Source organism: Sorangium sp. So ce117 (genome assembly GCF_051524395.1).
Lineage (GTDB): Bacteria > Myxococcota_A > Polyangia > Polyangiales > Polyangiaceae > Sorangium > Sorangium cellulosum_B.
Window position 1 is genome coordinate 9,319,236 of sequence record NZ_CP150309.1, and the last position, 57,450, is coordinate 9,376,685.

Annotated in this window: 48 protein-coding genes and 2 pseudogenes (1 of these 50 cut by a window edge); 21 read left to right on the forward strand and 29 right to left on the reverse strand. The window is 70.2% G+C overall.

The annotated features are described in order from the left end of the window. Window positions 1-133: 133 nt before the first annotated feature. Complete coding sequence (locus tag WMF46_RS34915; RefSeq protein WP_437981151.1) at window positions 134-520, forward strand: hypothetical protein; 387 nt, start codon at window positions 134-136, stop codon at window positions 518-520. 157 nt (window positions 521-677) lie between these two features. Then, entirely contained in the window at window positions 678-1,601 is a 924-nt protein-coding gene (locus WMF46_RS34920) for a hypothetical protein (RefSeq protein WP_437981152.1), read from the forward strand. 32 nt (window positions 1,602-1,633) lie between these two features. Here the strand turns inward: WMF46_RS34920 and WMF46_RS34925 are convergent, their stop codons facing one another. The 8 genes from WMF46_RS34925 to WMF46_RS34960 all read right to left on the reverse strand — a co-directional run bounded on the left by WMF46_RS34925 (window position 1,634) and on the right by WMF46_RS34960 (window position 8,668). Beyond that, entirely contained in the window at window positions 1,634-2,644 is a 1,011-nt protein-coding gene (locus WMF46_RS34925) for a cupin-like domain-containing protein (protein WP_437981153.1), read from the reverse strand. 49 nt (window positions 2,645-2,693) lie between these two features. Next, on the reverse strand, window positions 2,694-3,209 hold the full coding sequence (locus WMF46_RS34930; RefSeq protein ID WP_437981154.1) for a hypothetical protein: 516 nt from the start codon (window positions 3,207-3,209) through the stop codon (window positions 2,694-2,696). A 137-nt stretch (window positions 3,210-3,346) separates the two neighbouring features. Beyond that, window positions 3,347-4,612, reverse strand: a complete 1,266-nt coding sequence (locus WMF46_RS34935) for a hypothetical protein (protein ID WP_437981155.1) — start codon at window positions 4,610-4,612, stop codon at window positions 3,347-3,349. A gap of 232 nt (window positions 4,613-4,844) precedes the next feature. Continuing rightward, the gene (locus tag WMF46_RS34940) at window positions 4,845-5,735 is read right to left on the reverse strand and encodes an STAS domain-containing protein (protein WP_437981156.1); all 891 of its coding nucleotides are present in this window, start codon (window positions 5,733-5,735) and stop codon (window positions 4,845-4,847) included. Between the two features lie 34 nt (window positions 5,736-5,769). Beyond that, a complete protein-coding gene (locus WMF46_RS34945) occupies window positions 5,770-6,255 on the reverse strand; it encodes a hypothetical protein (protein WP_437981157.1) in 486 nt (161 codons plus the stop codon). 324 nt (window positions 6,256-6,579) lie between these two features. Then, the gene (locus WMF46_RS34950; protein ID WP_437981158.1) at window positions 6,580-7,587 is read right to left on the reverse strand and encodes an RNA polymerase sigma factor; all 1,008 of its coding nucleotides are present in this window, start codon (window positions 7,585-7,587) and stop codon (window positions 6,580-6,582) included. Next, window positions 7,587-8,171: a dihydrofolate reductase family protein gene (locus WMF46_RS34955; protein WP_437981159.1), complete on the reverse strand. Its 585-nt coding sequence runs from the start codon at window positions 8,169-8,171 to the stop codon at window positions 7,587-7,589. Before WMF46_RS34955 ends, WMF46_RS34950 begins: the two co-directional genes overlap by 1 nt. A 233-nt stretch (window positions 8,172-8,404) precedes the next feature. Further along, a complete protein-coding gene (locus tag WMF46_RS34960) occupies window positions 8,405-8,668 on the reverse strand; it encodes a DUF1287 domain-containing protein (RefSeq protein ID WP_437987968.1) in 264 nt (87 codons plus the stop codon). Window positions 8,669-8,774: 106 nt separating this feature from the next. Here WMF46_RS34960 and WMF46_RS34965 point away from each other — a divergent pair, with 106 nt between their 5' ends. The 3 genes from WMF46_RS34965 to WMF46_RS34975 all read left to right on the forward strand — a co-directional run bounded on the left by WMF46_RS34965 (window position 8,775) and on the right by WMF46_RS34975 (window position 11,624). After that, window positions 8,775-9,509, forward strand: coding sequence for an iron-containing redox enzyme family protein (locus tag WMF46_RS34965; protein WP_437981160.1), 735 nt, complete (start codon window positions 8,775-8,777; stop codon window positions 9,507-9,509). Between the two features lie 111 nt (window positions 9,510-9,620). Then, on the forward strand, window positions 9,621-10,601 hold the full coding sequence (locus WMF46_RS34970; RefSeq protein ID WP_437981161.1) for a hypothetical protein: 981 nt from the start codon (window positions 9,621-9,623) through the stop codon (window positions 10,599-10,601). A gap of 60 nt (window positions 10,602-10,661) precedes the next feature. Then, a complete protein-coding gene (locus tag WMF46_RS34975) occupies window positions 10,662-11,624 on the forward strand; it encodes an NAD(P)-dependent alcohol dehydrogenase (protein ID WP_437981162.1) in 963 nt (320 codons plus the stop codon). Window positions 11,625-11,654: 30 nt separating this feature from the next. Here the strand turns inward: WMF46_RS34975 and WMF46_RS34980 are convergent, their stop codons facing one another. After that, complete coding sequence (locus WMF46_RS34980) at window positions 11,655-12,929, reverse strand: serine hydrolase domain-containing protein (protein WP_437981163.1); 1,275 nt, start codon at window positions 12,927-12,929, stop codon at window positions 11,655-11,657. A 355-nt stretch (window positions 12,930-13,284) separates the two neighbouring features. On the opposite strand from WMF46_RS34980, the gene WMF46_RS34985 reads away from it, so the two are divergent. After that, the gene (locus WMF46_RS34985; RefSeq protein WP_437981164.1) at window positions 13,285-14,955 is read left to right on the forward strand and encodes a sigma 54-interacting transcriptional regulator; all 1,671 of its coding nucleotides are present in this window, start codon (window positions 13,285-13,287) and stop codon (window positions 14,953-14,955) included. 24 nt (window positions 14,956-14,979) lie between these two features. On the opposite strand, the pseudogene WMF46_RS34990 reads toward WMF46_RS34985, so the two are convergent. Continuing rightward, window positions 14,980-15,174: pseudogene (locus WMF46_RS34990) on the reverse strand (DUF2871 family protein); the annotation flags it as partial. A gap of 65 nt (window positions 15,175-15,239) precedes the next feature. Beyond that, entirely contained in the window at window positions 15,240-15,749 is a 510-nt protein-coding gene (locus tag WMF46_RS34995) for a DUF4267 domain-containing protein (RefSeq protein ID WP_437981165.1), read from the reverse strand. Between the two features lie 15 nt (window positions 15,750-15,764). On the opposite strand from WMF46_RS34995, the gene WMF46_RS35000 reads away from it, so the two are divergent. Then, on the forward strand, window positions 15,765-16,700 hold the full coding sequence (locus WMF46_RS35000; RefSeq protein WP_437981166.1) for a cupin domain-containing protein: 936 nt from the start codon (window positions 15,765-15,767) through the stop codon (window positions 16,698-16,700). 121 nt (window positions 16,701-16,821) lie between these two features. On the opposite strand, the gene WMF46_RS35005 is transcribed toward WMF46_RS35000, so the two are convergent. The 5 genes from WMF46_RS35005 to WMF46_RS35025 form a co-directional block, all read right to left on the reverse strand. Further along, a complete protein-coding gene (locus WMF46_RS35005) occupies window positions 16,822-17,586 on the reverse strand; it encodes a hypothetical protein (RefSeq protein ID WP_437981167.1) in 765 nt (254 codons plus the stop codon). A gap of 460 nt (window positions 17,587-18,046) precedes the next feature. Further along, window positions 18,047-19,057 carry a hypothetical protein gene (locus tag WMF46_RS35010; RefSeq protein WP_437981168.1) on the reverse strand — a complete coding sequence of 337 codons (1,011 nt, stop codon included), beginning with the start codon at window positions 19,055-19,057 and terminating at the stop codon, window positions 18,047-18,049. After that, entirely contained in the window at window positions 19,054-19,593 is a 540-nt protein-coding gene (locus tag WMF46_RS35015; RefSeq protein ID WP_437981169.1) for an RNA polymerase sigma factor, read from the reverse strand. The genes WMF46_RS35010 and WMF46_RS35015 overlap by 4 nt, the downstream gene beginning before the upstream one ends. Before the next feature lie 122 nt (window positions 19,594-19,715). Further along, the gene (locus WMF46_RS35020) at window positions 19,716-20,786 is read right to left on the reverse strand and encodes a hypothetical protein (RefSeq protein ID WP_437981170.1); all 1,071 of its coding nucleotides are present in this window, start codon (window positions 20,784-20,786) and stop codon (window positions 19,716-19,718) included. Beyond that, entirely contained in the window at window positions 20,783-20,923 is a 141-nt protein-coding gene (locus WMF46_RS35025) for a beta-propeller fold lactonase family protein (protein WP_437981171.1), read from the reverse strand. The genes WMF46_RS35020 and WMF46_RS35025 overlap by 4 nt, the downstream gene beginning before the upstream one ends. A gap of 756 nt (window positions 20,924-21,679) precedes the next feature. Here WMF46_RS35025 and WMF46_RS35030 point away from each other — a divergent pair. Together WMF46_RS35030 and WMF46_RS35035 are read left to right on the forward strand one after the other, a co-directional pair. Next, window positions 21,680-22,336 (forward strand): annotated as a pseudogene (locus tag WMF46_RS35030) (thrombospondin type 3 repeat-containing protein); the annotation flags it as partial. Between the two features lie 82 nt (window positions 22,337-22,418). After that, a complete protein-coding gene (locus tag WMF46_RS35035) occupies window positions 22,419-22,802 on the forward strand; it encodes a peptidase inhibitor family I36 protein (protein ID WP_437981172.1) in 384 nt (127 codons plus the stop codon). Here WMF46_RS35035 and WMF46_RS35040 read toward each other — a convergent pair. Continuing rightward, window positions 22,774-23,268 carry a transposase gene (locus WMF46_RS35040; RefSeq protein ID WP_437981173.1) on the reverse strand — a complete coding sequence of 165 codons (495 nt, stop codon included), beginning with the start codon at window positions 23,266-23,268 and terminating at the stop codon, window positions 22,774-22,776. The genes WMF46_RS35035 and WMF46_RS35040 overlap by 29 nt on opposite strands. A gap of 21 nt (window positions 23,269-23,289) precedes the next feature. Here WMF46_RS35040 and WMF46_RS35045 point away from each other — a divergent pair, with 21 nt between their 5' ends. Then, window positions 23,290-23,988: a crotonase/enoyl-CoA hydratase family protein gene (locus WMF46_RS35045; protein ID WP_437981174.1), complete on the forward strand. Its 699-nt coding sequence runs from the start codon at window positions 23,290-23,292 to the stop codon at window positions 23,986-23,988. A gap of 462 nt (window positions 23,989-24,450) precedes the next feature. On the opposite strand, the gene WMF46_RS35050 is transcribed toward WMF46_RS35045, so the two are convergent. The 5 genes from WMF46_RS35050 to WMF46_RS35070 form a co-directional block, all read right to left on the reverse strand. Then, window positions 24,451-25,953, reverse strand: coding sequence for a hypothetical protein (locus WMF46_RS35050; RefSeq protein WP_437981175.1), 1,503 nt, complete (start codon window positions 25,951-25,953; stop codon window positions 24,451-24,453). Between the two features lie 400 nt (window positions 25,954-26,353). After that, window positions 26,354-27,484: a substrate-binding domain-containing protein gene (locus WMF46_RS35055; RefSeq protein WP_437981176.1), complete on the reverse strand. Its 1,131-nt coding sequence runs from the start codon at window positions 27,482-27,484 to the stop codon at window positions 26,354-26,356. 74 nt (window positions 27,485-27,558) lie between these two features. Next, entirely contained in the window at window positions 27,559-28,866 is a 1,308-nt protein-coding gene (locus WMF46_RS35060; RefSeq protein WP_437981177.1) for an ABC transporter substrate-binding protein, read from the reverse strand. 418 nt (window positions 28,867-29,284) lie between these two features. Further along, complete coding sequence (locus tag WMF46_RS35065) at window positions 29,285-29,443, reverse strand: hypothetical protein (RefSeq protein WP_437981178.1); 159 nt, start codon at window positions 29,441-29,443, stop codon at window positions 29,285-29,287. 286 nt (window positions 29,444-29,729) lie between these two features. Further along, window positions 29,730-32,171 (reverse strand): family 43 glycosylhydrolase, encoded by a 2,442-nt coding sequence (locus WMF46_RS35070; protein ID WP_437981179.1) that lies wholly within the window; start codon window positions 32,169-32,171, stop codon window positions 29,730-29,732. Window positions 32,172-32,744: 573 nt separating this feature from the next. On the opposite strand from WMF46_RS35070, the gene WMF46_RS35075 reads away from it, so the two are divergent. From WMF46_RS35075 to WMF46_RS35085, 3 genes are all read left to right on the forward strand, one after another. Beyond that, window positions 32,745-34,589 (forward strand): hypothetical protein, encoded by a 1,845-nt coding sequence (locus tag WMF46_RS35075; RefSeq protein WP_437981180.1) that lies wholly within the window; start codon window positions 32,745-32,747, stop codon window positions 34,587-34,589. Between the two features lie 505 nt (window positions 34,590-35,094). Next, window positions 35,095-37,686, forward strand: coding sequence for an RTX toxin (locus tag WMF46_RS35080; protein ID WP_437981181.1), 2,592 nt, complete (start codon window positions 35,095-35,097; stop codon window positions 37,684-37,686). 200 nt (window positions 37,687-37,886) lie between these two features. Next, a complete protein-coding gene (locus tag WMF46_RS35085; protein WP_437981182.1) occupies window positions 37,887-39,275 on the forward strand; it encodes a sigma 54-interacting transcriptional regulator in 1,389 nt (462 codons plus the stop codon). A gap of 418 nt (window positions 39,276-39,693) precedes the next feature. Here the strand turns inward: WMF46_RS35085 and WMF46_RS35090 are convergent, their stop codons facing one another. The 4 genes from WMF46_RS35090 to WMF46_RS35105 form a co-directional block, all read right to left on the reverse strand. Next, on the reverse strand, window positions 39,694-40,536 hold the full coding sequence (locus tag WMF46_RS35090; protein WP_437981183.1) for an alpha/beta fold hydrolase: 843 nt from the start codon (window positions 40,534-40,536) through the stop codon (window positions 39,694-39,696). A 270-nt stretch (window positions 40,537-40,806) separates the two neighbouring features. Then, window positions 40,807-42,987 carry a PKD domain-containing protein gene (locus WMF46_RS35095; protein ID WP_437981184.1) on the reverse strand — a complete coding sequence of 727 codons (2,181 nt, stop codon included), beginning with the start codon at window positions 42,985-42,987 and terminating at the stop codon, window positions 40,807-40,809. A 684-nt stretch (window positions 42,988-43,671) separates the two neighbouring features. Continuing rightward, a complete protein-coding gene (locus WMF46_RS35100) occupies window positions 43,672-44,529 on the reverse strand; it encodes a transposase (protein ID WP_437981185.1) in 858 nt (285 codons plus the stop codon). 41 nt (window positions 44,530-44,570) lie between these two features. After that, window positions 44,571-46,130 carry a S8 family peptidase gene (locus WMF46_RS35105; RefSeq protein WP_437981186.1) on the reverse strand — a complete coding sequence of 520 codons (1,560 nt, stop codon included), beginning with the start codon at window positions 46,128-46,130 and terminating at the stop codon, window positions 44,571-44,573. Window positions 46,131-46,739: 609 nt separating this feature from the next. Between WMF46_RS35105 and WMF46_RS35110 the strand changes: the two genes are divergently transcribed. Both WMF46_RS35110 and WMF46_RS35115 read left to right on the forward strand, forming a co-directional pair. Further along, complete coding sequence (locus tag WMF46_RS35110; RefSeq protein ID WP_437981187.1) at window positions 46,740-47,228, forward strand: helix-turn-helix domain-containing protein; 489 nt, start codon at window positions 46,740-46,742, stop codon at window positions 47,226-47,228. Next, entirely contained in the window at window positions 47,225-47,878 is a 654-nt protein-coding gene (locus WMF46_RS35115) for a transposase (RefSeq protein WP_437981188.1), read from the forward strand. Before WMF46_RS35110 ends, WMF46_RS35115 begins: the two co-directional genes overlap by 4 nt. An 8-nt stretch (window positions 47,879-47,886) precedes the next feature. Here WMF46_RS35115 and WMF46_RS35120 read toward each other — a convergent pair whose 3' ends face one another. Next, window positions 47,887-48,759 (reverse strand): IS630 family transposase, encoded by an 873-nt coding sequence (locus WMF46_RS35120; RefSeq protein WP_437981189.1) that lies wholly within the window; start codon window positions 48,757-48,759, stop codon window positions 47,887-47,889. Window positions 48,760-49,282: 523 nt separating this feature from the next. Between WMF46_RS35120 and WMF46_RS35125 the strand changes: the two genes are divergently transcribed. From WMF46_RS35125 to WMF46_RS35150, 6 genes are all read left to right on the forward strand, one after another. Beyond that, window positions 49,283-49,714: a hypothetical protein gene (locus WMF46_RS35125; protein WP_437981190.1), complete on the forward strand. Its 432-nt coding sequence runs from the start codon at window positions 49,283-49,285 to the stop codon at window positions 49,712-49,714. 126 nt (window positions 49,715-49,840) lie between these two features. Continuing rightward, on the forward strand, window positions 49,841-51,190 hold the full coding sequence (locus WMF46_RS35130; RefSeq protein ID WP_437981191.1) for a helix-turn-helix domain-containing protein: 1,350 nt from the start codon (window positions 49,841-49,843) through the stop codon (window positions 51,188-51,190). Then, entirely contained in the window at window positions 51,187-52,002 is an 816-nt protein-coding gene (locus WMF46_RS35135; RefSeq protein WP_437981192.1) for an ExeA family protein, read from the forward strand. The genes WMF46_RS35130 and WMF46_RS35135 overlap by 4 nt, the downstream gene beginning before the upstream one ends. Beyond that, complete coding sequence (locus tag WMF46_RS35140; RefSeq protein WP_437981193.1) at window positions 51,999-52,256, forward strand: hypothetical protein; 258 nt, start codon at window positions 51,999-52,001, stop codon at window positions 52,254-52,256. Before WMF46_RS35135 ends, WMF46_RS35140 begins: the two co-directional genes overlap by 4 nt. 142 nt (window positions 52,257-52,398) lie before the next feature. Beyond that, the gene (locus WMF46_RS35145; protein ID WP_437981194.1) at window positions 52,399-52,617 is read left to right on the forward strand and encodes a hypothetical protein; all 219 of its coding nucleotides are present in this window, start codon (window positions 52,399-52,401) and stop codon (window positions 52,615-52,617) included. A 448-nt stretch (window positions 52,618-53,065) separates the two neighbouring features. After that, window positions 53,066-53,482 (forward strand): peptidase inhibitor family I36 protein, encoded by a 417-nt coding sequence (locus WMF46_RS35150; RefSeq protein ID WP_272095605.1) that lies wholly within the window; start codon window positions 53,066-53,068, stop codon window positions 53,480-53,482. Between the two features lie 679 nt (window positions 53,483-54,161). On the opposite strand, the gene WMF46_RS35155 is transcribed toward WMF46_RS35150, so the two are convergent. Both WMF46_RS35155 and WMF46_RS35160 read right to left on the reverse strand, forming a co-directional pair. Next, window positions 54,162-55,979 carry a protein kinase domain-containing protein gene (locus WMF46_RS35155; protein WP_437981195.1) on the reverse strand — a complete coding sequence of 606 codons (1,818 nt, stop codon included), beginning with the start codon at window positions 55,977-55,979 and terminating at the stop codon, window positions 54,162-54,164. A 215-nt stretch (window positions 55,980-56,194) separates the two neighbouring features. Next, on the reverse strand, window positions 56,195-57,450 hold the end of the coding sequence (locus tag WMF46_RS35160) for a serine/threonine-protein kinase (protein WP_437981196.1). It continues 1,579 nt past the right edge of the window; the window shows 1,256 of its 2,835 coding nt (coding positions 1,580-2,835); the start codon falls outside the window, past its right edge — the gene reads right to left on this strand; its stop codon occupies window positions 56,195-56,197.

A 57,450-nucleotide genomic window follows, 5' to 3' on the forward strand; every position in this document is an offset into this window, starting at 1 on the left:
CCCGCAGCCAAACAGATGCGACGAGCATGGCACATGGTTCGCTTGGCCCCTCTGCGTCATCTGGTCCTCGTGAGGGCGCCACATTCCTGACGAACACGACGCCCTGGCTAGGTTCAACCTGGAGGATTCTTTCATGGTAAGGATGCAGAAAGTGTGGCTGGCCATCCTGGTGGCGGCCGTGGCCGGGGGCGCCGGTGCCGCTGCGCTCCCGAGCGCAGCGATCGCCGCGGGGAAGTGCGATGGCAAGGCGAAGCCCTGTCCGCTCCAGCAGTGGATGCGCGACAATGCAGGTACGCCCATGGCATCTGGCGACGTCCTCGCGGTCGCGAAGGCGATGGAGAAGGTAGCCAAGTTCGGCGGTCCCAACATGTCGGACTGGGCCAAGATGGCCAAGAAGACAGCCGACGACGCCAAGGCCCTCAGGACGGACGACGTGAAGGCCGACTGCAAAGCGTGCCACGACGCCTACAAGGCTGCCTATATCAACAACGAGGCTCTCCGGAACAAGCCGCTCCCGTAGCAAGTGCAGGCGGAGCTCAGCTGCCGTGTGGTCGACCTCGCGGCAGGGGTTCGATGTCGCGATCCGGGGACGACGGTACCACCGCGCTCTTGCGGCGGGCGCTCCCGCTCGATATTCAAGCTGGACGATGTATCGTGCATCCGACGATGCGGCCCTCGTGCGAACGGCCGAGGCGCAGGTGCTCGAGAGCTACGCCGCGCTCGTGCAGGTCGTGGCGCGTGTCGCGGCCCTCAATGCGCGCCTCGTGCAAGGCGGGGTCGCTCCGATTCCGCTCGCCACGTACACGCCGCCGCCCGCCGCGGCGGGGGCGCCGGCCTCGGTGGAGCTCCTCCAGGGCCAGCGCGCGTACTACGCCGGAGAAGCAGCTCGCCTCGGCGAGGCCCTCCGCGCGATGGAATCGGCGCTTGCCCAGCGCGCTCGCCCTGTCGCGCCGCTCCGGCCGGGGCCGCGCGCCGTGCCTGCCGCGTACGTCTTCGCGGAGCTGTCCCGCGGGGCATGGTCCTTCTTCAGGATCGCCCTGTTTCCCCCCTTCACGATGCTGATCGCGCCGGCCCTGCTCGCCCCGTGGTTCGCTGGGCCGCTCGCGGGCGCCGCGGCGATGGCTGCGTTCCTCGTCGTGCTCTGGGGCGTGTCGCTGGCGGGCGCGAGGAAGCGCTTGCGGCTCCTCGCGCGCGGCGAGGTCGGCACGGTGCTCCAGAAGAGCCAGGCGTACTCGGGCGTGCGGCTCAGGAACTGGCCCATGCTCTGGACGAACGGCTGGGAGATCGCGCTGCGCCTGTACTCGGGCCTCGGCTCGGTGACGACGCTCACGGTGCAGACCCCGCGCGGACGCATCGCGCAAGTCACGGTGCGTACGGGGCCATCGTTCCACGGCGTCGTGCTCGCCGATCCCGAGACGGGCGACGGCCTGGCGAACTGCGACTTCGCCTCCGCCCCGCGGCCGGATGCGCGGGGCGAATGGGACCCAGCTCTCCCGGGGCGCGTCTGGGCGGCGGGCTGTTTCTCGGTCATCGCGTCGCTCGCGCTCGCCACCGCCACGACCGTCGCCGCGCTCGCCTCTCTGGACCTCCGGGCGTTTTAGCTCGACGCGGTGACCGATGGTCGAGCGTCTCGCTAACCGATGTTGCTGGGCCGGTACCAGTCGAAGTTGTTGTGGAACGGAAAGCTGTTGATCCCCAGGCTGATGCTGGCGTCGAGCGCGCGGACATGATGCCACCAGCCCACCGGGATGAAGAGCGCCTCGCCCGGCTCGAGCACGACGTCCTTCATGAGCGCCGGGGCCATCGGGTCCTTCTCCGGATCCCGATCGGCGTACATCGCGCGTGCGCCGTCGAACAGCGACGTCTCGAACGGCGCGATCATGCGGTAACGCTTCCTGCCGTACACCTGAGCGAACAGGATGTTGGACGTGTCGTAGTGCAGCGGCGTGACGGTCCCGGCAGGGCCGAGCCAGAGCGCCGAGGCGCCCAGCAGCCGCTGCGCGGCGCAGTACCCGTCCGGGAGCACCACGTCGTCCAGCAGCGCGCCGAGCCTCGTCCGCTCGAGGACGCGGTTGTTGGCGACCATGTAGAAGTCGTTCGTCCCCTCGCGCGCGGCGCCGGCGATGCGCGCGACGAAGTCGCGCAGCGGCGTGCTCTCCGTGTGCCGCGCCGCGTGCATGTCGTAGTCGGGATCGCTCTGGCGTCCTGTCGTGACGTCGACAACGACATCGCCGAAGCGCTCGGAGAGGTAGGCCGGGGTCCACCGGCCGAAGGCGGGCCAGCGGGTCACGACGTCGGTCAGGACGACCGGGATGTTGCCGGCGACATAGACGTCGCGGAGCTCCTCGCCGGACACGCCGGAGCGCCGCGGGATCCCCGTCGGATCGCAGGCGACTGACGCCATTCTCTGCTGGAGCCGCGCCAGCATCTCGTGCCGCCGCGCCGACCTGGCGAAGGGCCGAGCGGCGACGAAGATGGGCGAACGGACGATGGCCGAGAGCAGCTCTCCGGCCTGCGCGCTGCTGACGCCGGCCGCCTGGAGCTGCTCCGAGATCTGGCCCTCGGGCACGCCGCGCAGCAGGTTCTCCGTGGCCCAGCGCCACCACTCGGGCGCAACTTCCAGCTCGCGTTCCTGTTCGCCCATCTTCGACCTCACGATGTTGGGGAGCGCAACGGTGCGACGATCGAACGCCTCACTTACACGGGGGAGGCGGCGGCATCGGCGGGATGATCTCCCCCTCTTCCCCATCCGGCGGCGGCGGCATCGGCGGGATGATCTCCTCGTCCGGAGGCGGCGGCGGCATCGGCGGGATGATCTCCCCCTCTTCCCCGTCCGGCGGCGGCGGCATCGGCGGGATGATCTCCCCCTCTTCCCCGCCCGGCGGCGGCATCGGCGGCACAATCTCGCCGCCCTCGCAGTCCGGAGGAGGCGGCATCGGCGGGATGACCTCCTCGTCCGGAGGCGGCGGCGGCATCGGCGGGATGACCTCCTCGTCCGGAGGCGGCGGGGGCATCGGCGGGATGATCTCGCCTTGATCGACCGGATCCTGTCCCTCGTCGACGCCCGGAGGACCACAGGCGACCACGAACACGGCAGCCGCCGCTGCGGCCGCTCGAGACACCCGCTGCACCAGGGCCGCCGTCCGAGGCGGCGGCGTGGGCAGCGGCGCTAACAAGGCTGCATCGTCCGAAAGAAAGTTACGTGACATGAACACCTCCGCTGACGGCAGCTTGCAGGACATGTGCCATCTCGCCACTGCCGGATATCCCTGAAGATCTCGCCTTCTACAGCGCCGCCCGACGCACCCCGTCGCGCGTGGCCCAGAGTGGCTCAGCGGCGTGCGGCTCACCGCAAGGCCCGTGCGAGCGCCGCCTCGTCGACCTCCTCCTCGGCGGCGTGCTCGAGCGCCGCGCGCAGCGCATCGTCTGCGGTGGCCCCGGCGGCGACGCGGATGCGCTCCTGCGCCTCGGGGTAGCCGGCGACGCGCAGCAGCAGGGCGGCGCCCACCCGGCGATCCCGCGGGGCGGTCACGTCGTCGAGGGCGAGGAGCGCGTCCTCGGGGGTCAGGCCGGCGGCGCGGTAGTCGCCGGCGGCGAGCAGCTTGCGGAGGTCCTCGCGCCAGGCCGCGAGCTCGCGGCCGCCCCGCTCCAGCGCCTCGGCGCCGCGCGGCGCTGCGCCGGCGGCGGCCCCCTCGTGCGCATCGCGGATGCGCTGCGCGAGCGCCTCGGTCAGGGCTTCCCCCGTCCGGAGCACGAGAGGGATGCCGCCGCCTCGGCGAGAGAGAACGAGCCGATCACCGCGCCTCCCGACCGAGTTGAGCTCGGCGTAAGGGACCCAGACGGACGAGAAGGGCCGATCGATGCGCACACCGTCGGTGCCCACCACGACCTGGGTGCGGCGCGCGGCGCGGCGGAGGAGCCACGTCGACGCCAGGGCGAGGGCAAACCACGCCACGACCGGCCCGGCGCTGCGAGAGGCCGGCTGCGGCAGGGCGATCGCTGCGATCACGATGAGCCAGAGGATCATGAAGAGCGGCAGACCGACGCAGCCGGCCGCGAGCTCGCGGTGGACGCTGCCGAGCGAGACCGCGACGCGCCGCTCCGTCGGGCCCATCCCGAGGGCCGCGAGCAGGCGCGCGCCCTCCTCTTCCCGCGCGATCTGCACCTCGATCACCCGCCCGCGGCTCAGGCGGAGCTCGACGCGGACGCGCAGATCCGACAGGACCATGCCGGAGAGGATCTCGGCGCGCGGGATCGAGCGCTCCACGGCGCCGAAGGCGAAGCGCAGCCCGGCCGCGTCGGCGGTCACGCGGACCGGCCCCTTCCGGCGAATGCCGGTGGTGATGGCCAGGGCGCTCGCGAGGGAGAGACCCAGGGCGGCGACCACGCCGGGCACGGTCAGGGCGAGGGCGCTGAGCGCGAACCCGCGGAGGCTCGGCTCGCCCAGCGCGGTTGCGAGGATCATGGCGAGCACGCTGGCAAGGAAAGGCCCCGCGATCGCGAGCAGCGCGAGGCCCGCGAAGATGCGGCCGAGGCCCTCGTGGCGCGCGGCGAGCCGGTAGCTCGTGAGCTCGAAAGCAGGTCCGGAGGTCGCCCGCATCGCTTGGGCCATTCTGCGCCCTTTGTCGGGGAGATCTCCAGCGCGTACTTCTCGGCTCGTCCGTTGGCCTCATGGGCCGTGCTCCCCTTGCGTCCGGGGCCCGCTCCCAGCACCGAGATTCCGCTGTTCATGAGCGACGCGAACTGGCCGCTCGGTAGGGGCTGATCCCCAGCGCCGGCGCTCTCAGGCAGGAGGGCGGGGCAGCCCGATCGGACGCGGGCGAGGGGGCCTCACAGCATCCCGCTCAGACCCGCGCGATCGCGGCCTGCAAACCCGATTGGAGGGTCCCGCTGGTCCGCAGGGACGACCAGTCGACGTCGAGAGCGACGAGCGATCGCGCGACCTCCGCCGATATCCCGGTGAGCGAGCAGGTCGCGCCGAGGAGCCTCGCTGCCCCGATGGTCTGGAGCAGGTAACGGGAGACCTCGTCGCTCACCGAGGGCACGCCGGTGATATCGATGATCAACTCCCGCGCCGAGGTCCTGACGATGCTCGACAGCACGCTCTCCATGATCTGCTGCGAGCGCCTGCTGTCGACCGTGCCGACGAGCGGCAGGACGAGGATGCCCTTCCAGACCTGGATCACCGGGGTAGACAGCGCGAACAGCGCCTCCTGCTGCTCCTCGATCAGCCGGATCTTCTCCTGCAGCGCCGCCGTGCGGCTCAGGACCAGCTGCTCGAGCTGTCGCTTGCTCTCCCGCAAAGCCTCCTCGGCTCGCCGTCTCCGCGCCGCGTCGTGGATATCGACGAGGATCGCCTGGCCCGACGCGAGATCCACCTTGCGAGCGTAGCACTCCACGTGGAGCAGGCTGCCATCCTGGAGCGTACGGGGACGGCACTCGAAGCTCTTGTGGACGTCGCTCAGCAGCTCGGGCCAGAGCTTGCGCAGCGGATCGAGCGGATGAGCGACGCCGGCGCTGCCCTCGACGACCTCGAAGAGGCGCACGCCCTCGTGCCCGACCTCGAACATCTCCAGCAGGCGGGCGTTGTAATCAGCGACGGAGCCGTCGAGTCGATAGACGATGACGGCGTCGCGAAGCTGATCGAATATCTCGCCCAGCCTCGCCAGTGAGCGGTCCGGCTGCCCGTGCCCAGGAGCGGCCTCGCTGCGTGCTATGTCGTGGTGCTCCTGCATCCCGGCGCCCCTCGCTCGGCGTTCATCGCGCTGCTCAACCGCGCGTCCTCAGCCATTGCAGGGCAGCCTGCTCGGAGGAGAACGAGGCGTTCACGTTGTCGATCTCGTTCGCGAATCGCTCCAGCGCGAATCGATTGGCGTCGTCCTCCATGCTCTCGTCTCGCTTGACGAACACGGCCAGGTGCCGCAGGCCGGCTGCGAAGAGCCGCGGCATCACGTCGTCTCGCAGGTGATCGTTGACGCCGTCCCAGCTCGCGGCCCACTGGCTCAGGTCAGCGAGGATCTTTGTGCACTTGCTCTCGACGAAGGCTTCCACGAAGTGCCCTCCGAGAATCTCCTTGATCTCCTCATCGAAGACCTCACCGAACCACCGGTGGATGAGGATGCGCTGATCGCGATAGGTGCTCTCGATCGTATGGATGCGGCGGCCGAGGATGTTGAACGTATCGATGGCCCCCGCGGTCTTCACGACGGAGATGCCGGTTCGTGTCTCGGTCGATTGCTTGATAACGACACTCATGGATCCCCCCTGATACCCCCGGTCAGAAAGCCGGCCCTCGACGACGCCTGCCCCTGGGACAGGACACCTCATTCCATCTGGCCTGTCAAGATCAGCCCGGACTGACATCTCAGCGGACGTGTACCACGTCACAGGTGAGCCCCTCCAGGCGACATGTCGTGACTTGGCTCATAGGGCGACGCCCGGCGGCCCCGGCGACCCGACCTTCACCCGCCTATGTGAGGACGCCGCCGCGGCGAAATCGCCGTTCCCGGGTATCCCCACGTGCTCTCGGTGGACAGCCGCTCACCCCGCCGTGGTCCTTCGTCCTTGAGCGACCGGGCGCTACCCGTGGATCCAGTACCGGTAGCCGTTGGTGCGGAAGGGCACGTCGAGCTCGCGGCAGATCTCGGCGATCACATCGGGGGTGAAGAAGTAGTTGCGGATGCGGGCGATGTGCTCGCCGTCGGTCTCGACGGTCCAGACGGTGCGCACCGCGGGTCCTGTGTCGTGATCGAACCAGAAGAGCAGCAGGAGCTCGCCGCGGTGCTCGCGCACCTCGCAGCGGGGCGGGCCGCCGAGGTAGCCGACCAGGTGACGGGCGTCGACCCCGCCGGCGTCGGTGGTCGTGATCGGCGAGAGGCTGCCGACGAACGACCCGGTGCGCGGATCGGCCGGGGGCTCGCGCCCGTACTCGGTCACCACGCCCACGATCTCGGTGATCGAGCTGTCGAGGAGCAGCGAGGTCAGGGCCGGCAGGTCGCGGGCGTTGAAGGCGGCGCAGAAGGCGTCGAGCACGCCCGGCGCGGGCGCCCGGGGCTCGTCGGCCTCGGGCGCCACCAGCTTGCCGCGGCCGCGGTGCAGCGCCGCCTTGACGGCGCCGACCGAGGTCGAGAGCGACGCGGCCACCTCCTCGAGCGAGAGCTCGAACACGTCCTTGAGCACGACCGCCGCGCGCTCCTGGGGCGACAGGTGCGCGACCAGGGTGCCGGCGGCCTCGCGCGACGCCCGCTCGTCGGGCGCGTGCCCTGAGGCTGGGTGTGCTGCCGCGGGCTCGCCGATCGCGTCGCGCTCGAGCCGCTGCCGCCGGGCGCGGTCGATCCACAGGTTCGACGCCACCCGGAACAGCCAGGCGCGCGGGTTGGGCAGCTCGTGGAACAGGGTGCCGAGCGTGACGAAGCCGCGGGCCATGGTGTCCTGCACCAGGTCCTCGGCGTCCCACGGGCTCCGGGTCAGGTAGCGGCAGTAACGGTACAGCTCGGGCCGGAGCGGCTCGAACACGTCGAGGAACCGCTGCCATGACGCCTTCACGTCATTGCTCAGCTCGCCGAGGTCGGGCGGCTCGTGGCTCATCACCAGACCGGCTCGTAGCACAGGACCGAGAGCCCGCCGCCCAGGTTCTGGGTCCGGATCTGCCGCAGCGAGAGGCGCTGGTCGCGGCGCGCGAACAGCGGCGTGCCGCCCCCGAGCACCACCGGGTGAACGATCAGGCGGAATTCGTCGACGAGGCGGTGCTCGATCAGCGTCGACACGAGCGCGGCGCCGGCCCAGGCGACGATCGGCTTGCCGGGCTGCCGCTTGAGCGCGGCGATCTCCTCGGGGTCGCGGGCCACGCGGGTGTTGGCCCACGCGGCGTGCGCCAGGGTCCGGGACAGCACGACCTTGGGCAGGGCGTTCATCTTGCGCGCGAACGCGAGGTCCTGCGGCGAGCGCGGGTGGGCCTCGGCGTCGGGCCAGTACTGGAGCATGAGCTCGTAGGAGGTGCGCCCGTAGACGGCGAGGCCGACGGAGTCGACCATCTCGTCGCAGTACCGCTCGAACTGCGGGTTGCCGTCCTGGAACCAGTCGAGCTCGCGGCCCGGGCCCTCGATGTAGCCGTCGAGGGAGGTGATCATGGAGACGTAGAGGCGTCGTTCGGTCGGGGTCGTCGTCGTCATGGCCCACCGACGAACGGCGCGGCCGGAAGGATACGGGGGGCGAAAAAAAAATTGTTGGGAGGAGAGGAAGAAGGAGAGATTCACAGGGAGACGGGGAGGCGGGGAGGTGAGAGATGGGGATCAGTCGTTCGAACCCGCAGGCTCGGCGCCGGCGGCTTCGGACGGCATCGATACGGGGCGGCGAGCAGGCTCGAAGGAGGATCCCCACCTCTCGCCTCTCCACCTTGCTCTGTCTATCTCTCTCTCCTCCCCGTCTCCCCGTCTCCCTGTGAACTCTCTCTTGCTCTGTTGCCTGCCCCTGAGCGGCTCAGACGGAGCCTGAAGTGGCCCAGCACGGTCCAGGCGTCGAGCGCATCATCCTCGCTCGGCGTCGGGCCGATGTTGTGGAGGACGAGCGGGATGCCGCGCGGGCCCTTGCGATCGCTGACGATGCCCACGTGGTCCGGCGTGCACGAACGGCACGACTTGAGCCCCCACGCTCTCGATCTCCTCCCCACCCTGCCCTGGCGGCGCGCCGCCCTCCGCGCGACCTGCCCGACGGCGCTGGGCAGACGCCGTCGGTGCTGTACAACCAAGGCTCACCCCTTGCCGAGGAGCTGCCGCATGACGCGCCGTCTTCAGGAACGCCTGCTCGCGATCATGGACCGCAAGAACCACTGGGCCTGGGCGCACCTCACCGGCCCAGGCCTCACGCGAGACCAGCTCGCGGTTCACTTCAGGCACGAATACCGGGTCTACGTGCGCGACTTCCCGGTGCTGCTCGCGCGCGTGCTCGGCCAGTCGCCGCCGGCCGCGGTGCGCAGCGCCCTCGCCGAGAACCTCTTCGAAGAGCAGACGGGCAAGCTCTCGCTGGGCGTGTCGCACCCGGCGCTCTTCCTGGAGATGATCGACGGCCTGGGCATCCCGCGTGCGGCCATCGAGGACGAGTCGCTCCCGCTCGAGCCCGAGGCCAACGCCTACCGGGCGCTGCTCGACCACGCGAGCGCGGCGCCGCCGTGGGTCGTGGGCGCGGCGGTGCTGACGATCTTCGTGGAGGGCAGCGTGCACGAGCGCGCGGAGCTCCTCGGGCAGCGCGAGGCGCCGCCGATCGAGGAGGCGCTGCGCGCGCACCCGATGGTGCGGCACTACGGGTGTCCGCCCGAGCGCATGCGCCTGGCGAGGGCGCACCGGGCTGTCGAAGGGGGGCACCGGCGGGACGCGTGGGAGATGGTGCTGGGGCACGTGCCGGACGAGGGCCCGACGGCGGACGCTGTCGCGTCGGCGGTGGCCGCAGCGCACGCGGCCTGGCTGGCGTACCGGGATGGAGTCGCGCGCGCCATGGGGCTCCGGCAGGCCTGAGCTGGCCTCGGCGCACTCCTCCGGTTCTGCCTGACACGCGCAGGGTTCACTGATAGAATCGCGCGCATCGCTTGGGCCGTTCTGCGCCCGTTCTTGAGGAGATCTCCCAGTATGTCCTTCTCGGCTCGTTCCTTTGCCTTCTTTGCCATGTACACGCTCGCGTCCGTGGCCGCGTGCGGCGGTGAATCCAGCTCCGGGGCCGGCGGCGCCGGCGGGTCGGGCGACGACGCCGCGGGCCCGGGCCCCGGGAGCACCTCCGCCGGCCCCGGCGCGACGAGCGGCGGCGCCACGAGCGGCGGCGGCGCCACGAGCGGCAGCGCCACAACGAGCAGCGGCTCGGGCGGCGCCACGAGCGGCAGCGCCACGAGCAGCGGCTCAGGCGACGTCACCACGACCGCCACGAGCACCGGAGCCGGCGACACAACGACCAGCACGGCGGCGACCGGCGGCACGGATCCCGGCGGGTGCAGCATCTTCTGCTCCGACTTCGAGGGCGGCTCGCTGCCTTCCGAGGTCCAGTTCTTCCCCGAGTACCTGCGCGCGAGGATGGGCGAGTTCGTGACGCTGGACAGCACCGGTCACAGCGGCTCGCGCTCCGTCAAGGTCACGGGCACGGACTTCAGCCAGATGCTCGGCGTGGCCGTGCCGAGCAATTTCTGGGGCAGGATCTACCTCAAGAGCGCCACCGACATCCAGATGGGCCACAACACGTATGTCGCGGCCGCGGAAGGCAACGGGGATCCCAACAACGGGGAGCAGATCCGCATCGGCGAGCACCAGTGTCAGCTCGAGCTGAACCGCAGGAGCGACGACAAAGAGATGCTCTCGAACGGCGGAATGTACATGTGCAGCGGCGGCGTGAAGCTCGTCGCGAACACCTGGTACTGCCTCGAGTTCCACTACGACGGGCCGGGCCGCTCGGTGAGCGTGTTCGTGGACGGCACCGAGGTCAACGCGATGCACGTCACGGACTGGGGCCCGTACGACTACAAGCTCTTCAAGTTCGGGTTCGAGAAGTACCACGGCGGGGCCAAGACGATGTGGTACGACGACCTCGCGCTCCACTCCGAGCGCGTCGGCTGCGGCAAGTGAGGCCGCGCCGCGCGGCGCTCGGGTGAGCCGGAGGGGCCGCGGGGACGCCGCGGAGACGACATGAAGGCGATTGTCTACGACCGATACGGCTCACCCGACGTCCTGCGGCTCGAGGAGATCCCGAAACCCGAGCTCGGCGACGACGACGTCCTCGTGAGGGTCCACGCGGCCTCCGTGAACTCGTGGGACTGGGATCTCGTGACCGGGACGCCTGTGCTGTTTCGCTTCTGGGGGCTGCTCAGGCCCAAGCACAGGGTCCCGGGCGCGGACATCGCGGGTCGGGTGGAGGCGGTCGGCAAGAACGTGACCCGGTTCCGGCCCGGGGACGAAGTGTTCGGGGATCTCTGCCAGTGTGGCTGGGGCGGCTTCGCCGAGTACGCGCGCGCCCGCGAGAGCGCGCTGACGCCCAAGCCGGCCGGGATGACGTTCGAGCAAGCCGCGGCCCTCCCTCAGGCAGGCGCGATGGCCCTTCAGGGGCTCCGCGACGAGGGAGGGCTCCGGCCCGCGCAGAAGGTCTTGATCAACGGCGCTGGCGGCGGCGTCGGCACCTTCGCCATCCAGATCGCCGCTTCGCTCGGCGCCGAGGTCACCGGCGTGGACCGGACGGAGAAGCTGGAGACGATGCGCTCGGCCGGCGCGGCCGAGGTCATCGACTACACGCAAGAGGACTTCACGGCCGGCGGGAAGACCTACGATCTGATCCTCGACGTCGCGGCCCACCGCTCGATGTTCGACTACGCGCGCGCGCTGAACCGAGGGGGGACCTACGTGATGCTCGGGGGCTCCATCGGTCGAATCTTGCAGGTCTTGCTCGTCGGGCCCTGGATAGCGAGGAGCGAGCAAAAGAAGATGCGCCTCATGCCAGCGAAGGCGAACCACGACCTCGCTGCCCTGGGGGAGCTGTTCCATGCGGGCAAGCTGAGCCCCGTCATCGATCGCTGTTTTCCGCTCAGCGAGGTCCCCGACGCGTTCCGTTACTTCGGCGAGGGCAGAGCGCGCGGGAAGATCGTCATCACCGTGTGACGGCGCCCCCCGTACCCACCGGCGCCGGGCTCAGTCGTCGAGGACGGCGTTGACGATCCCGTCGAAGAACTCCCCGTTCCCGACCGCGTCGAGCATCCGGTTCCAGCCGATCTCATCGAACGGCGTCGGCACGCCGTGGTTCGTCAAGATGACCCCGATCAGCTCGCGGCGGCGATCGATCCACAGGAAGCACCCGGTGCCGCCCGCCTTGCCGTAAGAGCCGTTCGAGAGGCGCGAGCCGCCGCTGGAGAAGCGGCGGGTCGCGAGCTCCCAGCCATAACCCTTGGGCGTCATCAGGAGGTTCGTTATCGGCGACACGTCGGTCTCCGACGCCTTCACCTCGGGCGTCTGGTTGCTCACCATCGCGGCGGCGGCCTGGCGGCTCAGGACGCGGACGCCGCCGTACCTGCCGCCGTTCAGGATCATCTGGCAGAACACCGCGATGTCCCGCGCCGTCGAGAAGACGCCGTCACAGCCGGCGATCCCGCCAAGCGCGTGATCCTGCTCGTCCTGCAGCTCGCCGCGCAGCACCCTCCCCCGGAGCTCGGAGTAGCCCGTGGCCGCGGTCCGCGAGATGAGCGCCGCCGACGGGTTGAAGGTCGTGTCGCTCATGCCGAGCGGGCCCCAGATGCGCGCCTTCGCGAAGGCGTCGAGATCCATGCCCGAGGCGACCTCGATCACCCGCCCGAGGAGGCGGTAGGTGAGATCGCTGTAGAGCACCTGCGTGCCAGGGACGTACTCGAGCGGCGCCTCCGCCATGCGCTGCCAGACGCGCTCGGTGTCCGGATCGTCCAGGAACTGGCTGTCCAGCGGCAAGCCGGCCGTGTACCGGAGCATGTCGCGCACGGTGATGGCCTCCTTGCCGTTGGCCGCGAACTCGGGGATGAAATCGGCCACGCGATCGTTCAGCCGCAGCACGCCGTCCTCCACGAGGATCACCGCCGACGTCGACGTCGCGAGGACCTTGGTGATGGAGAGCAGGTCGAACAGGGTGTCGAGCGTCATCGGCTCGTCCGCGCCGCGGACCCGGGAGCCGAACGCCCGGTGCCCGACGATCTTGCCCCGCCGCGCCACCAGGGCGACAGCGCCCGGGAACAGGCCGTCGGTCACCCGTCGCTGAATGCGCGCGAAGACGTCCTCGATGCGCTCCGAGCACAGGCCGACGCGCTCGGGCAGCGCCGGGACGAGCTGCTCGTACGTCGTCTGGATGTGCGCCTCAGCCACCTTGGCCGACAGGACCGCCGGCGCGAACGCGGCCATCGCCGCCGTACGGCCCAGCCCCTGGAGAAGGCGCCTGCGATTCAAAAATCCATGCTCGGTGCACATGCTCGCTCCTGATCCGTGATCCGTGGGGGGCCGGGTCGCGCCGCTGCAGAGCCCGCTCGGGCGCGCTTTCCGCGCCGTCGCCGAGGTCGCCATCGACGCTCGCGAGCGCCCGAATTCCTGGACAGCAGGAGGCGTGCCGGACAGCGGACCCAGCGATTCGCGGCGCCGCCGCGCGACAGCGCCGGCGGACCGGTGCGCCGATCGTGCACCCGCCTGCACGATCGGCCGCGCCATCGCCCGCGCGGTCCCTGCGCTCTGCACGGGTTTGCATGATTCGTGCAAATCAACGCCAAACCAGCGCACGGCGGCGCGCGGCGCCGCGTAGGATGTGCTCGTGGACGAAGGCTTTCCCGGCAGCGATGTGCGGGGTTCCTGCGCGACGGTGCTCCGGCTCGCGATCGTGGCCGGCAACACGATCACCTTCGCCCCGCTGCCGCCCCACGGCCGCGTCGTCCTCGGGCGCGACGAGGGGTGCGACGTGCGGATCGACGATCGCTCGGTGTCGCGCCGGCACGCGGCCCTCCACGTCGGCCCGCCGCTCCGGATCGAGGACCTCGGGAGCGCCAACGGCACCTTCGTCGGCGAGCCGCAGGCCCGCGCGCTGACGGCGCGCACGCACCGCCTGCGGCGCCTCTCGCGGGAGAGCGCCGAGGTCGGCGTCGGCGAGCGCTTCAACCTCGGCGCGACCACCGTCGTCGTCGGCCGCGCGCCCGGCGGGGCGGCCGAGGAGCCCGACCGCGGAAAGCCGCCCGCGGACATCGTGCTGCTGGCCCCGTCGATGCTGGCGCTCTACGAGCAGGCCGCCCGCGCCGCGCGGAGCCCCATCAGCGTGCTCATCCTCGGCGAGACGGGGGTGGGCAAGGAGGTGCTCGCCCGGACCCTCCACGCGCGCTCGCCGCGGTCGAGCGGGCCTTACGTCGAGCTGAACTGCGCCGCGCTGCCGCCGTCGCTCCTCGAGGGCGAGCTCTTCGGCCACGAGAAGAGCGCCTTCACGGGCGCCAGCCACGCGCGCCCCGGCCTGCTCGAGGCGGCCCACGGCGGCACGCTGTTCCTCGACGAGATCGGCGAGCTGCCCCTCGCCTTCCAGGCGAAGCTGCTCCGCGTCCTCGAGGACCGGAAGGTGCTCCGCATCGGGGGCCGCACCCCCCGCCGGCTCGACCTCCGCTTCGTGGCGGCGACCAACCGCGATCTCGAGGAGGAGATCGCGCGCGGCGCCTTCCGCCAGGACCTCTACTTCCGGCTGAACGGCATCTCCCTCGTCGTCCCGCCGCTCCGCGAGCGGATCGCCGAGATCGGCCCGCTCGCCGGCAGGTTCCTCGAGGAGGCGTGCCGGCAGCTCGACCAGCGGGGCGCGCCGCGCATCTCGGCGGAGGCGCTCGCCGCCCTCGAGGCGTACGCCTGGCCGGGGAACGTGCGCGAGCTGCGCAACGTGATCGAGCGCGCGGCGGTCCTGTGCGCGGGGGAATGGGTCCTGCCCGCCGATCTGCCGCCGCATCTGATCAACGGCGCCACGCCCCCGTCGAGCCGCGCCGCGTCGCGGCCGAGCGGCACCATCCCCCCGCCGCCGCCATTGCCGCAGAGCGGCGCCGCGCTGCCGCAGAGCGGCGCCGCGCTGCCGCCGAGCGGCGCCGCGCTGCCGCCGAGCGGCGCCGCGCTGCCGCCGAGCGGCGCCGCGCTGCCGCCGAGCGGCGCCGCGCTGCCGCCGGGCGGCGCCGCGCCCCTGTGGAGCGGCGACGCACCCCCGTCGGGCCGCGCCGCGCTGCCGCCGCCTCCGCCCAGCGGCGCCGGGCTGCCGCCGGCCGACGCGCCGCCGCTGAGCGGCGACGCCCTGGCGAGGCTCCGGCTGGAGATGAAGGCCGCCGACCGGCAGCGCGTCGTCGAGGCCCTCGAGCGGTCCGCGGGCAACCAGACGCGCGCCGCCAAGCTCCTCGGGATCTCGCTGCGCACGCTGATCAACCGCATCGACGAGTACGGCATCCCGCGGCCGCGGAAGCGGTCGCCCTGAGCGCTCACGAGCGCGCGTCGTCCCGGACAGCTGAAACTGCTTGTCGAGGGCGAGGACGATCAGGAAGCCCAGCGTGCCCAGGGCGAGCAGGTGGGTGTGCATGAGGGCCAATCGGGTCTCGCCGGTGAAGTGATTGACCTCGGTGAACTCCCGGTAGAACAGCCCGGAGACCACTCCGAGGATCCTGTGGACGTGTGCTGCGCCGTACGACTTCCACATTTCGGCGCTCACTCCCTGTGATCGACCATCGCCCCGATGGGACTCCCTCAAGCACCTGGTAGGGGTCACGCACGCCGGCGGAGCTGCAGCACGCCGAGCGCGATGCAGAGCACGGCGGTGCCCCAGTGCATCGCGAGGTAGCCCGGGTGAGCGCCGCGCCACGCGAGCACGATGGCTCCGTCGACGACGGGGATCACGGAGCCGAGGAGCAGCGCGAGCGCCGCGGCGCGCCGCTCGCCAAGGAGCGTGAAGGCGATGAGCAAGGCGCCGACGGAGAGGTCGCGCGCTCCCTTGGCGACAGCGTACGCGGCGAGGCCAGCGAGCGGCACGCCGAAGGCCGCGGCCGCGGTGCCGGGGACAACCAGGAAACGCGCGCCGATGAAGCACAGCGTGAGACCGGTGAGCAGCGTGGCGATGCCCGCGCCGCCGAGGCGGCGCGACGGGAGGGACGAGGCGGAGGGAGCGATGGTGGCGTCGTTCATGGGCTGGATGTAGCCCTCGGCGGACGCGCCCGCGATGGCCTGCGCGCGCAACGAATGGCCCCAGACGCTCACGTTGCGAGCGCACTGGATCATCGCTAGGCTCGCGCCATGTACCAGGATGACCCGCTGTCGAGCCGATTTTTCCTGGCAAAACTCTCGTCCGAGCTTGTCTGCCGGACCGCTGCGCGAGGGGCCTGGGCGCTCGATCTTCCGGCGCGTCCGATCCTGGTGCTCCACCACGTGACCGAGGGGAGCTGCGTGCTGCGCGCCGGGCGAGAGGCTGTCTCGCTCTACCAGGGCGACGTGGCGCTGGTGCGACCGAACGTGGGGCACCGCGTCGACCACGGCGACGCGAGGGCGAAGCCCGTGCTCCTCGACCGGTGGCTCGAGGTCTCGCGAGAGGAGGACGGCGAGCGCGTGCTCGGCCGCGGCGCCACCACGGCGCGCGCGCTGTGCGGCGTGTTCCGGTTCGAGCACGACGCGCTTGCCCCCTTGCTGCAGGTCCTGCCGACGGTGATCCACGCCGGCGCGCGGGCCATCGAGGCGCGGCCCTCGTTTGCCGACGCGCTGGCGCGCCTGCGGAGCGAGCTGCGCGAGACGCGCCCGGGGGCGGGGCTGGCTCGCCGTCGCTGGCTCGAGCTCATCCTCATCGAGCTCGTGCGGCTGCTCGGCGACCGCGAGCCCGCGAAGCTCGCCGCGCTCGGCGCCACGCAGGACGTCGTCGTCGCCCGCGCGATCGCCGAGCTCGTGCACGACCCGGCGCGCGCGTGGGACGTCGACACCCTGGCGCGAACGGTGGGCGTCTCGCGCGCCACGCTCGCCCGGCGGTTCCTCGAGGCCACGGGCGCGCCGCCCATGGCGTACCGGGCGACGCTGCGCACCGAGCACGCGCGCCGCCTGCTCCGCGAGACGACGCTGTCGAACCAGCAGATCGCCCACGCGGTCGGGTTCGCCACGGTGCAGGCGTTTCAGCGCGCGTTTCGGCGCGAGACCGGGGCGACGCCGTCGGCTGTCCGCGCGCAGCTGCGCGCAGCGCACGGCTGAATCACCGCACAGGAACGTCGATCAGCGCGTGGCGTAGATCGAAATGAGCGGACGTCTCGTTCGCTTGGGGATCGCCAGACCCTCGACGAGAGGATTCTTCTCCGTCACGGAGCCAGGGACGTCAGGGGCATCGAGCTGCGGTGTATTCGCCGTTGGCGTCGATGTCGTGGGTATCGGTGCCGCTCAGCCGGACCACGACCTCCGCGGCGTCGATGCTCACGATCTCTATCGTTCCGGACCTCAAGTCGTCGCCGCCCCACCAGCAGCCGTCGTCGCCCCTGTCACTGCGGCTCACAACGTAGTTCGAGTACAACACCTCCGGCCCGCTCAGATCAAGGATGCCGGGCACCTGCAGCGCAGGGGGAATGGTGATGACCAGCGCCCAGTTGTCGCAGCCGTTGAACCAGGTTGGATCCGCGCAGGAGCTCACCGGGACGCCGAAGATGATGAAGAGATCGTTCGGAGAAGTGCCCGGCCCCGGCCCGCCGCCGGAGGAGCTGCTCCCGGACTCGTTCGACGGTTCGGGGAACTCACTCCTGAGCAGCGCGATCGCGCCGGCCGTCGCCGGCGCGGAGCCGCTCCCGGTCGAGGCGGAACCGCTGGCGCCGACCGACGAACCGCCCCCGGTGCTGGAGTTGCCGCCATTCCCGATCGACGAGCTACTCCCGGTGCTGGAGTTGCCGCCATTCCCGACCGACGAGCCGCCCCCGGCGCTGGAGTTGCCGCCGGCGCCGACGCTGCCGGTCCCATGGGCGTCATCACCGGGCCCGGCCTCTTGACCGCCGCCGTCGCCGCTGTCATCGCCGACCTCCACCAGGGCGGTGCATCCGGCGCCGACGGTCTGGAGCATCATCAGCCCAAAGAACAATGAAATGGATGTGTTCACGAGGCGTCGCATTCGTATCTCCCCGGGCCTGTCAGCGCAGCCCGTTGTCGCTCCATGAATGGCGTCGTTCGTCTTTTTTTATGATCTCCTGATCGATCTTCGTTCGGGTACGAGGGTGAGCCCGAACAAGGCGGTGGCGCAGGATCCCCTCGAGGCCGCGCCGGCGAGAACGGCGAGCCGCGGCGCAGGAGCGGCGAGCGGCGCTCAGGGGCAGCGAAGCGCGTCGTGGACGCCGCTGACGTCGATCTCGAAGGTGCCTGTCTCCTCGAGCTTCACCACGAGCTCCGCGGCATCGATGCCCGCGAGCTCGACCGTGCCGTGGAGGAAGCCGCCTTTGCCGCGAGCAGAGCAGTCGTTCTAACCGGCCTCCGATGTGGCGACGCCGTGAGCCGGGGACCTCGAGAGATCCACCGACCAGCGCCCTGGCCTCGCCGGGGCGACGGCAGCCCGCGGCCTGCTGTCACCGCTGCGCGCCTCTCAGCTCCGGAACGAGGATCTCGAGCCTGCGGCGGTAGGCGGAGCTCGGGTGCGCCGCGACGAAGCGGTTCGCGCGCGCGAGCGCCTCGCCGCCGCGGCCGAGCGCCTTCAGGGCGCCGACCGCGATCACCTCGCGCTCCTGGGCGAGCGCGCCGCCCGGGAAGCGAGCGAGGTGGGCGTCGGCGAGCGCGAGCGCCTCCGCAGGGCGCGCCGCGAGCGCGTCCTGGGCGCGCTGCAGCAGGCCGAGCTCCGTCTCCGCGTCGGGCAGCGCCGCCTGCGCCGAGCCGCCCGCCGCCGGCGCGCCGGTCGTCGCGGCGGACGCGCGCGCGGGCAGCGGCGCGCCGGTCGTCACGGCGGACCCGCGCGGGCGCGGCGGCTCCGGAGCACCCGCGCGCGGCGGTTCCGCAGCGGGGGGCGCCTCCGCGGGCACCTCCGGCGCCCCCGCGGCGGACGCCGCCGCGGCCCCCGCCGTGGCTGCGGCCGCGACCACCGGCGCGCCGGGCGGCGCCAGCGGCGCGCCGGGCGGCGGCTGCGAGCGCGACGGCATGAGCCACACCGCCCCGACGAGGACGACGCCGAGCGCCGCGCCGACCGCCAGGCCGGAGAGCACCGACGGCGGTGCGACAGCCCCCGTCGCGGCGATCCCCGCCGGAGCGTGTGTTGCCGGGGCGCCCGCGCCGCCGCCGGTCGCCGGGGCGCTCGCGCCGCCGCCGGTCGCCGGGGCGCTCGCGCCGCCGCCGGTCGCCGGGGCGCTCGCGCCGCCGCCGGTCGCCGGGGCGCTCGCGCCGCCGCCGGTCGCCGGTCCACCGCCGTCCGCGGGGCCGCCGGGGTCCTTGCCGCCGCCTGGTCCGCCCGGAGGGTGGAGCGGCAGCCGCGCCGCGAGGCGCGCGAGCTGCGCCTTGTCCGGCGCGTCGCGCCGGGCCGCTTCGAGGGCCAGGCGGAGCACGTCCGAGCCGCCCTCCGAGCCGATCTGCTTGCGAGGATCGCCGCTCATACGTTGCTCCCCTCGGTGATCCGCGCGGCCCCGACCCGCGACGCGCCGAGCTCGTACCGGCGCATCGCCGCCTCGATCTGCGCCCGCGCCGCGCGCAGCCGCGAGTACGCCGTCTGCAGCGGGCACCCCACCGCCTTCGCGATCTCCGCCATGGGCACCTGCTCGATCTCGTGCAGGACGAACACCGCGCGCTTGCCGTCGTCGAGCTGATCGAGCGCCGCGTCGAGCCGGTCGAGCGCGCGGCGGCGATCGAGCGCCTCGTCCTGCGGCGCCGCCATGACCGGCTCGGGAACGGCCTCGGCCACCTCCTCGCGCCGCCGGTGCGGCCGCCGCCGGTACTCCGACGCGAGCCGCAGGCAGATGCCGTAGAGCCACGTGCGCAGCGCCGAGCTGCCGTCGAAGGTGTCGAGCTTCCGATGCACCGTGAGGAAGACTTCCTGACAGACGTCCTCGACGTCGGCCTCGCCGACGCCGAGCCTCCGCAGCACGCGCCACACGTACGCCGCGTTCTCTTCGAAAATCTCCTCGAGGGTCATCGCGAGAGGCCGGGGCGCAAGGAAGCCGGGCCCTGACCTGGATGGTCGCGAGCGCGCGGTTTTCTGAAAGAAAAGCGACGCCGGGCTTCGAATCAGCAAAATCAGCGGAAGTCACGGGAACATCACGGGAAATCGACGCCAAGAACGACGTCCGCCACCCCGGCGAGCGGCGCCATCCGGAAGACCTCGCGGTCCCGGCCCTGGGCGTCGATGTAGTAGAAGGTGTCACGCACGATCGGCACGATCAGCCCGAGCCCGCCCCCCACGGTGAGCGGGCCGGCGAGCTGCCGGGTGAGGCGGACGTCGAGCGCGCCGCCCGCGGTCAGGCGCTCGTCGGCGCGGTCGACGCCGAACCCGAGGCCGCCGACCTGGAGCGCGCCGAGGCGGACGCCCGCGCACGCGGAGAGCCGCGTCTCGCCTCCGAGCGAGACGGGGCACGCGGACACGAACCCCTCGCCCCAGGAGAAGCGCGTCGAGGAGGCGCCGGTGGTCGCCTCGTTCGGGAGCCAGATCGCCCCCCCGACCTCGAACGACCAGGACCGCGGGGGCGTGAGGCGCGCGCGGAGCGCGGCGGCGATGCCGGGCGAGGGCAGGAGGCCGAGCCCGAAGAGCGGGCCGGCGCCGACCTCGACGCGCCACGGCGCCGGCGGCGGAGGTGCCGGCGGCGGGACCGGGACCAGGACGCGCTGCACGATGACCTGCGGCGCCGGCGGCGAGGGCGCGGGCGACGGCGCTGGAGGCGGCGCCGGCGCTGCCAGCGGAGGCGGCGCGCCGGGGGACAGCTTCGCGCTGGGGTCGATCATGAGCGCGATGGCCAGGGCGAGCTCGTCGTCGATCGCGCTGCAGCGCGGCGACGCCGTCGCGATCTCGCGCGTCCCGAGCACCGCGCCGCCCGCGTCGGCGACCGCGATCACCGCGCGCCACCCGCCCGTGCCCCCCGGCTCGATGCGCCCTTCGATGGTGAGCTCGGCGCGGGCGGCCGAGACGAGCGCCGCGCGCCCGAGGCGCGCCTCCACCGCCTGCGCGAGCGCGCGCGCCCCGACGCACGCCTCGGCGCCGGCGAGCCGCACCCAGCTCAGCGACGCGCTCTGCTCGCCGGACGACGCGCGCGCGGGGCGCGCCGCAGCGACGAGCGCCGACGCGGCGAGCGCCGCAGCGACGAGCCCGAGGCGCGCTGCGCGGCGCGCGGTCACGGACCCGGCGAGGCCGCGATCCCGACGCAGGTGGGCTCGGGGACGTCGGTGACGCGGCCGGTGGGCCGGAGGGCGCCGGTCGCCTCGTCCACGTGGAACGCGACGATGTTGCTCGAGCCCTGGTTCGCGACGAGCATCAAGAATTTCCCGCCAACGACCGGCAGTCGACATAACGTCCAAACGTACGATCCGCTGATCCGCCTGCAAAAATCAACAGATCCAACGAGTTCACTCGGCTGTGGTGTACTGTCTACACCACGCTGGAGCCGAGGCTGCTCGGCGCGCACGATCTCGTCCTCGTTCTGGACGGCGATCCCTGCGCGCTGTCCGATTCACAGGACTCCGCGACCGTGGACTGCCGCGATCTCGAGGATCGCCGGGACGGCTATCTGATCCTCGTTCACGCGCGCCTTCCGGCGCGGGACCGGCGGGACCCCAGGGGCGTACCAGGGCTGACCCGAAAGCGGAGCGAGGCCGGAAGACGCGCACGGGAAGGAGTCGAGACCGCCATCGTCATGACGATGGTGTTCGAGCCTCCAGCGACCCCGCCCGCCGCGGCGATCCTCACCGAACGGTGAATTTTGGCAAGCGCTGTCGCATCTAGGGTGGGAAGCGACGAGCTCTGGACCGTGCAGCTCGACGGGCGCAGCGCGGCCCGGCGGGTCTCCGGGCAGATCGGATGTGCTCCCTGCCCGTGCGCTCCGGTGCGAGCGCCCCGAAACCGAGGAGGAACGATGCGCCTTCCAGGCAACATTGGCTTTTTGCTATTCCGTACGCTTGGCTCGTTGTTCGGCTTCGTGCTGCTGCCCGATGCGGCGCACGCGGCCACCACCGCGATCACGTACACCATCGGCCACGCCGATTGCGGCGCGGACACCAGCTTCGCGCTGTACATGAACGGCACGCTGCTCGACACCGTGCCAAGCTCGAACGACTGCGTGTGCAACGCCTCGCCGCTCCGGGTGAGCATCACCGCTCCGGCGTTGCTCGCGCTCTACAACCCCACGAGCTGTAACGACTTCCGGGTCGCGTTGGTCGGTGATAAGTACGTTTCGTGGGGCTACGTGCGCGTCGACATCGCGTCGGACGAGGGGGCGGCGTCAGCGTGTCTGTTCGACGCCAACCCGACCCGCTTCGGCGTGAGCTGCGCCGACCGGAATACCTGCGACGGCTCCGTGTCCACCGGCACCTCCAGGGGGAGCGCGGACGGGGATGGCGACGGCGTCACGGCGGGTGCGGGCTCGGGGTGCGACAACTGCTCCGACGCCTACAACCCGGACCAGAGCGACGCCGACGGCGACGGGATTGGTGATGCCTGCGATCGCTGCGTGGGCCCGGGGTCGGACGACAGCGACAGTGATGGCCTCTGCGATGGGGCGGACAACTGCATCGCGACCGTCAACCCGGACCAAAGCGACGCCGACAGCGACGGTGATGGCCTCTGCGATGGGGCGGACAACTGCATCGCGACCGCCAACCCAAACCAAAGCGACGTCGACGGCGACGGGTTCGGCAACGCCTGCGACAACTGCGCGGCCACGCCGAACTCCGGCCAGGAAGACAGCGACGGTGACGGGCTCGGCGACGCCTGCGAGTACTGCGCAGGCTCAGGATCGGACGACTTCGACTGGGATGGGCTCTGCCCGCTCCCTGGGATTGCGTGCCCTGGCGGGCGCCGGCCTCCTCGCGGGGGCAGGCCTGCTGCTTCCCGAGGTAGCCTCGGCGCAGGAGGAGGACCCCGTTCCCTGCCCGTTCGACAGCGTCCTCTGCCTCTTCGAGGAGGAGGACTACGGCGGGGAAATCTTCAACGTCCGGGCGCTGGACCCGCAGGTGGGCACGTGCGTCAACCTTCCGGAGCACGGCTGGGAGGGAAGGGCGCACTCTGCCTACAACACCAACGGCGTCGGCGCCGCGATGTTCCAGAACGAGGATTGCATCGGCTACCCGTACCCCATCTACGCGGAGAGCGGCCTGAGCCCGCTGCCGTTCATCCCCAAGAGCGTCTACGTCTTCTGACGCCATGATCGGGCGAAAGGCGATGGGCATCGCGGCCATCGCCTGACGCGCCCGGGGGGCGGAGGATAGCCCGCGCAAAGCCGTCCGACCTGTCAAGAATTTCCCGCCAACGACGGGCAGTCGACAATGTACAAAAGTACGATCCGCTGATCCGCCTACAAAAATCGACAGATCCAACGAGTTCACTCGGCTGTGGTGTATCGTCTACACCACGCTGGCGCACGGTCTCCCGGAACTCATGGGCGTTGCCGTAGAAGGCGTCGGCGAGCACGATGTCGCTGGGGATCCCGTCGCGCACGGCGCGCTCGATCATGCCGAGCGCCAAGTCGACCTTGCTCTCGTGTACTCTACGGCACACCAGGCAGCATCGCGCCCGCGGGGCGGCAAGCTCCGGTCCGCAGAAAGGCTCCAGACTTCCGGGACATTCCTGGGGGCAACATCGGCTCATCCCGCTCGGTCGCGGCACAGTGGTGTTAGAGTGGTCGCCATGGCAACCGACCTCCTGACCTACACGCTCGAAGGCACTACCGCGGTCGTCCGCATGGACGACGGCAAGGCGAACGCCCTGTCCGAGCCGATGATCGAGGCTCTGCTCGGGGCCCTCTCGAGGGCCGAAGAGGAGGCGAGCGCGATGGTCGTCGCCGGCCGGCCGGATCGGTTCTGCGCCGGCTTCGATCTGCGCGTGATGACGAGCCGTCCGGAGGCCGCGGCGGCGCTGCTCGGGCGCGGCGCCGATCTCCTCATGAAGCTGTACGGGGCGACCCTCCCGCTCGTCATCGCGTGCACCGGCCATGCTCTCGCAGGCGGCGCGCTCCTCCTCCTCACTGGCGACGTTCGGATCGGGGCCGAAGGTGCGTTTCGCATCGGCCTGAACGAGGTCGCGATCGGGATCCCGGTGCCCGTCCTGGCGATGGCTCTCGCGCGTGATCGCCTCGCGCGCACGGAGCTCGCGCGAGCGACGCTGATGGCGCAGATCTACGCTCCAGACGAGGCCGTACGCGTGGGGTATCTCGATGCGTTGGTGCCCCCCGAGGCGGTGCTCGCGCGGGCCAAGGAGGAAGCGGCGAAGCTCTCGAGCCTCGCGCGTCCGGCGTTCGAGGCGACGAAGGCGCGCCTCCGCGGCAAGACGATCGCGCACGTCCACGCGACGCTCCAGGACGATTTGAAACACCTCATTCAAAGGTGAGATGCCCTGCCTGGCGACGCCGACGGTCCATCACGTCAGGCGATCAGGCCCGCCGCCGCCTGACGGTGCCCGTGGAGAAAGTGCGTCGCGCCCTTGAGCTCCACGTAGCCCCTGCCCTCTGCCGCGCTCGCCTCGAAGCTCTCCCGCGCCTGCCGCAGCCCGTGTCCGCCGTCGCGTGCAATCCCGACACACTTGTTACTCCCGCGGCTCGATGCCCGGTCCTACATCTCTCACGACCACCAACCAGCACGTCGTATCGAGAACGGTACGAGCGACGGTTGACGCGCCCACGCCTCCGCGCGCCGCGGAGGTGATCGACCCCGGCTCGGCCGGCGCGCGCATCCTGCTCGTCCTCACGACGGGCATTGCCCTCCTTGCGCTTACGCGCTCACTTCGCGGCGGCCGCGCCCGGCGGATCGGATGCCGGCCCGCAGGGCGCCGCGCGGGCGCCCTACCGGCGCTTCAGGGGCAAGGGCCTTCGTACGGGTAGCCATGCGCCCACCCGCACCAGGCCGCCTTCGACGACGACGTCGCATAAGGATAGTAGGCGGTGCAGTAGGTCGGGTCGCTGTGGTAGACGTACTGCGCGGACGTGCCGCTCGTGGTGATGTTGTAGCCGGGGTAGGCGTTATGCCCGCACAGCTCGGCCTCGCCCAGCGAGTTGGCGAGGTACACCGGGGTCGCAACCAGGCAGCCGACGACTTGTGCGCCGCCCACCGTGTAGACTTCTTCGACGCCCACAGCAAAGTCCTGCGCCCCCGACCCGGCCGTCTGCCCCGAGCACGTCTTCCGAGCGCACGCGCCGCAGTCTTTCGAGCAGCTGTCGCACGTCTCGTTGTTGTCACAGACGCCGTTGCCGCAGCACGAGCCGCAGTCGGTCGAGCACGAGCTGCAACTCTCGCCGAGGCTAGGCTCGCAGGCGTGGTTGCCGCAGCACGAGCCGCAGTCGGTCGCGCAGTTGCCACACCACTCGTTGCCGTTGCAGATCCCGTCGCCGCACTTGCAGTCGGACGGACAGCTCGACGGCGTCTCGCCGTTGTTGCACGCGCCGTCGCCGCAGCCGGCCACCATGCACTCGCCGAACCACTTGCGGCACTTGCCGTACGTGTACCCGGTGCCGTTGTCGAAGCAGACCGCCGGGAGGCCGCTCATGAACATGTCGTCGTCCGTGACCTTGGTCTTCTGCGCGCCGCCGTCCTCGAACAGGCGGCACTCGATCGGGCGCCCGTCGGGCAGCGTTGCGGCGCCGAACCACTTGCGGCAGGTGCCGGTCGGGGTGCCGTCGGGTATGCACGCCTTGAGGTTCGACGTCAGGTACACCGCACCCGACGGGCTCGTCATGTCGGCCCTGCCGTCGTTGAAGACCGAGAAGAGCACCGGCGTGTGGCTCGGGTCGGTGGTGCGGCAGTTGCCGAACCACTTGCGGCAGGTGCCGCCCGGGGTGCCGTCGGGCATGCACACCTTGCCGTCACGCTGGAAGTAGAGCGCCTGCGTCGGCCCGGCCAACTCGGTGGCGCCGTCGTTGAACACGAAGCACTCGACCCCCTGCCCAACCGGCAGCGTCGCGCACTGGCCCGGCACGCCCGACGCGCCGCACGCCTGACCCGCCGGGCACGAGCCGCCGGTGCAGATGCCGCCGCAGCCGTCGGGCGCCCCGCACGTCTTGCCCGAGCACTGGGGCGTGCACCCACACTGGTAGGCCACGCCGCCGCCGCCGCAGGTCGTGCCCGCCGGGCAGGAGCCGGTGCTGCACTTCCAGCCGCAGCCGTCGGACGCCCCGCACACCTTGCCCGCACAGCTGGGCGTGCACTCGGGGGGGGGCGGCGGTTCGCAATCCTCGCATTTGGCTGCAGCGCTATACGGGTCGAGGAATTCGAGCGGTTCGGAGTCGGGCGAAGCGCTGCACGCGACGACGATCGCGGCGCCGCCGATGGCGAAGGCGGGATATTTGCCGAAGGTCTGCATAGGCAAACGCGTCCTTTCGTGCCGGCCCGGTCGGTGCCGGCGAGGCGGCTGCGCGCGCATCCCCAAGGGCCCGCCGCGCGGCCGCGCGCTGGCCGCATATCAACCGGCGTGCCAGCGGGATGAGCCAGGCTTTTCCGCCAAACGCGGGATCAGGTTGAGGTGGTCTTGCGCAAGTTGCGCCGGGTTCGCTCGAACCGGACCCGTCGTGCGCACGACGGCAGCGGGCGGCGAGCCATCGCAGCCTGACCGCAGCGAGGACAGATGGACAGGTCGATCCCCGTGAGCGCGGCGAGCAGCGTGCGCCAGGCAGGCACAGGAGCTTCCGCGAAGCGGCTTGGTCCAACTGTCAAGCCCCGGTCCTGGGGAGCTCGCGCGAGGTCTTCCTCGTGCTACGGCACCGCTACTGAGTCACGCCGATCGAATCGAGGAAGGCGTTGTACTCGTCGATCTTGTCCCACGGAACCACGTCGAGGCCGACGTTGAGCCGGCTCTCGTCGACCATCCGAGGGGCGAGCATCGCCTTGGTCGCGTCGAGACCGACGATCTTGATGCCGTAGAGGATGTAGGGAACGAGGTACCCCGCATAATACTGCCGCTGGGCGTGAGTCGCCTTGATGAGCCCCTGGCGCATGTACTCGACGGTCTTCGGCTCGAAGTCGAAGGCGACGACGGGGAGCTCCGTCGCGCCCGCGGCCTCCGTGGCCATCGCGCACCGGTACGAGACGTTGTGCAGGCCGAGCAACCCCACGACGGGCGGGTCCGCGGTCTCGATCTGGGCTTTCATCGCTTCGACGTCAGCGACATCCCCCTCCGGGGACCAGGTGATCGGACGCACCACGACCGTGTAATCGGCGCCCTCGAGGACGCGCCGAGCCCCCAGCATTCGATTCATCCCGTCGACCCAGGACGGGTCGTCGGCGCCGTGGATCACCACCGTGCCCGGCGCCGGGGGCAGCAACGCGAGCAGCGTCTTTCCTGCCGTGACGCCGGCGGACTCGCTGATGGTTCCGACATAGATGGAACGCTTCGAGTCCTTGGCGTCGGTGTCGAGCGTCACCACAGGAACCCCGCCGGCGACGGCCTCATCGATGCCGGCCGCGATGGCGTCGCTGAAGGGCGAGACACCGATCCCTTCGGCGCCGTCCACCACCGCCTGTCGAATCTGCTCCCCCTGGGCCTCCGCCCTCTGCTGGTGATCGCTCCCCTGTCCGCCGGGCCCGACCACGTTCCCCGTGGCCCCGAGCTCGCCCATGGCTCGGTTCGCCCCCGTGGTGATCGGCGTGAAGAACCCGCCGAGCGCCTTCAGCAGGATCGCCATCTGCATGGGCTCAATAGCGCCCTTGTTGATCTCGGCGACGAGCGCGTCGAGCGTCGCCTCGATCTCCTTCGCCGTGAACTCGCTCCTGGGCGTCGGCGCGCGCTTGATGGGCGAGGCTTGCTCGCCCTCGCCGGTGGTGTCGCCCGATCCGCATCCCGCCGTCATCAGCGCGAGCCCGAAGGCCGCCGCCCAGCGTCGTCCAATCCTGTTCATGATACCCCCTTATGCTCCGTGGTCCGTCCTATCGTACGCAGCAACCTCGCGTGAAGCTCTATCGCGCGGCGGCCTCATCGCCCGCCGAAGCAGCTGACGGCGACTGGGGCGAGATCGACAAAGTCGTCGCCGTCGACTGTCCACGGCTGCATGAAGTAATGCCTGTTCGCCCCGTAATCATCGAATTCGTACTCGGCGGCCGCGCCGACGTAGCGGAGCGGGATACCCGCGCGAAGCTTGGTCATCGCCGCCGGGAGGTCGCGCCACGAGGCCGCCTCGTGGGCCGGGTCGTTGAGCTCGCGGATGATCTCGTGCAGATCGTGTCCGGAGGTCGGGATCGCCCCGCTCTTCGCCTGGGCGTACGCGAGGCCCATCGCGATGAGGACGACCCCGTCGTAATAGAAGTGCGCCGCGGGCAGCGGCGCCTCGCCGTCCCAGAAGCTGGAGAAGTGCCCGATGAAGGCAGCGGCGTTCCCGGTCGTGCAGCCGACCACCTGCTGGCCCTCGGCCATCGTGCGGCACTCGCTCCGCACGCTGAGCGACGGCGAGACCCCGACGTATCCGTCGAGTGAGCCTGTCGGGATGTTGGCGAGGAGCACCTCGGTGCGCAGCGCAGGGCCGAGGAACCAGGTGCCCGGCCGCCCGGAGACGGCCCATTCGGTCACGATGATCGAGCCGGCGGCGGGATACGAGGCCAGGAGCGTCCGGCCGGCGTTCGCGCCGAAGGCGGACTCGATCTTGCTCGCATACGTTTGCTGGCCTGACGTGAACGTCACCGAGGGGAGGATCCTCCCCCCGAGCGCCGCGAAGTGGGTCGTGAACTCGCTGCTGACGGCGGTGTTGTAGTCGTCCCCCGCGGCCAGGCTGTTCACGGTCTCGATGCCCTCGTCGAAGGCGATGCGCGCCAGCGTGCAACCGACGTCGAACGAGGAGGGGGCGAGCCGCATCCAGCCTCCCATCGCGTCGCTGCGCGCGACGGTGGGCGCGGCATAGCCCGGCAGCATGTGGAACACGTCGAGCGCCTTCACCTCCCGCGCGATCTCGCGGGCGAGCCCGTTCTCTTCCGGCCCGATCAGGTAGCGGACCTGATCCGTGTAGAGCAGCTTGAGCAGCTCCTCGAGCCCGCGCTCCGAGCTGGAGTGGCTGTCTCGGCTCCGGAGGTGGAACGGTCTCCCGTCGAGCCCCCCCGCGGCGTTCAGATCCTGGACCGCGAGCAACATCGCTTGCTCGAGGTTGCGGCCGATGGCCGACTCGCTGCCGGAGAAGGGGAGGAGCGCCCCGAGGACGATCGCATTCTCGGGGTGATGGGGTTCTTCCGGCGCGCATGAGGCGGAGAAGAGGGACGCGAGCCCCAGGACCAGCCCGGTCTCCAGCCAGCGCATGCGCCGCCGGCGAGGCGCGGAGCACACGCCCGCTCGACGGCTGCAATGCGGCGCGGCAAGCATCCGAAAGTACATTCTTCCCCCGCGGGATACGCCATCATATCGAGCTTCGTTCTGTCAAGGGCACATGAGCGCAAGCGACGAATCTTGGAGCGGAGACTCACACGTCGACGCAATACAGAACACACCGGCCAATGCCGGTTCTCATGCATCGCGATGTTTGTCCGTGGATCGCGGCTGTCAGGCCGAGAGGTGAGCGCATGCGCGAGGACGGAGGGACACTGAGCGCGGCGAGGGAGAGGAGCGCTGTATCGGGCAGGCGAGGTGAGCACCAAAACCGGATGCGATCCGCCGGACGGCCCTGCCCGCCCGGCTCACCGACCCGGCGCGCCGCAGATGCGGTGGACCAGCCACGGAGCTAGATCCACGCCTCGCCCAGCCGCGGCAGCACGCCCATCCTCACGTCGCGCGCCGCCCGGCCGAGCCGCTCTGCCAGGCGCTCTCCCTGCATCGCGGGGAGCGCGACGGCGGGGCGATCGAGGGGCAGAAAGAAGTTGTCCCAGCGCGAGAAGAGCACCGCGCGCGGCGACAGGGCGCGCGCGACACGCTCGGGGAAGCCGCGCGAGGAGGTCCAGCCGGCGACGCAGAGCAGGAGCAGGTCGGGCTACCTGCAATCGAGGCCCGCCTCGACGAGCTCCGCGGAGGATAGCCCGCGCAAAGCCATTCCAACCTGTCAAGAATCTCCCGTCAGCGACCTGCAGTCGACATCATGCACAAAAGTACGAGCCGCTGATCCGCCTACAAAAACCAACAGATCCAACGAGTTCACTCGGCTGTGGTATGTTGTCTACATCACGCTGAGCTCATCCGTTCTTCCCAGGCACGAAGCGGAGCGACGCGAGGCGCAGCAGCTCACCAGAGCCGCCCTTTGCCCTCAGGTAGACCTCGTGGGAGCCGGCGGCGCTCACCTTGCATGTCACGGTCGTCCAGGTCTCCCAGCCGCTGGTGGCGGGGACATCGCAGGTCGCGACGCGGCGGCCGCCCGCCAGCGGGTCGAGCCATACCTCGACGGCGCCGCCCTCCGCGCTGGAGGCCTGCAGCTCGATCTCGACCGACGCCACGCCGCCGCTGCCCAGATCGACGCTGCCGTACATGGCCCAGTCGCCGTCCTCCAGGCCGCCCAGCACCGGCCCTGCCGACTGGCTCGACACAACCTCGGTGCCGGACTCCTGGTCCGGCTCCGCGGCCGCGATCGCGGTGAAGCCGTCGCGGTACGTGAACAGGTCGAAGTCAGCGCTCGCGTTGCTGGCGAAGACGCCGGCCTGGCTGCCGACCCAGCCCATGTTGACTGTATCGTAGTCCTCGAGCGCGCTGATTTCGATCGGCTCGCCCACCTGGGTCCAGGTCAGGCGGTCCGTGCTGAACCAGCCGGTGGCCTCGTGGTCCTTGCCGTGCACCAGCTTCAGCCAGAGGGTGCGCTCGGCCGGCGCCGGGGCATCGAAGCTGATCTCGGTCGCGTCCACCGCTTCATAGGCGCTCTCGTCGGCGTTGAGGACGGGGACGACCGACCGGAACGAGAAGCGGACCCGGTCTTCTGCGTCCGCCCGGACGCGCGCCACCGACACCTCCTGGCTGATGGGGTGCACCCACGTCGGGAACGCCGTGAGATCCTGCTCCGGGACGGCGTTGCCCAGGCGAACGCCAGCCGCGTCGCCCTCCGCCTCGGGGGCGAAGTCCATCCTCACGATCATCGCCTTGGCGTGCAGCGCGTCCTTCTGGATCACCCACCGCGTCTCGTCCTCCGCCGGCTTGAGCCGGAGCCACCCGGCGCGGTCGGTGACCGAGTAGCGATCGGACGGCATGTTGCCGTAGAAAGTCCAGGCCGGTGCGAGCTTGTCCCCGGTGAACTCGTCGTTGACGGGCAGCAGGAACGGGATGTCGCTGGGCGGCAGCGCCGGCGCCGGCGCCGGCTCGCCCAGGCGAGCGTTCACGACCGGGACCCCGGCGCCGCTCTCGTCGTCGATCCAGGTCACCCGGCTGAGCAACCCCTGCCGACCCAGGCCACGCCAGTTGCTGTCGCACTCGTACGAGTGGGAGAAGACCCACCACGTGCCGTCGCCGATCTGGAACGGCGCTGTGCTGTGCTGCGCGCCGCTGAACGGGGCCTCTCCCGTGAGGACGCTGCCCAGCGGCGTCCAGTCCTCGGGGTTGCTGCTCAGCGTGGCCGAGCGCCACCCGTACTGCTCGCCGCCGCACCCCGTGTGGGTCGAGTCGAAGTAATAGTAGAAGCCGTTTCGCTTCGTCATGGTGGGCCCCTCGGCCCAATTGGCCTCGACCGCGCTGTCGGGGTTGGCCGCGGGATCACCGCACCCCCCGTTCTCCACGTCCCAGTTGACGAAGCTGAGATCGATCGACTCGCCGCTGAGCTGCCCGGTTTCGGGATCGATCTTCTGGAGCAGGTTGACGCCGAAGTTGTTCTCCTCGCCGCCCGTCCCTCCATTCCATTTGCACTGCCCCGCCTTCACGACGAGGTACGTGGTCCCGTCGTCGTCGACGAACACCGAGTCGTCATAGCCGGTCCCGCGGTCGAACGATACGAGCTCCGGGTCCTCTCCGGGCGGCGTGTAGGGGCCCACAGGCTCCACGTGGACGGGCTCTCCCCAGGGCCCTGCCAGGCTCTCGGCCTCCGCGAAGTACTGGTTGAAGTTGACGGCGAAGTAGACCCTGTAGCCGGCGGCGACCTTGACGATGAAGCCGCCCCACGTCCCGCCCCCCGCCGAGGTCGAGGCCTCCAGGCCGGACCATGCCGGATCGACGACGCGCGACACGCGCTCCCAGCGGATGAGGTCCCGCGAGTGCAGGATCTCGACGTTGGGTGAGATGTTGAAGCTGGAGCCGGTGATGTAGAAATCGTCCCCCTCGATGTAGATGTTCATGTCCGGGTGATCGCCGGGCAGGATCGGGTTGAGGTAGGTGGAATGGGGCTCGCCCGGCCAGCTCGCTGTCTCGAAGGCGGCGGTCAGCGTCTTGTTCCCGTCCACCGTGACCTCCACGACGGCGTCCGCCTCGCTCGCGGCCCCGCTCCATCCCGTGAAGTCGGCGCTCGGCGCGGGTCTGGCGGTCACGGTCACGACTGTGCCGGCCCTGCGCAGGTAGGTTCCAGGCGGAGGATCAGTCGTCCCGTCCCCCTTCGCCTCGATGGTCAGGGGATATTCCACGGGCGCTATCTGCTCGTCCCCTCCGCAGGACATGGGCAGGGACCCGATCAGGATCATCGCCGTGATGCAAGCACTGTGGTTTCTCATGGTCATGTCCTGAGTCGTTCTGGCCGCCAATCCCGGCTACAAGGATCTCTGGCGGGTGCGCATGACGACCCGTGCAGTCTTCCGATCGAAAGGACGAGCGCGGGCCCACTGTGAACGCTCACACGACGGGTGTCAATTTCCCTCGTGACGGGCGCGAGGTCGTCCGGCTGGCCGGTGCGGCGGAGCGGCCTCTGCTCGATAAGTGGTTATCGAAGCCGCTGCCACCTGGCCAGTGCTCCACCCCCTCCACGCCCGACGGTCTCCACGAGCCGGATTGGCCCCGACCAGCGCTGATGTGGGCGAACGCGGTGACGCACGGAATCTGGGATGAAGGGCAGCGCAGCTCGCGGTGCGACCACGAGTGGGCTGAAGCGGCAGCGCGAGGCGCGTCGAGCGGCGGCCGCCCGTGGGCAGCGCAGGCGCCGCGCCGTCTCCTGACCCCGGCCGCTTCCGCCGCGTCGCGGGCCCGCCGGGTGAATGGGGCGAGCCGCGGCGGCATCAGAGCCGCGTGCTAGCCCCGGAGGCCCCATGCGTTTCCCTCGGACGGTCGTCGGTTGCGCGGTCGCATCGTGGATGTCCCTCTCGACCACCTCCGCGCTGGCACAGGTGGTCCTGGACCAGATTCAGTTCTTCGGGCGAACCACCTGGAGAAAAGATTACAAGAGCGCGATATCCGACTTCAACAACATCCAGGTCAGCATCGCCGCAATACCCTACGAAGATGTCTACTCCGTCGAAGCGGAATACGCAGGGGTGACGACCCCGCTCACCTTCAACGACTACAACGATCGCTACTACGCGACGATCGACACGAGCACGGTGCCCTACGGCCCTCACACCTTGACGTTCACCGCGTACGACAAGCTCGGAAGAGCGTCGACGAGGCAGTATACCGTGCACAAGTACGCGCCGCCCAGCGTCTGGGTGGCGAGCCCGCGGCCAAACCGCACGCTCACCGGGGACACCCGCATCGCTGCGACCTGCGTGGGGACGCCTCCCTATTCCTGCACGCAGTTCAAGGCGCGCGTCCGGAGCCAGGTGCGCGATGAGGTGCTGGTGGGCGTCCCGTCGTCCGTGCCAGGGAGGATGGACGTGCTGCACTACCTGTCATCGCCGCTCCAGTCGGGCGAGGTGCTCACGATCAGGCTCGCGGCGATGGACGGCGTGGGCCCCGTCTGGTACGGGCCGACCCTCGGCGGGGGACTCGGCTTCTACGACTGGGCGCTCCCGCGCGTCTACGTCGAGCGGAGCCCGAAGCTCACCGCCGTCCAGCGCGCCCCCGGCGCCATCCTCGATTTCGACGCGACGCGCGTCCTGTTCATCGATCACGCGCTCCAGATCGGCGTCGTCGATCGCATGACGCAGCAGGTGACGTGGCTCGGGGAGCTCCGGATGCACCATGATTGGATGCACAAACCTGGTTACGGGGCGCTCACGCCGTCCGGCGTCGCCATGCAAGCGTGGTACGGATACGTCTTCCTGTGGAAGGACGGCGCCCTGGACCGGTCGCCCAGGCAGGGCCGCCTCGACGCGGTGAACGGCGATACGCTCCTGTGGACGAGGGCCGACGACGACGAGGCCATCGTGCACACGTTCTCGACAGGCATCGAGACGAGCTTGTGGCTCGACCCTGGCAGCGCGTCGCCGTTCCAGGCGGACATCACGGCGTCAGGCGACGCCTACTACAGCACGCACGAAGAGCCGTGGATCCGCGGGCCGGGTGAGATCCGCCTCGGGAACCACCCCGGCTACTTGCAACGGCCGATCACCGACGGGACGAACGTCGCCGGCCGGTGGTGGAACGGATCCGTGAGCTCGAGCTACCTCTACACGGCCGACGGCGCGGAGGTGTTCCTCGGCGACTCCAGGACCGGCGATGCGGCAGGGCTGCTGCTGCACGCAGGGTATGCGGCCTACCTGAAGAGCGACGGGGCCGTCAACCAGGTATGGCTGCGGACCCCCTCGGGCGACGAGCACCAGCTGAGCAACTTCGCAACGCCGAGCCAGTTCGATCAGCAGGAGCTGCGCATCGGGCACGACGGCATCAGCGACACCGGCGAGGTCATGTTCCTCAACAACAAGAAGCGTTACATCGGGCGGCCTGGTGCCGCCCCGGAGGAGATCAGCAGCGACCTCGGACACGGGCGCTGGTTCGACGGGGACTGGTACGTCACCCTCGGTGACACCTTGTTCAAGGTGGCGAGCACAGAAGCGCCGGCCTTCCTCGTCGCGTCGCCGGGCGAGGCGGCGCCCGTCAACGCCGAGGACGAGGAGCAGCACGACCTCACGCTCACCGCGCCCGCCCCGGGCGAGCCCCTGGATCCATGGACGCGAGCGGGGGACCTGCCCAGGCCTCCCAGCGCCGCGCTCGCGGTCGTCCAGCTCAGCATATCTCGACGTCTCATGCGCACGAGGTGACTCGCGACCCCGCGCTCTCCCATGCGACCCATCGACTCTGCGGCATCTCGTCGCATCAGGGCTGCATGGTCTCACGCGGCGCCGGACGCTGCCTGGATGACCGGCGCAGCGACGCCACGAGCTCGCCGTCCCCGCGGCGTCGATCGCCAAGAGCCATGTGTCCTGTCGTGAGCCGCCGGCACCCCTAGCTCGTGGCACGCGCGCCCACGTGGCACGTGGCACGTGCCACGTGCCATTCGTCCGGTGCCGCCGGCTCGCTCTCGGGCAGGGACCGCCGCGCCGTGAGCCCCGCCCTTCGAGCAGTGCACGCCGCGGACGCCGCCTGCCGCACCACTCGGGGTGGCCCGGGGGCGCGCCCGGCGATCGTTCCGGGCACACCGATTGCCATGAGCCCTTTCGCACGAGCCTGCGCCGAGGGCGACCTCCTGCCTCCGCCACGACAAGGGTCGGCGAGGGCTCCTGCCGCTCTTCTCTCCTAACCTTAACACATCATCCTCGAGGAACCATGTTGCACCAGACGTCCAGAAAACCGGCGGCCGTGAGCTCGCGCGCGAGCCGGGGCCGGAGGCTCGGCTTCTCGCTCGCGCTGGGCGCCTCGGCGCTCGCCATGCTCGGGTGCGCCGGCGAGATGCCGGGCGCGCCCGGCGCCGACGTCGGCGACGAGCTCGCCGCGGTCCCGCAAGCCCTCCGCGACGACGACACGCCGCTCCACGCCGCATTCGACGAGTCGATCGTGAGCGCCGGCCGCGGCCACGCCTGCGCGCTGAGGCCGAACAGCACGATCGATTGCTGGGGTCTCAACGACGAGCACCAGGCCGACGATCCCGCGGGCATCTACCTCCAGGTCAGCGCGGGCGACGCCCATAGCTGCGCGGTCGGCACGGACGGCAGGGTCCACTGCTGGGGCCGCAACACCGATGGTCAGGCCATAGCCCCCGTGGAGCCCCCGGCGGACCCCTGGGATCCCCCGGATCCCGACTACACCTTCGTCCAGGTCAGCGCTGGCCGGGATCACACCTGCGCGCTGCGGACGAGCGGCACGATCGACTGCTGGGGGCGCAACAACCACGGCCAGAGCTTGGATCAGCTGTCGCAGTATACACAGCTCAGCGCAGGCGATTCCCACAACTGCGCGGTGCGGCGGAACGGCACGATCAGGTGCTGGGGCAACAACACCTATGGTCAGGGCACGGACCAGACGGGCGCGTACACCCAGGTCAGCGCGGGCTCGTTTCATAGCTGCGCGCTGAGGACCGACGGGACGGTCTACTGCTGGGGGCGCAGCAATGAAGGTCAGCTCGACGCCCCCCCGAACACCTTCGTCCAGGTCAGCGTGGGCGTCTATCACAGCTGCGGGCTGAAGCCGGACGGCACCGTCGACTGCTGGGGAGACAACGCTCATGGCGGGGCGATCGATCCTCCGGGCTTCTTCTCCCAGATCAGCACGCAACGCGGGCTCACCTGCGGACTGAGGCTGGACGGCACGGTCGACTGCTGGGGCACCGACGAGGTGGATCCGGCGATCGGGAGCGTCTTCGGGCACGTCACGGTCGCGGCGGGCGCCTTGCACACATGCGCGCTCCGGGCGAACGGCACGATGATCTGCTGGGGGGACAACGCGTACGGCCAGTCCACGGCGCAGGCCGGCGCCTACCGGCAGCTGAGCGCGGGCACCCGTCATTCCTGCGGGGTGACGGCGACCGGCGCGGTCAACTGCTGGGGAGACAACAGCCATGGACAGGACGCGGATCCGCCGGGCAGCTACACCCACGTCGCCTCGGGCCACGACCACAACTGCGGGATCAGGACGGACGGCACCGTCCACTGCTGGGGGAACGACGAATACGACAAGGCGACGGATCCGTCGGGGACCTTCACCCAGGTCGCCGCGGGCGATTTCCACACGTGCGGGGTGATGACGAGCGGCAGCGTCCACTGCTGGGGTCTCGACGCCCAGGGACAGAGCACGGACCCCCCGTACGTTTACACCCAGGTCAGCGTGGGCGATCACCACAGCTGCGGGGTGCGGACGAACGGCGCTGTCCACTGCTGGGGGAGCAACACCTACGGCGAGGCCACGGATCCGGCCGGCACCTTCACCCAGGTCACCCTGGGCCACGACTTCAGCTGCGGCCTGCGGACGGCCGGCGTGGTCCACTGCTGGGGGAGGAACACCGAGGATCAGGCCTCGCCGCCCTACGCCGACTTCACCCAGATCAACGCGATGAGAGACCACACCTGCGGCGTGACGGCGACCGGCCGTGTGGGCTGCTGGGGATATCCCGAGTCAGGGCGGACCGCGCCGCCGACGATGGCGTTCTCTCACGTCGCCGCGGGCGACGATCACAGCTGCGGCATCAGGGCGGACGGCACGGAGGAGTGCTGGGGAAACACGACTTCTTCCTGGGGCGTGGCGCCCGCTGGCACCTTCACCCAGGTGAGCGCGGGCTTCCAACACACCTGCTGGCTGAAGGCGGACGGCACGACGGACTGCAGGGGGGACAACACGTACGATCAGAGCACCGATCCCGCTGGCCCCTTCGTTCAGATCGATGCGGGCTCCTACCACAACTGCGGGGTGACGACGCTCGGCGATGTGGACTGCTGGGGCCGGAATCTCAATGGCAGGGCCGAGGATCAGGACGGCGACTTCCTCAGCGTCAGCGCGGGCGAAAGTCACAGCTGTGCGGTGAGAACGAACGGCACCGTGCACTGCTGGGGATACAACGAATACGGCAAGACCGACACTCCTCCTGGTCTTTACCAGCAGGTCAGCGCGGGCGCGAATCACAACTGCGGGGTGAAGACCGATGACACCGTCTACTGCTGGGGATACAACAACCTCGGCCAGGCCACCGCTCCGGCGGGGACGTACACCGAGGTCGGCGCTGGCTCTTCCCACAGCTGCGGGTTGAAGACGGACGGCACGATCCACTGCTGGGGGTTTGATTTCCGCGACAAGGCGACCGACCCCGCGGGGACCTTCGTGGAGCTCCGCGTGGGCAGGAACCATAACTGCGGGGTGAAGGCCGACGGCACCGTCTATTGCTGGGGGAACAGCGACGACGGCCAGCTCTGGCTCCCCTTGCCGAACTGACGGCGCTCGGCTCAATCGCGCCCGGCGGCGTGAGCCTGTGGATCTTCGCTTTCGCAGCGCGGCGGGCCTGCGGGTCGACGGCGAGCGCGCCGGCAACGGCGTCGCTCCCGCTGCGGGTCCACGTTACACTCGTCGGCAACGTGGCGCCCACTACATTCACGACGACCCTGGACGACGCTCTCGGAGCGGCTTCGGACCCCTTGTGTTCCACGAAGCCGACACCGGGGCTGGTGCTCGTCTTCTCCGTGGACAGCCCTCGCTGCGATGTCCTCCCGCTCAAGGACGGCGAGCTCGCTCTCGGGCGCGGCGAGGTCGGGGGCGTCCCCCTGGACGACCTGCGGATGTCGCGCAAACACGCGCGCGTGCGCTGGGCCCAGGGCCAGTGGGAGGTCGAAGACCTCAATAGCCGAAACGGAACGTCGCTCGACGGCGTTCCGTTGACCGGCGCGCGCGCGGGCGGTGAGCTGCGCATCGTGCGCACGGGCTCATCGGTGTTCGTGATCCGGGCCGACGTGGCGCCGTTCCGGGCGGGGATCTCCACGGCCGGGGCCACGATCCTCGGGGCGACCCTTGCCCGTGCGTGGCACGCGATCGATCGCGCGGCGCACCTGGGAGCGACGCTCCACATCACCGGCGAGAGCGGGACCGGCAAGGAGCACGCGGCGCGGGCCTTCCACGCCCTCGGCCCGCGGCGCGGGGGACCGTTCGTCGCCGTGAACTGCGCCGCCATCCCCAACGGACTCGCCGAGCGGCTGCTCTTCGGCGCGCGCAAGGGGGCCTATTCGGGCGCCGTGGCCGACTCCGAGGGGTACGTGCAAGCCGCCCACGCCGGGGTCCTCTTCCTCGACGAGGTGGCCGAGCTCGACCTCGGGGTGCAGGCGAAGCTCCTCCGCGCGCTCGAGGCGAAGGAGGTGATCCCGCTCGGGGCCGCGCGGCCCGTGCAGGTGGACTTCGCGCTCGTGTCGGCGAGCCACAAGGACCTGCGCGCGCAGGTGGCCGCAGGGAAGGTCCGCGAGGATCTCTACTTCCGCATCGCGCAGCCGGCGGTCCGCATTCCGCGGCTCCACGAGCGGCCCGAGGAGGTGCCGTGGCTCGTGGACGCGGCGCTGCGGAGCGCCGTCGCTGCTGTCGAGCGCGGCCAGGAGAGCGCGCCGCTGGTGGCCCACGCGTCGCTCATCGAGGCGTGCCTCGTGCGGGCGTGGCCCGGCAACGTGCGGGAGATGATGGCGGAGATCCGCGCAGCGGCGCACGCGGCGCAGCTCGAGGAGAGCCCCGTGGTCCAGGCGCGGCACCTGTCGCCCTCGGCGGGGCAAGCCTTCGTCGCGCCACAGGCGAGCGCGCCGGAGCAATCCGCGGGGAGGAGCCAGCCATCGTCGCTGCCCCCGCCCGGCGAGCGGCAGACGCGGCGGGCGGCGTCGCTGCCCGCCGACGAGGTCATCGAGGCGGTGCTGCGCCGCGAAGGGGGGAACGTGGCGCGCACGGCCCGCGAGCTCGGCGTGCACCGGACCCAGCTCCGCCGCTGGCTCGGGCGGCGCACGGCGACCGACGAGGCCGGCGGCGGCGACGACGACGACGACGCGGAGGGGTGACCCCTGAGGGAGCCGCCGGGGCGCCGCCCTGGCCGGCGTCGCACGGGTGCCTCGGAGGTGACGCGGCTCGCCGGACCTCACCGGATAACGCGGCACGCGGCGGGCGGCGCCAGGCTTCATCGGATAACGCGGTACGCGGCGGGCGCGACGCCCTGCCTTCAGGGCGACCGAGCTGCCATGTCTGCAAGCCCCGATCTCACGAATGAAAGGCGTCGGGCGTTTGCCTCAGGGGAAACCCGGGGAAAGCCTGAAGGATGACCCTGGCCCGCATCCTGCTAAGTACGTACCAGAGCGCCCGTGACGGCTTCCCCCCCCCGCCGTCGAATGGGCGCTCTTTTTTTGTGCCCTTGCAGGGGGCGCAGGCGGCTCCGCCCCATGCGGGCAGGACTCGCGCGCTCGGCTCCCGGGCGTCCGTCGGTCAGGGCGCGCTAAGGAACTCCCGGATCGTTGCGAGCGCCTCGTCGCGCGCGTCGTCGAGCACCGCGTGCCCGGCGCGGGGGAAGCTCCGCGCCTGGACGAGCTCCCGGGGCAAGGCGGCGACGAGATCGCGCGCATCCGCGGTCGTCGCGAACGGGTCGAGATCGCCGGACAGCACGAGGGTGGGGCACCGGACGCGCGCGAGGTCCGCGCGCAGGTCGTAGGTCTGCATCTCACCCGCCACGAAATAGCCGCCCACGTCGAGGTGGAGGACCGCGCGGCGGAGCGCGTTTTCCTCCGGCGGCGACTGGCGGTAGAGCGGGAGGCAGACACGGATGTAGTCGTGGAAATTGGGCATCGGATCCGCGAAGAACCGGCGCGCGATGTCGGCCGCCTGCGCGCCCCCGAGCCGCTCGAAGACGGGCAGCATGCGATCGAGGCGGAGCTTCGCGGTCGTGCTCGTCAGGATCAGCTTCCCGGGGTGATCGGGGTATCGCGCCGCGTACGCCTGCGCCACCATGCCTCCGAACGAGTTTCCGAGCACGACGGGCCGCTCGATCTCGAGCGCGTCGCAGAACGCCCGCACGTCGTCCGCCCACGTCTCGAGGTTCCACCGCTCGGGCCCGCTGCGATCGCTGCGCCCGCAGCCGCGGTGATCCAGATAGACGACCTGCGCCACCTCGGCGAGCGCCGAGCCGAACGGCACGAACTCGGTATGATCGCCTCCCGGCCCGCCGTGCAGCAGGATCACGGTAGGTCGCTCCCGCATCGCGGGCCCCTCGGGGACGAGCTTCGCCCCTTCCACATCGAAGAACAGCCGGACATCACCTGTCTGCGCTCTCATCGTGATCGAGTGAAATCACGGACCGCGGCGCGACGCCAGACCCCGCGCCGACGGCAGAACGCACCATGTGTGGCAGATCGCCGCGCGACGCTCCGGCGGCGGCCGCTGCACGTGCCGACTGGGAGCGGACGCCTCCGTTGAAGAGGACGGTCGGCGATCGGAGGGGATCTGTCTTGACACTACGTTCCATAGAAGCCCGCGCAAAACCATCCCGACCTGTCGAGAATTCCCCGCCAACGACCGGCACGCAGGCTCCTCGGATACGGAACGTCACGGCGCGGGCATGACCAGGGTCAGCCCATCGTGCGCGCCGAGCTGCGACGTGATGATGGTCTGCATATAGTCATACGTCGGGTCGTAGGTGTACAGGAACCCGTCCTGATCGATCTCCCAGAACTGGTCGGCGATCGGATCGTACGCGAGGCCGCCGGCGTTGGTGGGCTCTTGATATGCCAGCAACGACCCGGCGCCGTTCGCGACGTCGATGGCGAAGAGGGGTCCATAACCGGCGACGAACCCGACCAGCTGGTCGCGGGTGGTGTCGTAGGCCATGCCGTCGTAGTTTCTGGGGGGCGTCCCGAGGAGGGTCGCGGCCCCGGTCGCCCTGTCCAGCTGGTAGAACCCGGGTTGGCTCCCGCGCGCGCTCCCGTACAGGTTGCCAGTCCTCGGATCGAGGCCGAGCCCGAACATTTTGTCGACGCCGTGGATGCCCACCAGGATGGCGGCTCCGGTGGCGATGTCCACCGTGTAGAGTCCTTTGTTGGCGCGCCCGTCGATCATCCACAGGGTGCCGGTCACCTCCTCCCAGGCGAGCTCGCCGATGTCGAAGCTCACGCCGAGCGGACCGACGTCCTCGAATTTCCGCGTCCGCAGGTCGAACCGGCGAAGCATGTCGTCCTCCTCGCGCACGGTGTAGAGGAACCGGCGCGTGCCCTCGATCTGGCAGGTCGCCGAGCAGCCGTCGCCGTTGACATGGCCGCCATCGTCGCACTCCTCGCCCGGACCGACCCTGCCGTTGCCGCAGGGGGACTCGGGGACGCACGCGCCGCTGATGCATATCGACTCCGCGGTGGTCGGGTCGCCGTCGTCGCACGCCGAGTCGTCGGGCGCGTTCGGGTTCGTGCAGAGCCCCGTCCTTGGGTCGCACACGCCCGCGACGTGGCACGCGTCCAGCGGCGCGCAGGTCACGTCGGCGCAGAGGCTCGGCTCGCAGCTGTAGACGACCGTGACGCGAGCGAACGCCCCGCCGAGCTCCGCGCTCCGGCTCAACCCGTCGCAGCTCGGCGCGGAAATATTCACGGAGTTCACCCCGCCGAGCACGTACGAGCTGGAGTTCACGTCGGGGAACGAGGCGAGCCCGTGATCCGAGTCACAAGTGCACGATCCGATAGGGTCGAAGTTGCCAATCGCGGCGCCATTGAGCGACACGGCGCGGACGCCGGCCTCGAAGGAGCAGTCGATGCCGCTCTCGAGCGCGACGTCGACCCGGCGCACGGAGGAGAACCCGCGCCCGAGATCGTGCCACTGGAACCCGTAGTCGCCGCACCCGTAGCGGTGGGTGTCCGTGTCATCGCAGCGCTCCTCCTGGTTGATGAGGCGGTCCGCATCGATGTCGTAGCTCGTCGCGCATTCCCCGTCGGGGAGCTGGATGAAGCCGTCGGGGCAGGTGCAGTCGCAGCGCTCGGCCGACACGTGGATGTAAAAGTACAGCCATGTCGACGCGCCGTGCACGTCGGTGGCCTTGACCTGAATGGTGTAGACGCCCGGCGTGTCCGTCGAGAACGTGCCGACGGGCCCAGGAAGGCCGAGGACCGGGGAGGACCCGCTCACCTTCGAGCCGAGCTGCCAGGTGATCGAGATCGCGTCGCCATCGGGATCGTCTGCCTCCACGGTGATCGTGGCCGTCTCGCACAGGGTGATGAACTTGCTGGGCGCGATGTCGAGGCTGTTGATCTTTGGCGGGGAGTTCAGAGCGACCACCGTGTCGAGGAGACCGTCGGTATCCCCGCGGCACTGGGACACGAGCATGACTTCCCTCGTCCACTGCCCAGGGACATCCACCACCGTCTCGGCGGGAGCGCACTCTTCCGACGGCGAAGCGTCGTGCATCGGCGTCGCGCAGACGCGGTAATTGCCGCGAGGCAGCACGAACGTGCCCTCCGCGGCCGCGTGCGTCCCGGAGCCCGTGACGAGGTGATCGTCGTAGGGCACATCGCCGGCGAGGGGCACATCGATATCGAGGGCGCTTGTCGCCTCCGCGATCGCCGTGTCCCTGCAGGTGCTGCTGGCGCCGACGACCTTGTAGTGAACCGCCGTCACGTCGTGCCGATCGCCCCGGATCGCGAGGGCGGCACGGATAACCCCGGTCTCCGCGGCGTCACCTCCGTCGATCCCCTGTTGGCCGCACGCCGGCAACGCGAGCGCGAGCGCGATGGCCGTCGCTCCTTGCACGAAGTCTCTTCGTCCCCTTCTCATCCTATCACCTTCCTGGGTTCTTCTCTTGGGTGGTGTGGTCTCGATGCTCGAGCGTCGGCGATCCGGAGATCGAGGTCGCTCCGCAGAGGATTCCGCCGTTCATGCACGTCATGCCGGCGATGTCAGCGCCTGGGTCGCCTTCATCGTCGTCGTTCCCTGCAGGGACAGGAGCCCCGCCGAAACGTAAGTCCTTACGGGGGCTGAGATGCTCGCAGGTCTGCTCGCATTCAACCTCGCGCACGTGCCGTGGCCCGCGGCCGTGGATGTGGGGCGGCGCGGTCGCCTCCGCCGATCCCGGCCGCGTGCCGCGCCTCGAGAGGATAGCCCGCGCAAAGCCATTCCGACCTGTCAAGAATTCCCGCGGTCGACAGAAGCGTTTGAGGCGAGCGTCGCGGCAGCGGCGCGAGGGCGAGCTCCGCGTGTCAGAAATCCCGCCAGAACTACCGGTTGATGACGAGCGGTCGCCGAAGTACCCTCCGCCGCCGTTCCCGCTGCCGGCGGAGAAGCTGAAGAGCGGCCTGCGAACCCAGAGCTCGCCCGGCGCAGGCGGGGCCAACGGTGGTCCCCGGCTGGGAGAGCGTGCTGGAACATCGGTCGGCTCGCCGAGCGCGCAGAGGAAGCGGACGATGTTCCGGGGCTCAGTGACCATGGCGACGAGCTTCATCCGCCCCTTGCAAGTTGGGCACTCGAGGACATCGATCGCAAATGTGCGGCGCAAGAGCTGGCCGCGAGGCGGCACAAGAGCGAGAGCGGATCCATGTCCACCGCGACAGTCCCGTCGGCGAAGGCGCGCTTGAGCGAGAGCCGCACCAGGCCGTCCTGCTGCGGCTCGACGCGCTCCTTTGCGATCGGGGGTCGCAGCACGTAACGCAGCAGCGCCTCCCTCGCCGCGGCATGGTGCGCACCGGCGCGCGTCGCTGCGTGCAAGGTGAAGCCATCGAGCGCAGCGCACAGCGGCTTGTCGTACGCGAGCGCGCTCGGAGAAGACGGCGAGAGCCCGCGGAGCCATTGCGGGCCGGCGGGCGGCTCTCGTCCCGAGACGGCGGAGGCACAGAGCGCTGCCTCGGGCTCGTCGTCCTCCTCGACGTCGTGCTCGATCTCGAGATGCCCGTGCCGCCGAAGGTAACGGAGCATCCGCCCGACGGCGTGCTCTATGACCTGACCGATCTCGCGCGTTCGCAGGTGACCGAGCTCGTTCCACACGAGCTCGGTGCCGTCTTCGTGATAAGCCCCGTCGAGGAAGACCACGTGCAGATGCGGATTGAGCCGCATGTCGCCGGACGTGCGTTGCACGACGGTCACCGCGCCGCTCTTGACCGCGCCGCACGCGCCTCGGCGCGCGGCGCGCTCTTCGTAGAACCGCTCCACGCTCTCGACGAAGATGCGGGTCAGCACGCCGAACAACGCCCCGTCCTGGGCGAGCCTGCGCCGCCACGGAAACGGAAACGTCAACACCCACGGACGGTGCGCCACCTCGGGCAGGACGTCCTCGATCAGGTTCGCCGCCGTGGCACACATGCTAGCGCAATCGCCCGCAGCGCCGATCCTGCTGGTTCGGTTCAGCGGTCGTGGAAGGTCACGGCCCGGAGCGCGTCGACGATGCCATGGCCAAAAAAGTTATTGTATCGCGCGCTGCCCATGCACGTGGCGGTAGGGAACTCGAAATCGGGGTTCTGTGTCACCGTGTTCGGCGTCGGGCACGCCTGGTTGTTCGCCGTGATCTCCAGGATGGACTCGACCTGCGTCGGCCACATGTGTACCTCGTTCCTGCGATGCGAGAAGTCGCCGTACTGGCTGATGATCAGGGCCGCGACCCCAGCGGCGTTCGGCGTTGCCATCGACGTTCCTTCCAGGTAGGCGTAGAGATAACACGGCGGCGTCTCGCCCGGGCCCGTGCACTGCTCGACGTCATTTTCGGAAATGTCGCTGCTCGTCGATGACCACGCGCCGATGATGTTACAACCGCCCCTGTGCTCGCCACACTCGGCACTGTCCGGCACCCCGCTGTAGTCGCGGTTCGAGCCCCCGGGCGCCGCCACGTCGACCACGCCAGTCCCATAGTTTGAATAGTACGCCTTGCCGTCGTCGTACCCAGTCGCCGAGACGCCGACCCAGCCCTCCAGGCCGGCAAGAGTCACGAGCCTGTCGCCGAAGATCCGCCTGTTCGCGAGGTCGAAGCCCTCGTTCCCCAGGGCGCCGACCAGCAACACGCCGTTCGCGCGCGCGAACTGCGTCGCGCGATCGAGCAGGATGTAGTCCGGACTGTCGCAGTCCTGCGTCGTGGTCCTCCGTGTCTTGCATTTCGGGATGTCGGTGGCCAGGCTGGCCGAGACGATGTCGAAGCGCTCGCGGCCTGCGTACATGAGCGACTGCACGATACCCAGCGTTGTGCCTGAACCCGTGCTATCGAGCACTTTGCCCGCGACGAGGGTGACGTTCGGCGCGACGCCCGAGATGCCGACGCCGTTGATCGGGGCCCCGACGGCGCTGATAGTCCAGGTGCCGTGGCCGTTGTAGTCCTGGATCGTCGGCTCGTGGGGGACGAACGAGATGCTCGCGGCGAGGTCGAGGTTGGGAGCGACGTCGATGTGATTCGCGTCGGCGCCCGTGTCGATGACGAAGACGCGCACTTTCTTGCGCCCCCGCTGCACGGCATACGAGCCGTCGAGCGAGGCATTCATGCGCTTCTTGTCCCACTGCTCGAACCCGAGCGGGTCGGGCATCCTCTGGTCGTCGCTGCCGGTCGACATCGTGTCGCCGCCGTGGTTGCCATTGCCGTGGTTGCCGGCGCCGGCGGCGCGCCGCTCGGTCAGCGTCACCTCCACGGCGACGTCGGCAACCATGACGCTCGAGTTCAGCATGACGTCGTTCGCGAAGCTCAAATTGCTGGACTCGACGCCGATGCCGCCGATCTCGGGCAAGCGGACGACGATCGTCCCGCCTGCGCGCGCGACCATCCGATCGACGTTGGCTGGCAGGCCGCTGCTTTGCTTGAACGCGACAGCCCATAACTTTGTCGTCCCGTTCGCAGCGCCAGCCTCCGTGGCAGACAGGGCGCATGCCGCCGCGAGGGCGGGCGCAACGATGGCACGGAGCAACGGCTTGGACGGTGTGGACATGGCTCCTCCTTGAACGCTTTCCGGGCGTCCGCCGGAAGCTGCTTGCGCGTCACCGCCTGGGCGGCGTCACCGCAGTCCATCGCTGGCAGGATCACCTGCTGTCGCGGGCCGATTTTTCCCGAAAGCGAGCAGCTCAGATTACAGTGGTTCGCCGAAATGTCAATGAGCCACAGATTCATGACCTCAGCCCTCCAGTTCGTCCGTGCGAGCCCTAGGTTGAAATGGCGCATCGCACCGGCCACGACGGAGCCGGCGGCCATGGGCACGAGTGCCCGGCGGCGCCCGGGACGACGAGATGGGACGCGGCGGCGCGCGAGATGGGGCTCGCGCGGGTGAGGACAGGGGAGTTAGGATCGCCGTGGAGGCGGCGATCACAGGAAGGGACGGGTGGTCTGGGCAAGGCTCATAGGGAATCGCTCCGCGATGACATGCGCCATGTCGAGGCGCCGGGCGCCGGGTCGCGGCGTCAAGGCCGCCAGGCGATGGGTGATCGGATAGCAGGTGCGCTGTCACGCAGTGTGTCCCGTTTGGCGCCGCGGCTCGGGCGGCGCCGTCGGCCCTTGAATTCGATCTAGAGCAATTTGCTGTTGAGCTTGGTACAAGTTGAGCATGGTCGGGCGGGACGGTGGCATCGCTGATGCTGCTGCCTACCGCATGGGCCCGTACAGCATCGATCTGCGGCAGCGGATCATCGACGCCTACCAGAACTGTGAAGGAAGTATCCGAGAGCTGGCCGAGCGGTTCGAGGTCGCCCCGAACACGGTGCAGAACTATCTCACGCAGCTGCGCGCCACGGGCGACCTCGCGCCGAGTCCGCACGGCGGCGGCATGCCACGGAAGTTCGACGAGACGGACGAGCGGGCACTGATCTCGCTGCTGGAAGAGAAGAACGACCAGACGTTGGCGGAACTGGTCGAGCAGATGGAGCAGCGTCACCATGTGCACGTCAGCGTCTCGACGATGAGCCGCACGTTGCACCGGATGGGGATCACCCGAAAAAAAGGACGTTGGGTGCCAGCGAGCAAGACCGCCCGGACGTTCAACAGGCCCGCGCGAGTTTTCAAGATTGGGCGGGGACCGCAGATGCGCGCCGCTTGATCTTCGTCGACGAGTTCGGCGCCAACCTGGGCATGACCCGGCTCTATGGCTACGCCCCCAGCGGGCAGCGGGCCTACGGCAAGGCGCCGGAGAACGCGGACCCGAACCTGACGCTGGTGCTCGGGCTGGGGCTGCAGGGGGTGGTGGCGCCGGTGGTCTTCGAAGGCGCCATAAATCGTCCTCGATTTGAGACGTACGCCCAGGAGTATCTGGCTCCGGTGCTGCGGCCTGGCGACATCGTGCTCGTGGATCGACTCAAGCCACATCTGTACCCCGAGGTCCGCGCGGCCATCGAGGCGACGGGTGCCGACTACCACCCGCTTCCGCCTTACTCGCCGGATTTCTCGCCGGTGGAAGAGTGCGGCAGCAAGCTCAAGCAGACCCTCCGCACCGCTGTGCAGCGGACCGTGGTGGGCGTGCTCGAGGCGATGGACAGGGCCCTCCACCAGGTGACGCCGAAGGACGCCGAAGGCTGGTTCCGCCATGCGGGCTACCTCGACCGACCCCCTCGTCCCAGACCGCAGCGCAGGGGCACGCCTCGGAGCCGTGCGCCGCGGGCTCGCACGCCTCGCACGCGTCGCGCTCGGGATCCGCCAACGCCCAGCCCGAGGGGCGCGGTCTGTACCAAACCCAATCGCGAACCGCTCTAGAGCGGTTTTCAGCCGGGCTTGGTACACGGCGATAGCTCGGGCTCATTGGGCGCCCACTCTGCTGTGGACGTGCACTCTGCTGGCGGAGCGCGAGAGCGCTCGCTGGGCGGCATCCTGCGGGTTCTGCCTGCACGCGAAAGAGGTGGACGGCGCGGAGGACGGATGTAGCCGGCGTGCTGGAACCAACCCTTGGCGTCGCGATCGCTTACCCGACCGATGGCTCGCCCCATGGCCTGGTAAACTTGCGGGACCGAGCGCGGGGCGGCAGCACGGATGATCTCCTTGACCTTGCTACCGCAGCCCTCCACCGGTGACAGGTCAGGCGAATAAGGCGGCAAGATCCAGAAACTTGCCCCGCGCTCCTCCACGGCAGCGCGAGCACCGGGGGAACGGTGTGCACCCAGCCCGTCGACAACGATCACATCGCCGGGCTGCACTCGAGGCGCGATCCGGTCGCGGATGTACGCCTCGAAGATGGCGCCGTTCATGGACCCCTCGAAGGCCATCGGCTCTACAGCGCCGCCGAGGTTCAGCCCCATGATCAGCGTGATCTTCGGGTCGGTATTGCATGGCACCCGGCCATACGCTCGGCGCCCGCGGCGTGCACGACCGTATCGCCGCACCATGCCTCGATGGACGCCGAACTCATCGAAGAACGTGATCCGGCGTGCGCCTACTTTTCGTGTTTGCCGCCGGAACTGAGCGCGGCGCTTGCGGACGGCGGGCCGATACTGCTCGCTCGCTCGAAGCGTTTTTTTTCTCGTGATGCCCAGCCGCTGCAGCGCCCGATGCATCGTCGGGATGCTGTTACTGAGCACCGTCGTTGATGCCGATGGTGCGCCTGTCGATCCAGCTCTTTGATGGCAGGGTGCTCGACCCACCGAAGAACACCATCACCGAGGCGGATCAGGTGCGATGACGGGGGTGTCCGAGGGCAGCAAGCTGCCAGGGGGCTCCCCGGCCATGCATTGCGCCGAGTCCGATAGAATTCTCAGCGTAACTACTCCTGAGCATGTTCGCGTTGGTCGAATCCAGGAGCACAGGAAAAGAGGGAGCGTTCATTCCGTTCGCCTCTCGAAAATTACCAGCACGACTCCTCGCCCGTCGGCGCAACGAACGGAGTAGGTCAGCGGCAGGAGCGGAGCATCGGCACGGCGCCGGCCACAAAATAGGCGACGGGAGGAGCTCGTTTGGCCGCGTGCCCCCTCCCGTCGTGCTCCGAATAGCTTGAAAGAGCGGAGCCCTCAACAGATCGTCCATTTGGACCTCGATGTCAAAGGCTGGCTCGGTTCCCCGCCCACCGTAGAGCGGGCGCGGCCAGCCCGCTGCCCCCGTTGCGGCGCGGCGGGGTGCCCGCTGGGGGGCGGGTTGGGGCTGTGGGGTCACGGAACGCGGTCGCGGCAGGTGCGCGGGCCGCTGGCTGCCGGCGAGCGCGGCGGGCTCGTCACGATCGAGGCGCGCCGCTACCGATGCCGCCACTGCGGCGCCGCGATCACGGTCGTTCCGCGGGGCGTCGCGCCGCGACGGCACTTCGCCGCGACGGCGATCGGTCTGGCCCTGCTGCTCGTCGGCGTCGCCGGTGCAGCGCTCGTCGAGGTGCGGCGGCGCGTCAGCCCTTGGTCTGCCAGCTTCGATGCTGACAGCTGGGTGACCGTGCGGCGCTGGCTACGCGCCATCGACCAGGAGCGCCTCTTTGCGGCGGTCCGCCCCAGTCCCCTCGCTGCATCGCTGCGGCAGCGGGCCGAGCGGGCCGCGATGACGCTCGTCGCGATGGCGCCTTTTGCGGCCGAGGTCCCCGAGGCCGCCGTCATGGCGGGCGCCGTGCGGGCTGCGTGATGGCAAGCGGCCCGCTCGCCGAGCTCATGCCGGACCCCACCCGGTTGGATCCTCGGTCGGCGAAGCGCATTGCGCTTGGATGGCTGTGCGGCCGGTGCGGTGTCACCGGCGCGGAAAGGACACGACGTGCAAGACCCCCTCCAGCCGAAGGACCACGCCGAAGCGGTGGCGCTCTATCGCAGCGAGATCATTGGCTCGCTCATGCACCGCGAGCTCGACCGCGGAGAGCTCGCCGAAGCGCTCGCCGACCTGAGCAAGCAGCGGTTTCGCCCACCGCGCGCCCATTCTCCGTGCACTTACTCCGTCCCCACGCTCGAGCGCTGGTACTACGCGTACAAGACCGAAGGTCTCGAGGGCTTACGCCCCAAGCCCCGCAAGGACAAGGGGCGGGCGCGCGAGCTCACCCCCGAGCAACGGCAGATGCTGCTCGAGATCCGAGAGGAGCACCCGAGCGCCTCGGTCTCGCTCATCCTCGACACCTTGATCGCGGCGGGCCGCATCGACAAGGGTGCCATCTCCGCCACCACGGTGCGACGGCTGTACGCCGAGCACCACCTCGATCGCGTCGCGCTGCGCGATCGCACGGGCGGCAAGGTGCGGCTGCGCTGGCAGGCCGAGCATCCCGGCGCCCTGTGGCACGGCGATGTGTGTCACGCGTCGCCGATCCTCGTCAACGGCAGCCCGGCGCCGGTGCGCATTCACGCGCTGCTCGACGACGCCTCGCGGTACATCCTCGCGCTCGAGGCGATGAGCGCCGAGCGGGAGGTCGACATGCTGGCGCTCTTCATCCGGGCGCTGCGCAAGCACGGCGCTCCCGACGCCCTCTACCTGGACAACGGCTCGACCTACCGCGGGCACACCTTGCACCTTGCGTGCGAGCGACTCGGCACCACCCTGATCCACGCCCGCCCGTACGACGCCCCCGCGCGCGGCAAAATGGAGCGCTTCTGGAGGACGTTGCGCGAGAGGTGCCTGGACTTTACCGGCGCGCTCGGGTCACTCCACGACCTCAACGTCCGGCTCTACGCATGGGTCGACGAGCACTATCACCGCACACCGCACGCGGCGCTCTTCGGCAAGTCCCCCGCGCAGGTGTACGAGGAGTATCCCCACGTCACCGACGACCTCGACGAGCGGAAGCTGCGCGACGCGCTCACGGCCCAGGCCCGCCGGCGCGTGCGGCGTGACAGCACGCTCTCGATGGATGGGGAGGACTGGGAGACCGATCTCGGCTTCCTCGCCGGCCGCCTCGTCACGGTGTCGAGGTGCCTCGTCACGCCGAACGAGCCGCCCTGGATCGAACACGAGGGCAAACGCTTCGCCCTGCACCGGATCGATCCGGTGAAGAACGCCCAGCGGCCGCGACCGACCTGCAACCTCGATGTCGCTCACGAGGCGCGCGTCCCCTTCGACCCGCCGAAAACGCTCCTGGACAAGGCTCTCGGGCGGACGCCTCGCGGTGACGAGGAGGGATGACCATGGACTTCTGCAGCCACTTCAGCTTCACGGCAGAGCCATTTTCCAAGGAGGTCGAAGACGGCGAGCTCTGGCTCCCCCCGTCCAAGCAGATGCTCCTCGAGATGCTCATCGAGGCGGTGCACGCCAGAAAGAGCGTGCTGCTCGCCGGTGACCCCGGTGTCGGCAAGACGTGTCTGCTCCGCGCGCTCCGTCATGCCCTTTCGCCGCAGACGTTTCGCTTGACCTACTGCGCCAACGTGACGCTTGGACGCCGGGACTTCTATCGCCAGCTCTGTCTGGCCCTCGGTCTCGCGCGCTGCAGCACCGCTGGAGACGTCTTCTACGCGGTCAGCACGCACGTCGAGGAGCTCGCGAAGGAGCGCGTATTTCCGGTCTTCGTCCTCGATGAGGCCCATCTACTTCATCAGGACACACTCGATCATCTTCACATACTCCTTAATTGCGCCTGGGATAGCCGCGCTTTGCTTTCGCTCGTGTTGCTTGGCTTGCCCGAGCTCGGCGAGCGGCTCCGCGTGCGCCGCAATCGCTCCCTGTATTCACGCCTCCATTACCGATTGACCATTGACCCGCTCACGCCGGACGATACGGCCGACTATCTGCGTGTACGTCTCGGCCGAGTCGGCTGCACGAAAGAGCTCTTCACCTCGGACGCGATCGCGATGCTGCACGAGGCGGCCGCTGGCAGCCTGCGCGACACCGATCGACTCGCCACCGCCGCGCTCCGCGCCGCTGCGCGCAAGAAGCGCAAGCTCGTCGAGCGCGACGTCCTGATCCGCATCCTGCAGCTGGACGCAGAGGAGGCCGGATGAACCCCGTCCCCCTGGCCGAGGGGGACACGCGGCGCGGCCACGCCGCGGGCAGCGCAGCCGCCGCCCTCGTCGCGGCCCTCGCGCTCGCCCGCGACGCGCTCACCGCGCGCTACCCGGGCGACCCGGATCCGCTTTGCCCTCGCCTCTACGCCGTCGACGTCGTGCTCCACTACCTCGATCGGCTCGACGACGCTCTCGCTCGCTATCACGCCGTCCTCGACGGCGATGACCGCCTCCCCCTCCGCATCGACTGAGAGCGCCGGCGCTCTGCGATCGCCGCAGTCACCCGACGCATCGCCTCGCTGCAATCGCGGTAAGCGGAGATCCAGCTCGATGATGGCCATCACAGAGCCGGATCTTCCGGCCATCAAACAGCCTGCTCGGTAACACTCATACGTGAACGTCGCCCTCGCGTCGGCCCACATGCCGTTCAGCGCATCGAAATCGTCGAAGCCGACGAAGCAGCTCGCAGCCGCCCTGGCAGGGCTGGCCGACAGCATCGCGCCGAGCGCCATGGAGGCGGCCACCGCGCCGCGCAGCAACGTTCGAACCGTGGTGTTCATGGGTCTCTCCGGTCTCTCTTGTTCGGGTTGGTTTCTCACGGCGCGGCCATGAGCTCGTCGAGCTCGCGCAGGGCCGGCGAAAGGAAAGGCGTTCGCTCCCGCCGTTATCCCGGCTGAGGCGGCGCGACTCTGGTGCCCCGCACCGTCCGGGAGCCCCGTAGAGCAACGCGCATAACAGGAAGAAGCGCGCCAAGTCGAGGTCCACGATGCGATGCTTGCGACGGAGCAGTCAGAACTCTCCGCGCCCTGCGGCCTCGATCGACAAGAACGTGTGCCTCGCGTGCCGCCCATGCAACGAGTTCGAGGCAGGCGCCACAAGAACTTCCATGTCGATGAAGCTGCCATCCGAGATGGATGAAAGATTCCAGGCACATGCGAGCCCGCGTGGTTCTTATGCTAAATCATGTTAACAACAGTCGAAGACGGGGATGCGTGAATAGCCTCCGGTGCTAGGTCCCTCCGGAGTACCTGCCCATGGGTGGGCAGGAGGAGGAAACCACATGCACTTGCTCCAGCACGTTCAGAAGCTCCGTCGTTTCACTCCGTCCCGCTCCCTGGGCTTGCGTGCCCTGGTGGGCGTCGGCCTCCTCGCGGGGGCAGGCCTGCTGCTCCCCGAGGTGGCCTCGGCGCAGGAGGACCCCATTCCCTGCCCGTTCGACAACGTCCTCTGCCTGTTCGAGGAGGAGGGCTACGGCGGGGAAATCTTCAACGTCCGGGCGCTGAACCCGCAGGTGGGCACGTGCGTCAACCTTCCGGAGCACGGCTGGGAGGGAAGGGCACATTCTGCCTACAACACCAACGGCGCCGGCGCCGCGATCTTCCAGAACGAGAACTGCATCGGCTACCCGTACCCCGTCTACGGGGAGAGCGGCCTGAGCCCGCTGCCGTTCGTTCCCAAGAGCGTCTACGTCTTCTGACGCGATGATCGGGCGAAAGGCGATGGGCAGCGCGGCCATCGCCTGGAGGCCAGGACGAGCCGGCCGAATCACGAAAAGCAGAACCGCGCGGGCCACCAACGCGGGCTGGCGCTCGGGGATGCGCGGGGCACGAAAAGGCCCAAGAACGAGGGCGCCGCTCGAATGGGGTCGAGCTGCGGCCAGAGGTTGGCCAACGGCCACGCGCGAGCGGCACGCGGAGGGACGAGGCCGAGAGGCTCACGCCGCGTCGAACGACGGGTCTCTGGCCCTCGCGATGGGCGGCGGCTCGGTGGGGATGCCGAGATGGGTCAGGAGCGCCACGATGGCTTCGCGCTGCGCACGTTGACCGATGTCGGCGACGAGCCGCCGGCGCCCACCGCACGGACACGCGAGCACATCCTCCAAATAGACGCGGCGGATGAGGGAAGCCCAGTCGATGCGCGCTTAGACCGGCGGGACGATGCCGTCGCCGAGGCTCGTCCTCATCGAGGCGCACAACGGTGCCGCCGAAGAGCGACAGTTGCGTGCACGCTTCGAGCGTCCTCGCAACCGGCGTGATCGCCGCGCCGGTGCTGCGACTCGCGGCCGTCACCCGCACCAGAACTGGTATCGCTCATCCTGCACAGCTGAAACCTGAGCCCTTCGCAGAGCCATCCGCTGTCCTGCGGGACATGCCCGATCAGCCCTCGCCGCGCGGCAGCGCCGACCGTGGGGCGGGCAGGCTGCCGAACACCGCCTGCGTGCGCAGGTTGGCGTCGACGTCGGCGAGCAGCGTCTCGAGGTTCTCCTGCGCCATTCGCCGATAGTAGGCGTAGGCGACGTGGTTGAGCTTGTGGAGGCCGCCGTACGTCGTGGCGACGACGCCGAGGGTCGCGAGCGCCGCGAAGATCGGGAGCACCAGCGGGAACATCGCGGCGCCGACGGCGGCGCCGGTGACCGCGGTCAGACCGCCCACCCATGGGTAATACAACTTGCGGCCGAACGCGATCGCCTCGTGCAACTCGGCCGTCGCCGTGCACTCGATCGCGTCGCGGCCGCGATGCTGCATCGTCAGGCGGAGCTGGCGAATACTCAGCACGTACATGTAATAGAGGAAGCCGACGGGGCCGGTGCCGTCGACGCCGTGGGTGAACTTCGGCACGCGGAAGATCACCGCGCCGCCGTCGAGCGGGTGCGGGCCGACGGCGTCGAGCAGGCGCAGGTTGTACGGGCTCGCCTGCCACACGTGCACGAGCGCGTCGATCACGGCCTTCGCCGGAGCCCGGAACACCCGCGAGGCGACGATCTGGCGGACGTCCGTGCCGAACAGACGCACCGACCAGCGGGCCTCAGCAGCCGCCGAGACCACCGGGATCGCAAGCGGGCTGCCGGCGGGCAGCTCGGCTGCGGCCATCGCCACGAACTCGGGGGCGATGCCCGCCTCGGCCGCGGCGGCCCGGACCTCCGACACGCGCAGCCCGCTCGTGCTCGTCGGTCCCGGCGAGGGCGCGGTCCGCGAGCGCTCCTCGACGCGGCGGGCGGCGTCCGCCTGGAGCTGCGCGGCGCGCTGGAGCACCGCGGAGACCTCGCGTTCGTCGAGCAGGCGATCGCCGCCGATGTGCGCGGGGACGCCAGCGAGCTCGCCCTCGACGGCGACGAGCGCTTCGGCGAGCGCTTCGCCGGTCGACCAGCGCTCGTCGGGCTCCTTGGCCAGGCAACGATCGATCGCGGCGGCGAGGCCCGCGGAGACCTCGGGCGCGAGCGTACGCAGCGGCGGGGCCGGCTCGGTCGCGTGCTTGACGAGCATCGTCGGCGTCGCCGCGCCCTCGAATGGGTGCTGGCCGGCGAGCAGCCAGTAGCCGACGACGCCGAGCGAGTAGAGATCGCTGCGCCCGTCGACCTCGCGCCCGAGGATCTGTTCCGGACTCATGAACATCGCGGTACCGACCATGTGATCGTCGCCGGTCAACCGCGACGTGTGAGCCTCAAACGCGATCCCGAAGTCGCTGACGAGCACGCGGCCGGTCGTGCGCTCGACGAGGATGTTCTCGGGCTTGACGTCGCGGTGCACGACGCCCCGCGCGTGCGCGTATGCCAGCGCCCACGCGACCTCGCGGAGCAGCCGCACGACCTCGCGTGCCGACGGTCGGCCGCGACTCTGCACCCGTTCGGCCAGCGTCTCACCGTCGACGTACGGCATCGTGAAGTAGGCGAACGCGCCGGCCTCATCGGCGTGGAGGATCGGGACGATGTTCGGGTGCGACAGCCTCGCCGCCGTCCTCGCCTCGCGGAGGAACCGCTGGCGGTGCGCGGCGTCGGCGGCCCGCTCGCGCGGCTGCACCTTGATCGCTACCGGCCGCTCGAGGCGGAGGTCGCGCGCGAGCAGCACGACGCCCATGCCACCGCGCCCGAGCTCTCGCTCGACCGCGTACTCACGCCCGAGGGCCGTCGCCAGCTCGGCGAGCTCCACACCGTCGAAACGTGCGCCGGGCTGGGTCGGGGCGCTGCCGAGGCTCATCGCCCAGGATGCTACCAGATCGGCGCTGCCGGCCCCCACCCGCGGTCCGACCGGACCGGTCAACCCGACGCGCCCAACTTCCGCGATAGCATCGTCCGGGACGCACACGCTTCGACCTGCCCGACCGGCGCGTCACGCCCGGCGTGTCGCCTGCAGCTTCTGAACGATGTCCTCGCGCCTCGGTCGGCGGCCTCGGAAGCGGCCTCCCTGAGCGCTCACGGCCGCGACGAGCGCGCGGCGCGCTCGTCCGCCTCGCCCAGCGCGCGGGACGCCCCTTCCCGGATCCCGCGGAGCACCGCCTCGACGTCCCGCTCCGCGCCCAGGGCGAGCCCCCGGTCCGCGAGCGCGCGCGCGGCAGCCGGATCGCTCCCGGCGAGCGCCTGCTCCGCCGCGTGCAGGTAGAACTCCACCGCGAGCCGCGGCTCGCCTCCCCGCTCGAAATGCTCGGCGAGCACCTTGGCGTCGTGCTCTCCCGCCTGCAGGAGCCACTCGGCGGCGAGCCGGTGCCCGAGCGCGCGATCGTGGTCCGGGAGCATCGCGTAGCAGCCGTCGCGGATGAGCGCGTGCCGGAACGCGTACTCCTCCTCGTCCGAGAAGCGGCTCTGCTCGCGGCGCTCGAGCAGCTCGCGCTGGAGCATCCAGGGCAGCCAGTCCACCGCGAGCGTCGACCCGCCGGCGTCGCCGAGCAGGGCGAGCGCCCCGGTCTTCCAGAACGCCTCGCCGAAGACGCTCGCCGCCCGCAGCAGCCGCCGCGCCTCCGCGGGGATGGCCTCGAGCCGCGCCTCGACCATGCCCAGGATCGTCTCCGGCAGCCTGTCCGCGCGCCCCTCCGCGACCGCCCGGATGAGCTCCTCCAGGTAGAAGGCGTTGCCGCTCGCGCGCTCGACGAGGCGCGCGACCTCGGAGGGCGGGAGCCCGTCGCCGAGCATCTGCCGCACGAGCTCCTCGGCCGCGCGGCGCGGCAGCGCGCCGAGCGTGATCTCGTGGACCTCGCTGCCCTCCCAGAGGACGGGGAAGACCTTCCGCACCTCGACCCGCGCCAGGTAGAGCACCGCGAAGGGCCGGTCGCGGAGCTCCCGGAGGGCCCGCGCGATGAGCTTGAGCGACGCCGCGTCGCCCCACTGGATGTCCTCGAGCACGAGCAGGTAGGGCCCCGCCGCGCACGCCGCCTCCATGAAGTCGAGGTAAGCGAGCGGGATCTGGTCGGCCATCAGGGCCGGGCTCTGCCGCGCCGCGAGGAAGCTCGGATCGGCCTCGCCCGGGAACGGCGTGCCGACGATCTCGCCGAGGAACGCGGCGATCCTCGTCCTCTCGCCCGGCGTCAGCGCCTGGGCGCGGGCGACCAGCGAGAGGAGCCGCTCGCGCTGCGCCGGGGCGGGCTCGCCGCCGGTGATCCCGGCCGCGCCCCGGAGCGCGGAGCCGAGGAGCGAGAACGGCGAGCCCGCGCTCAGCGAGTCGCCGCGGCCGACCG

What these genes read in the sequence shown, in the direction of transcription:
- WMF46_RS34915 (WP_437981151.1), top strand. Translation starts at nt 134, where the DNA reads ATGGTAAGGATGCAGAAAGTGTGGCTGGCCATCCTGGTGGCGGCCGTG.
- WMF46_RS34925 (WP_437981153.1), bottom strand. Translation starts at nt 2,644, where the DNA reads ATGGGCGAACAGGAACGCGAGCTGGAAGTTGCGCCCGAGTGGTGGCGC.
- WMF46_RS34930 (WP_437981154.1), bottom strand. Translation starts at nt 3,209, where the DNA reads ATGTCACGTAACTTTCTTTCGGACGATGCAGCCTTGTTAGCGCCGCTG.
- WMF46_RS34935 (WP_437981155.1), bottom strand. Translation starts at nt 4,612, where the DNA reads ATGGCCCAAGCGATGCGGGCGACCTCCGGACCTGCTTTCGAGCTCACG.
- WMF46_RS34940 (WP_437981156.1), bottom strand. Translation starts at nt 5,735, where the DNA reads ATGCAGGAGCACCACGACATAGCACGCAGCGAGGCCGCTCCTGGGCAC.
- WMF46_RS34945 (WP_437981157.1), bottom strand. Translation starts at nt 6,255, where the DNA reads ATGAGTGTCGTTATCAAGCAATCGACCGAGACACGAACCGGCATCTCC.
- WMF46_RS34950 (WP_437981158.1), bottom strand. Translation starts at nt 7,587, where the DNA reads ATGAGCCACGAGCCGCCCGACCTCGGCGAGCTGAGCAATGACGTGAAG.
- WMF46_RS34955 (WP_437981159.1), bottom strand. Translation starts at nt 8,171, where the DNA reads ATGACGACGACGACCCCGACCGAACGACGCCTCTACGTCTCCATGATC.
- WMF46_RS34965 (WP_437981160.1), top strand. Translation starts at nt 8,775, where the DNA reads ATGACGCGCCGTCTTCAGGAACGCCTGCTCGCGATCATGGACCGCAAG.
- WMF46_RS34970 (WP_437981161.1), top strand. Translation starts at nt 9,621, where the DNA reads ATGTCCTTCTCGGCTCGTTCCTTTGCCTTCTTTGCCATGTACACGCTC.
- WMF46_RS34975 (WP_437981162.1), top strand. Translation starts at nt 10,662, where the DNA reads ATGAAGGCGATTGTCTACGACCGATACGGCTCACCCGACGTCCTGCGG.
- WMF46_RS34995 (WP_437981165.1), bottom strand. Translation starts at nt 15,749, where the DNA reads ATGATCCAGTGCGCTCGCAACGTGAGCGTCTGGGGCCATTCGTTGCGC.
- WMF46_RS35000 (WP_437981166.1), top strand. Translation starts at nt 15,765, where the DNA reads ATGTACCAGGATGACCCGCTGTCGAGCCGATTTTTCCTGGCAAAACTC.
- WMF46_RS35010 (WP_437981168.1), bottom strand. Translation starts at nt 19,057, where the DNA reads ATGAGCGGCGATCCTCGCAAGCAGATCGGCTCGGAGGGCGGCTCGGAC.
- WMF46_RS35015 (WP_437981169.1), bottom strand. Translation starts at nt 19,593, where the DNA reads ATGACCCTCGAGGAGATTTTCGAAGAGAACGCGGCGTACGTGTGGCGC.
- WMF46_RS35025 (WP_437981171.1), bottom strand. Translation starts at nt 20,923, where the DNA reads ATGCTCGTCGCGAACCAGGGCTCGAGCAACATCGTCGCGTTCCACGTG.
- WMF46_RS35035 (WP_437981172.1), top strand. Translation starts at nt 22,419, where the DNA reads ATGGGCTCTGCCCGCTCCCTGGGATTGCGTGCCCTGGCGGGCGCCGGC.
- WMF46_RS35045 (WP_437981174.1), top strand. Translation starts at nt 23,290, where the DNA reads ATGGCAACCGACCTCCTGACCTACACGCTCGAAGGCACTACCGCGGTC.
- WMF46_RS35050 (WP_437981175.1), bottom strand. Translation starts at nt 25,953, where the DNA reads ATGCAGACCTTCGGCAAATATCCCGCCTTCGCCATCGGCGGCGCCGCG.
- WMF46_RS35055 (WP_437981176.1), bottom strand. Translation starts at nt 27,484, where the DNA reads ATGAACAGGATTGGACGACGCTGGGCGGCGGCCTTCGGGCTCGCGCTG.
- WMF46_RS35060 (WP_437981177.1), bottom strand. Translation starts at nt 28,866, where the DNA reads ATGCGCTGGCTGGAGACCGGGCTGGTCCTGGGGCTCGCGTCCCTCTTC.
- WMF46_RS35070 (WP_437981179.1), bottom strand. Translation starts at nt 32,171, where the DNA reads ATGAGAAACCACAGTGCTTGCATCACGGCGATGATCCTGATCGGGTCC.
- WMF46_RS35075 (WP_437981180.1), top strand. Translation starts at nt 32,745, where the DNA reads ATGTCCCTCTCGACCACCTCCGCGCTGGCACAGGTGGTCCTGGACCAG.
- WMF46_RS35080 (WP_437981181.1), top strand. Translation starts at nt 35,095, where the DNA reads ATGTTGCACCAGACGTCCAGAAAACCGGCGGCCGTGAGCTCGCGCGCG.
- WMF46_RS35090 (WP_437981183.1), bottom strand. Translation starts at nt 40,536, where the DNA reads ATGAGAGCGCAGACAGGTGATGTCCGGCTGTTCTTCGATGTGGAAGGG.
- WMF46_RS35100 (WP_437981185.1), bottom strand. Translation starts at nt 44,529, where the DNA reads ATGTGTGCCACGGCGGCGAACCTGATCGAGGACGTCCTGCCCGAGGTG.
- WMF46_RS35105 (WP_437981186.1), bottom strand. Translation starts at nt 46,130, where the DNA reads ATGTCCACACCGTCCAAGCCGTTGCTCCGTGCCATCGTTGCGCCCGCC.
- WMF46_RS35110 (WP_437981187.1), top strand. Translation starts at nt 46,740, where the DNA reads ATGGTCGGGCGGGACGGTGGCATCGCTGATGCTGCTGCCTACCGCATG.
- WMF46_RS35135 (WP_437981192.1), top strand. Translation starts at nt 51,187, where the DNA reads ATGACCATGGACTTCTGCAGCCACTTCAGCTTCACGGCAGAGCCATTT.
- WMF46_RS35140 (WP_437981193.1), top strand. Translation starts at nt 51,999, where the DNA reads ATGAACCCCGTCCCCCTGGCCGAGGGGGACACGCGGCGCGGCCACGCC.
- WMF46_RS35150 (WP_272095605.1), top strand. Translation starts at nt 53,066, where the DNA reads ATGCACTTGCTCCAGCACGTTCAGAAGCTCCGTCGTTTCACTCCGTCC.
- WMF46_RS35155 (WP_437981195.1), bottom strand. Translation starts at nt 55,979, where the DNA reads ATGAGCCTCGGCAGCGCCCCGACCCAGCCCGGCGCACGTTTCGACGGT.